General features: G+C 71.8%; 38 protein-coding genes and 3 rRNA genes (2 of these 41 only partly in view). 28 read left to right on the top strand and 13 right to left on the bottom strand.

The window, feature by feature from the left end:
- Both K2224_RS02850 and K2224_RS02845 read left to right on the top strand, forming a co-directional pair.
- Positions 1-773, top strand: partial view of a sugar phosphate nucleotidyltransferase gene (locus K2224_RS02850; RefSeq protein ID WP_221905093.1) — the 3' portion only. 310 nt of this gene lie to the left of the window's left edge; the window shows 773 of its 1,083 coding nt (coding positions 311-1,083); its start codon lies beyond the left edge, outside the window; its stop codon occupies positions 771-773.
- A 53-nt stretch (positions 774-826) separates the two neighbouring features.
- A complete protein-coding gene (locus K2224_RS02845) occupies positions 827-1,735 on the top strand; it encodes a DNA-3-methyladenine glycosylase (protein ID WP_221905092.1) in 909 nt (302 codons plus the stop codon).
- 102 nt (positions 1,736-1,837) lie between these two features.
- Here K2224_RS02845 and K2224_RS02840 read toward each other — a convergent pair whose 3' ends face one another.
- The 3 genes from K2224_RS02840 to K2224_RS02830 form a co-directional block, all read right to left on the bottom strand.
- The gene (locus tag K2224_RS02840; RefSeq protein WP_221905091.1) at positions 1,838-3,235 is read right to left on the bottom strand and encodes a coenzyme F420-0:L-glutamate ligase; all 1,398 of its coding nucleotides are present in this window, start codon (positions 3,233-3,235) and stop codon (positions 1,838-1,840) included.
- Positions 3,232-4,191, bottom strand: a complete 960-nt coding sequence (gene cofD, locus K2224_RS02835) for a 2-phospho-L-lactate transferase (protein WP_221905090.1) — start codon at positions 4,189-4,191, stop codon at positions 3,232-3,234. The genes K2224_RS02840 and cofD overlap by 4 nt, the downstream gene beginning before the upstream one ends.
- A 126-nt stretch (positions 4,192-4,317) precedes the next feature.
- Positions 4,318-4,860 carry a cysteine dioxygenase family protein gene (locus K2224_RS02830; protein WP_221905089.1) on the bottom strand — a complete coding sequence of 181 codons (543 nt, stop codon included), beginning with the start codon at positions 4,858-4,860 and terminating at the stop codon, positions 4,318-4,320.
- Between the two features lie 721 nt (positions 4,861-5,581).
- On the opposite strand from K2224_RS02830, the gene K2224_RS02825 reads away from it, so the two are divergent.
- From K2224_RS02825 to K2224_RS02815, 3 genes are all read left to right on the top strand, one after another.
- A complete protein-coding gene (locus K2224_RS02825) occupies positions 5,582-5,845 on the top strand; it encodes a WhiB family transcriptional regulator (RefSeq protein ID WP_003983763.1) in 264 nt (87 codons plus the stop codon).
- Positions 5,846-6,164: 319 nt separating this feature from the next.
- Positions 6,165-9,950: a glycosyltransferase gene (locus tag K2224_RS02820; protein WP_221905088.1), complete on the top strand. Its 3,786-nt coding sequence runs from the start codon at positions 6,165-6,167 to the stop codon at positions 9,948-9,950.
- On the top strand, positions 9,947-11,548 hold the full coding sequence (locus K2224_RS02815; protein WP_221905087.1) for a DUF5719 family protein: 1,602 nt from the start codon (positions 9,947-9,949) through the stop codon (positions 11,546-11,548). The genes K2224_RS02820 and K2224_RS02815 overlap by 4 nt, the downstream gene beginning before the upstream one ends.
- 51 nt (positions 11,549-11,599) lie before the next feature.
- Here K2224_RS02815 and K2224_RS02810 read toward each other — a convergent pair whose 3' ends face one another.
- Positions 11,600-12,058 carry a metallopeptidase family protein gene (locus K2224_RS02810; RefSeq protein ID WP_221905086.1) on the bottom strand — a complete coding sequence of 153 codons (459 nt, stop codon included), beginning with the start codon at positions 12,056-12,058 and terminating at the stop codon, positions 11,600-11,602.
- Positions 12,059-12,326: 268 nt separating this feature from the next.
- Between K2224_RS02810 and K2224_RS02805 the strand changes: the two genes are divergently transcribed.
- From K2224_RS02805 to K2224_RS02770, 8 genes are all read left to right on the top strand, one after another.
- A complete protein-coding gene (locus K2224_RS02805) occupies positions 12,327-12,773 on the top strand; it encodes a DUF3499 domain-containing protein (RefSeq protein ID WP_221905085.1) in 447 nt (148 codons plus the stop codon).
- Between the two features lie 101 nt (positions 12,774-12,874).
- Entirely contained in the window at positions 12,875-14,233 is a 1,359-nt protein-coding gene (locus K2224_RS02800) for a phosphomannomutase/phosphoglucomutase (RefSeq protein WP_221905084.1), read from the top strand.
- Between the two features lie 125 nt (positions 14,234-14,358).
- A complete protein-coding gene (locus K2224_RS02795) occupies positions 14,359-14,541 on the top strand; it encodes a Trm112 family protein (protein WP_221905083.1) in 183 nt (60 codons plus the stop codon).
- Between the two features lie 43 nt (positions 14,542-14,584).
- Entirely contained in the window at positions 14,585-15,721 is a 1,137-nt protein-coding gene (locus tag K2224_RS02790; RefSeq protein WP_221905082.1) for an SIS domain-containing protein, read from the top strand.
- 67 nt (positions 15,722-15,788) lie between these two features.
- Positions 15,789-16,991 (top strand): mannose-6-phosphate isomerase, class I, encoded by a 1,203-nt coding sequence (manA, locus tag K2224_RS02785; protein ID WP_221905081.1) that lies wholly within the window; start codon positions 15,789-15,791, stop codon positions 16,989-16,991.
- Positions 16,992-17,111: 120 nt separating this feature from the next.
- Entirely contained in the window at positions 17,112-18,056 is a 945-nt protein-coding gene (locus tag K2224_RS02780; protein WP_221905080.1) for a cation diffusion facilitator family transporter, read from the top strand.
- 381 nt (positions 18,057-18,437) lie between these two features.
- A complete protein-coding gene (gene ahcY / locus K2224_RS02775) occupies positions 18,438-19,895 on the top strand; it encodes an adenosylhomocysteinase (protein ID WP_221905079.1) in 1,458 nt (485 codons plus the stop codon).
- A 159-nt stretch (positions 19,896-20,054) separates the two neighbouring features.
- Positions 20,055-20,669 carry a hypothetical protein gene (locus K2224_RS02770; RefSeq protein ID WP_221905078.1) on the top strand — a complete coding sequence of 205 codons (615 nt, stop codon included), beginning with the start codon at positions 20,055-20,057 and terminating at the stop codon, positions 20,667-20,669.
- An 88-nt stretch (positions 20,670-20,757) separates the two neighbouring features.
- Here the strand turns inward: K2224_RS02770 and K2224_RS02765 are convergent, their stop codons facing one another.
- Entirely contained in the window at positions 20,758-21,801 is a 1,044-nt protein-coding gene (locus K2224_RS02765) for an RDD family protein (protein ID WP_221905077.1), read from the bottom strand.
- Between the two features lie 154 nt (positions 21,802-21,955).
- On the opposite strand from K2224_RS02765, the gene K2224_RS02760 reads away from it, so the two are divergent.
- The 4 genes from K2224_RS02760 (at position 21,956) to rrf (ending at position 28,840) form a co-directional block, all read left to right on the top strand.
- The gene (locus K2224_RS02760; RefSeq protein ID WP_221905076.1) at positions 21,956-22,963 is read left to right on the top strand and encodes a stage II sporulation protein M; all 1,008 of its coding nucleotides are present in this window, start codon (positions 21,956-21,958) and stop codon (positions 22,961-22,963) included.
- Positions 22,964-23,698: 735 nt separating this feature from the next.
- Positions 23,699-25,227, top strand: a 16S ribosomal RNA gene (locus K2224_RS02755).
- A gap of 303 nt (positions 25,228-25,530) precedes the next feature.
- A 23S ribosomal RNA gene (locus tag K2224_RS02750) occupies positions 25,531-28,652 on the top strand.
- Between the two features lie 71 nt (positions 28,653-28,723).
- Positions 28,724-28,840 (top strand): 5S ribosomal RNA (rrf, locus tag K2224_RS02745).
- Together the 16S, 23S and 5S rRNA genes form the textbook arrangement of a ribosomal RNA operon.
- Positions 28,841-29,252: 412 nt before the next feature.
- On the opposite strand, the gene K2224_RS02740 is transcribed toward rrf, so the two are convergent.
- Genes K2224_RS02740 through K2224_RS02720 form a run of 5 tightly spaced genes read right to left on the bottom strand, consistent with a single transcriptional unit; the run spans position 29,253 to position 35,070 of the window.
- On the bottom strand, positions 29,253-30,563 hold the full coding sequence (locus K2224_RS02740) for a DUF58 domain-containing protein (RefSeq protein WP_221905075.1): 1,311 nt from the start codon (positions 30,561-30,563) through the stop codon (positions 29,253-29,255).
- A gap of 9 nt (positions 30,564-30,572) precedes the next feature.
- Positions 30,573-31,538, bottom strand: a complete 966-nt coding sequence (locus K2224_RS02735) for a MoxR family ATPase (protein ID WP_221905074.1) — start codon at positions 31,536-31,538, stop codon at positions 30,573-30,575.
- The gene (locus K2224_RS02730) at positions 31,519-32,757 is read right to left on the bottom strand and encodes a DUF4350 domain-containing protein (protein ID WP_221905073.1); all 1,239 of its coding nucleotides are present in this window, start codon (positions 32,755-32,757) and stop codon (positions 31,519-31,521) included. The genes K2224_RS02735 and K2224_RS02730 overlap by 20 nt, the downstream gene beginning before the upstream one ends.
- The gene (locus tag K2224_RS02725) at positions 32,754-33,446 is read right to left on the bottom strand and encodes a DUF4129 domain-containing protein (protein ID WP_221905072.1); all 693 of its coding nucleotides are present in this window, start codon (positions 33,444-33,446) and stop codon (positions 32,754-32,756) included. Before K2224_RS02725 ends, K2224_RS02730 begins: the two co-directional genes overlap by 4 nt.
- 4 nt (positions 33,447-33,450) lie before the next feature.
- Positions 33,451-35,070, bottom strand: coding sequence for a hypothetical protein (locus K2224_RS02720; RefSeq protein ID WP_221905071.1), 1,620 nt, complete (start codon positions 35,068-35,070; stop codon positions 33,451-33,453).
- Positions 35,071-35,222: 152 nt separating this feature from the next.
- Between K2224_RS02720 and mtnA the strand changes: the two genes are divergently transcribed.
- The 7 genes from mtnA to K2224_RS02685 all read left to right on the top strand — a co-directional run bounded on the left by mtnA (position 35,223) and on the right by K2224_RS02685 (position 44,719).
- Positions 35,223-36,395: an S-methyl-5-thioribose-1-phosphate isomerase gene (gene mtnA / locus K2224_RS02715; RefSeq protein WP_221905070.1), complete on the top strand. Its 1,173-nt coding sequence runs from the start codon at positions 35,223-35,225 to the stop codon at positions 36,393-36,395.
- A complete protein-coding gene (gene mtrA / locus K2224_RS02710) occupies positions 36,392-37,069 on the top strand; it encodes a two-component system response regulator MtrA (RefSeq protein ID WP_018542117.1) in 678 nt (225 codons plus the stop codon). Before mtnA ends, mtrA begins: the two co-directional genes overlap by 4 nt.
- Positions 37,070-37,133: 64 nt before the next feature.
- Positions 37,134-39,239: an MtrAB system histidine kinase MtrB gene (gene mtrB, locus K2224_RS02705; protein WP_260692311.1), complete on the top strand. Its 2,106-nt coding sequence runs from the start codon at positions 37,134-37,136 to the stop codon at positions 39,237-39,239.
- The gene (locus K2224_RS02700) at positions 39,229-41,169 is read left to right on the top strand and encodes an LpqB family beta-propeller domain-containing protein (RefSeq protein ID WP_221905069.1); all 1,941 of its coding nucleotides are present in this window, start codon (positions 39,229-39,231) and stop codon (positions 41,167-41,169) included. The genes mtrB and K2224_RS02700 overlap by 11 nt, the downstream gene beginning before the upstream one ends.
- 348 nt (positions 41,170-41,517) lie before the next feature.
- The gene (locus K2224_RS02695; RefSeq protein ID WP_221905068.1) at positions 41,518-42,237 is read left to right on the top strand and encodes a ComF family protein; all 720 of its coding nucleotides are present in this window, start codon (positions 41,518-41,520) and stop codon (positions 42,235-42,237) included.
- 797 nt (positions 42,238-43,034) lie between these two features.
- Positions 43,035-43,730, top strand: coding sequence for a ribosome hibernation-promoting factor, HPF/YfiA family (hpf, locus tag K2224_RS02690; protein WP_018542121.1), 696 nt, complete (start codon positions 43,035-43,037; stop codon positions 43,728-43,730).
- 233 nt (positions 43,731-43,963) lie between these two features.
- Entirely contained in the window at positions 43,964-44,719 is a 756-nt protein-coding gene (locus K2224_RS02685; RefSeq protein ID WP_221905067.1) for a response regulator transcription factor, read from the top strand.
- Positions 44,720-44,848: 129 nt separating this feature from the next.
- Here the strand turns inward: K2224_RS02685 and K2224_RS02680 are convergent, their stop codons facing one another.
- Together K2224_RS02680 and K2224_RS02675 are read right to left on the bottom strand one after the other, a co-directional pair.
- On the bottom strand, positions 44,849-46,171 hold the full coding sequence (locus tag K2224_RS02680) for a winged helix-turn-helix domain-containing protein (RefSeq protein ID WP_221905066.1): 1,323 nt from the start codon (positions 46,169-46,171) through the stop codon (positions 44,849-44,851).
- A gap of 58 nt (positions 46,172-46,229) precedes the next feature.
- A complete protein-coding gene (locus K2224_RS02675; protein WP_221905065.1) occupies positions 46,230-46,862 on the bottom strand; it encodes a GNAT family N-acetyltransferase in 633 nt (210 codons plus the stop codon).
- A gap of 423 nt (positions 46,863-47,285) precedes the next feature.
- On the opposite strand from K2224_RS02675, the gene secA reads away from it, so the two are divergent.
- Positions 47,286-50,126 (top strand): preprotein translocase subunit SecA, encoded by a 2,841-nt coding sequence (secA, locus tag K2224_RS02670; protein ID WP_221905064.1) that lies wholly within the window; start codon positions 47,286-47,288, stop codon positions 50,124-50,126.
- 125 nt (positions 50,127-50,251) lie between these two features.
- On the opposite strand, the gene K2224_RS02665 is transcribed toward secA, so the two are convergent.
- Positions 50,252-51,049, bottom strand: coding sequence for an Rv3235 family protein (locus K2224_RS02665; protein WP_221905063.1), 798 nt, complete (start codon positions 51,047-51,049; stop codon positions 50,252-50,254).
- A gap of 280 nt (positions 51,050-51,329) precedes the next feature.
- On the opposite strand from K2224_RS02665, the gene K2224_RS02660 reads away from it, so the two are divergent.
- The 3 genes from K2224_RS02660 to K2224_RS02650 all read left to right on the top strand — a co-directional run.
- Positions 51,330-51,836 (top strand): DUF6912 family protein, encoded by a 507-nt coding sequence (locus tag K2224_RS02660; RefSeq protein WP_221905062.1) that lies wholly within the window; start codon positions 51,330-51,332, stop codon positions 51,834-51,836.
- A gap of 104 nt (positions 51,837-51,940) precedes the next feature.
- On the top strand, positions 51,941-52,603 hold the full coding sequence (locus K2224_RS02655; protein WP_221909391.1) for an HAD family hydrolase: 663 nt from the start codon (positions 51,941-51,943) through the stop codon (positions 52,601-52,603).
- A 444-nt stretch (positions 52,604-53,047) separates the two neighbouring features.
- Positions 53,048-57,671, top strand: the 5' portion of a protein-coding gene (locus K2224_RS02650; RefSeq protein WP_221905061.1) for an NAD-glutamate dehydrogenase. Its footprint extends 335 nt past the window's final position; the window shows 4,624 of its 4,959 coding nt (coding positions 1-4,624); it begins with the start codon at positions 53,048-53,050; its stop codon lies off the right edge, out of view.

Genomic DNA, 57,671 nt, shown 5'->3' with positions numbered 1-57,671 from the left:
CGGTGCTGATCTTCAACGGCGACATCCTCACCGGCCTGGACATCCGCGCCCTCGTCGACACCCACCGCACCAGCGGCGCCGACGTCTCCCTGCACCTCACCCGGGTCGAGGACCCGCGCGCCTTCGGGCTCGTCCCCACCGACGACACCGGCCGGGTCACCGCCTTCCTGGAGAAGCCGCAGACCCCCGAGGAGATCGTCACCGACCAGATCAACGCCGGTGCCTACGTCTTCAACCGGTCGGTCATCGACGCCATCCCCACCGGCCGCCCGGTCTCCGTCGAACGCGAGACCTTCCCCGGCCTGCTCGCCGACGGCGCCCACCTCCAGGGCATGGTCGACTCCACCTACTGGCTCGACCTCGGCACCCCGCAGGCGTTCGTCCGCGGCTCCGCCGACCTGGTCATGGGCCGCGCCCCGTCGCCGGCCGTCCCCGGCCGCTGCGGCGACCGCCTCGTCCTGGACGGTGCCGACGTCGCCCCGGACGCCAAGCTCACCGGCGGCACCGTCGTCGGCGCGGCCGCCAGGGTCGGCGCCGGCGCCCGGGTGGACGGCAGCACCGTCCTCGACGGCGCGGTGATCGAGCCGGGGGCCCAGGTCCGCGACTCGCTGATCGGCGCCGGCGCCCGGATCGGGGCCAACACGGTCCTCGACGGCGCGGTGATCGGCGACGGCGCCGTCATCGGCCCCGACAACGAACTCCGCGGCGGCATCCGCATCTGGTGCGACGCCCACATCCCCGCCGCCTCGGTCCGCTTCTCCTCCGACCAGTGACCCCTCCGATCCGACCGGGGCCCACCCCCGGTCGGATCGCCTAACCTGGCCGCATGCCCGCCACCCGTACCTGGGTCCCGCCCGGCCCGTACGACCTGCACCGCACCCTCGGGGTGCTGCGCCGCGGTCCCGGCGACCCGGCGTTCGCGGTCCGCGGCGACGAGATCTGGCGGGCCTGCCGCACGCCCGCCGGCCCCGGCACCCTGCGCCTGGCGGCCCGCCCCACCGACGGCCACGTCGCGGCGACGGCCTGGGGTCCCGGCGCCGAGTGGCTGCTGGACCGCCTGCCGGAGCTGCTGGGGGAGTCCGACGACCCGGCGGCCCTGGCGGCCCGCCACCGCGTCGTCCACGAGGCACGCCGCCGCCACCCCGGCGTCCGCCTCGCCCGCACCGGGCTGGTCCTGGAGTCGCTGATCCCCTCGATCCTGGAGCAGAAGGTCACCAGCGACGAGGCGTACCGCGCCTGGCGGCTGCTGCTGCAGCGCCACGGCACACCCGCACCCGGCCCCTGGGACCGGCTGCGGGTGATGCCCGATCCGCGCGGCTGGGCGCTGATCCCGTCCTGGGAGTGGCACCGCGCGGGCGTCGACGCCAAGCGGTCGTCGGCGATCCTGCGGGCGGTCCGGGCCGCGGCCCGCATGGAGGAGGCCGCGCGGATGGACCTCGCGGGCGCCACCCGCCGACTGACCGCGATCCCGGGCATCGGCCCCTGGACGGCCGCCGAGACCCTCCAGCGCGCCCTGGGCGCCCCCGACGCGATCACCGTCGGCGACCTGCACCTGCCGAAGATCATCGGCTATGCGCTCACCGGCCGGCGCGGCACCACCGACGAGGAGATGCTGGAGCTCCTCGCGCCCTACGACGGGCAGCGGCACCGCGCGGCCCGGCTGATCCTGCTCTCCGGCCTGGTCCCGCCGCGCCGCGCCCCGCGCTTCCCGGTGGGCGACATCGCCCGGCTGTGACCGAGGCGGCGCCACCCGCCGGAGACGAGGCGGCGCCGCCCGCCGGAGCCCACGTACCCACCGGGCACGGGAACGCCGGTCCTCAGCGGACGCCGCCGGTCCTCAGCGGACGCTGATGAAGCCGTCCACCGGCCGTGCCGGTCGTTCCCGTGGCGGCGCGGCCGGCCGGCCGATGGCCACCGCCCCCATCGGCTCCCATTCCGCGGGCAGTTGCAGCGCCTCGCGGACCACGTCGCGGCAGAACATCGTCGAGGAGATCCACGCCGACCCCAGCCGCTCGCCGGCCAGTGCGACCAGGAAGTTCTGGATGCCCGCGCCGTGCGCGACGACGAACATCTCGCGCTCGGCGGCACCGCGCCGCGCGTCCGGGTAGGCGTGCGCGCCGTCCAGCACCATGCACGGCACCGCCAGATACGGGGCCTTGCGCAGCACGTCGCCGCGCCGCACCCGCTTGGCGACGGCCTCCTCCGACTTCCCGTCCGCCCGCAGGTCGGCCACCCAGGCGTCCCGCATCGCGTCCAGGAGGCGGGTCCGGGCCTCCGGGGACTCCAGGAGGACGAACCGCCACGGCGTGGTGTGGTGCGGCGCCGGCGCGGTCAGCGCCGCGGCCACCGCGCGCCGCACCGCCCCCGGGTCCACCGGATGGTCGGTGAACTCCCGGACCGTGCGCCGCAGCGTCACCGCCTCCCGCACCGCCTCCGACGTGCCCAGCCGGAACATGTCGTCCGCCGCGTTCCGCACCAGCGCCCGCGCCCCCGGGTCCGCGGCGGCCACGTCCCCGCCGGAGCCGGCCTCCGGACCCGCAGCCGAATCCGCAGCCGGCTCCGTGGCGTCCGCCGGCAGGACGACCTGCGGCAGCCCCCGTACGACCGCCACCGGCAGCCCGGTGGCCTTGCCCTTCACCAGGTCGCCCGCGGCGGCGAGTTCGTCCGCGGTGGCCACGATGGTGGCGACCAGCGGATTGCCGTACGCGTCGGTGCCACCGCGCAGGTCGTCCAGCACCCGCACCCCGGCCGCCCCGATGGCGACGTCGGTCAGTCCGCTGCGCCAGGGCCGCCCGAAGGTGTCGGTGACGACGACGCCGACGTTCACGCCGAGAGCCTCGCGCAGCCCGGCCCGCAGCGCGCGGGCCGACGCGTCCGCGTCCTCGGGCAGCAGCAGGATCGTGCCGGACGGGGTGTTGGAGGCGTCCACGCCGGCCGCGGCCATCACCAGACCGCTGCGGTTCTCCACGATCCGCAGGGTGCCGCGGCGGGCCACCACCCGTACCGTCTCGGCGTCGATGGCCGCCTCGCGGTCGGTTGCCTCGACGATCCGGCCCTCGGCCTTGCTGACGATCTTGGAGGTGACCAACACCACGTCGCCGTCGGCCAGTTGGGGCGCCCCCGGGCCGTTGGCCGCGGCCGCGATCAGCTTGACGAGGTCGTCGCCGGGCCGCACCTCGGGGAGGCCCGGCAGCGCCCACACCCGGTATCCGGGCGCCTCCGCCGCCCCGGTCATGCCCGCACCTCCTCGGCCAGCGCCAGCGCCTCGCGGGCCATCGCGGCGGTGGCGTCCAGGTCCGTCATCATCAACGGCACCGCCCGACAACGGATTCCCGCCGCCTCGACGTCGGCCACCGCGCCCGCGTCCACGCCGTCCACCAGCCAGCCGTCCAGCAGGCCCGCCCCGTAGTGCCGGGCCACCGCCGCCGCCGTGGACTCCACGCCGACCGCCGCCAGCACCTTGTCGGCCATGCCGCGCACCGGGGCGTCCCCGACGATCGGCGACAGCCCGACGACCGGAGCAGCGGCCTCCGCAACGGCCTCCCTGATGCCGGGTACGGCCAGGATCGTTCCGACGCTGACGACCGGGTTGGACGGCGGGAAGAGGATCACGTCGGCCGCGGCGAGCGCCTCCAGCACGCCGGGCGCCGGCTTGGCCTGCTCGGCGCCGACCGGCACCACGGCCAGCGCCGGCACCGAGGCCCGCAGCCGCACCCAGTACTCCTGGAAGTGCACGGCCCGCCGCTCGCCGTTCTCGTCCTCGACGGCCACATGGGTCTCGACCCGGTCGTCGGACATCGGCAGCAGCCGCACCCCGGGCCGCCAGCGGTCGCACAGCGCCTCGGTGACGGCGCTCAGCGGATAGCCGGCGCCCAGCATCTGGGTCCGGACGATGTGGGTCGCGAAGTCCCGGTCGCCCAGCCCGAACCACTCCGGCCCGACGCCGTACGCGGCGAGCTCCTCCTTCACCCGGAACGTCTCGTCCGTCCGGCCCCAGCCCTGCTCCTCGTTGATGCCGCCGCCGAGCGTGTACATCACGGTGTCGAGGTCGGGACACACCTTCAGCCCGAACAGATGGATGTCGTCACCGGTGTTGCCGATGACGGTGATGTCCGCTTCCGGAGCCGCTGCCTTCAGTCCCCGCAGAAAGCGGGCGCCGCCGATACCGCCGGCCAGAACCACAATGCGCATGGCGTTAAGTCTGTCAGCCGCGGGCTGATCCACCAGGGGTGGTGGTCGGGCGACGGGAGGGCTGTCAGCCGCAGGCCGATCCATGAGGTGTGGTGGCCGGGCGACGGGAGGGGCCGGGGGAGCGCGTCAGCGGGGCGCCGTCTCCTCGGACGGGGCCGCGCACCGGGCGCTGTACGGGGCGAGGGGGGACGTCGCGGCCGCGCCGGGGTGGGACGGCGGGAGCATCGGCATCTCGGTCAGGCCGGGGAAGTACACATGCAGGCTGACGGCCGGCGCCAGCGCGTCGTTGACGACCTCGTGGGCGTAGCCGGGGGCGAAGACCCGCTGGGCGCCGGCGGCCAGGGTGCGCGGCCGGCCCGCGGCGTGCTCGGTCAACTGCCCTTCCAGGACGGTCAGTACGCCCGAGGACGGGCCGTGGTCGTGCCGGCCGCTGCCCTGTCCGGGGACCCACGACAGCAGCCAGACCTCGTAGCCCGGCCCGGTGCGCAGCCGGTGGTACCAGCGGGTGGCGGCGTCGTAGCGGACCAGCGGGGCCCAGACGGTCCGGTCGGCGGCGATGGCACGGGCCAGGCCCGCGAAGCCGGCGACGGTGCTGGGGTGGGCGGGGACGGGTGGCAGCAGGTGGGGGATGGCGAGCGGGTCGCCGGCGATCTGGACGTCGCTGTTCATGACGGGGTTCCTCGGCGGAAGTGCGGAGTGGCGCGCTGGGTTCCCGGCCCGCGGTGGCGGGGGACGGGGTGCGGCACGGCGCGGGGCGTTCCCGGTGGGGGCGCGGCGCGGTGGACGCGGAGTGGAGCGGGGCGCCGGCCGGGATGGGGCGGGCGCGGGGGCTGGAGCTCAGTGGCTGCGACAGCTGGAACAGCGACAGCGTGCCTGCACGGCGCAGAGCGACCCGTAGGAACGGGTCAGGCGGTGCGCGGAGGTCGCTGGCATGCGGTCAAGGAGACACGGGGCGGTGGTGCGCTGTCAAACGGGGAGCGGCGCGCCGGGCCCCCGTTCACCTCATCCGGTTACCCGGACCGGAGAAAGGTTTGTGCAGCCCATGACGCGGAGAAGCGGTCAGCGACCGCGCCCGGGGCGGCCGTTGCGGTCCTGTGATCCGGCTGTGATCTTTCCCGCTCCGGGGGCCGCGGTGCAACGCGAAAGCCGTCAGTCGGCGTCTCACTCGGTGAGAAGAAGGCCACGGGTCGACCACCCGGGGAAGTGTCCTGGTTTTGCATGATTTGAACACTTTCCGCATACGCTTGGTTCCGCAGAGTGAATAAGAGGCCCAATAGCAGATCTCGGCTTGACTGGCCCGGATCAGCACACTTGTAATTTCACTCGTGTCGTTCAGCCGTTTTCGATCACGGCTTGATCACGGGGACGTAAAGACAGACGAGGGGCGCACATGACCGAGCTGTTCCAGGAATTGCTGGTCGAGGAGGCGGACGAGGAGCTCGGCTGGCAGGAGCGCGCACTGTGCGCCCAGACCGACCCCGAGTCCTTCTTCCCGGAGAAGGGTGGCTCCACCCGCGAGGCCAAGAAGGTCTGCCTCGCCTGCGAAGTCCGGTCCGAGTGCCTCGAATACGCCCTCGCCAACGACGAGCGCTTCGGTATCTGGGGCGGTCTGTCCGAGCGCGAGCGCCGCCGGCTCAAGAAGGCCGCCGTCTGAACCGTGACAGGCCAGCCCCCCGCACCAGCCGCCCGCGGCCGCGCCGACCGCGCCGCCGCACCACCCCAACTCCCCATATCCCCCTATAACGAACGCACCGCCTCCAGCGCACTGCCCGCCGGAGGCGGTCTGCTGTGTACGGAGCCGGTCGGCGGGCCGGCGCGAACCATTAGTGTGGGGCCCCGTCCGGGTCACGCCCGCACCGCCGGCGCGGCGTGCGCGTGTCCCTCGTAGTCCGTCGCAGTGTCTTCCGGGGGCGGGGGCCTTGAGCGACTTCGCCGCGGGCCCCGGCTCCCGGGTCCGGAGGGCCCGTACCTCGATGTCCGTGCACAGCCAGCCGGCGGCGCAGGCCGCCCCGTATGCAGCCGCCACACCAGAGTTCCCGCGGCACGTCGTCACGGCCGTGATCGTCTCGCACGACGGCGGCCGCTGGCTGCCCGACGCGCTCGCCGGACTGCTCGCCCAGGAGCGCCCGGTACAGAACGTCATCGGCGCCGACACCGGCAGCGCGGACGACTCCGCCCGGCTGCTCGCCGAGGCGATCGGCGACGACCGCGTGCTCCACCTCGCCCGCCGCTCGGGATTCGGCACCGCCGTCGACGAGGCGGTCCGTGCCGCCCCCGTCCTCGGCCCCGACGACCTGGCCTATCTGCGCCGCCCCAGCGGCTGGGACCCGGTCAGCCGGACCTGGCACGACGAGGCGTACGACATGCCGGAACTCCCGCACGGGGAACCGGTCCAGTGGCTGTGGCTGCTGCACGACGACTGCGCGCCCGCCCCCGACGCCCTCGCCGAACTCCTGCGGGTCGCCGACGCCAGCCCCTCCACCGCCGTCGTCGGCCCCAAGCTCCGCAGCTGGTACGACCGCCGTCAGCTCCTCGAAGCCGGCGTCAGCATCGCCCGCAGCGGCCGCCGCTGGACCGGCCTGGACCGCCGCGAGCAGGACCAGGGCCAGCACGACCAGGTCCGCCCGGTGCTGTCGGTCTCCACCGCCGGGATGCTCGTCCGGCGCGACGTCTACGAGCAGTTGGGCGGCTTCGACCGCCGGCTGCCGCTGATGCGCGACGACGTCGACCTGTGCTGGCGCGCCCAGGCCGCCGGCCACCAGGTGCTGGTCGCCCCCGACGCGGTGCTGCGGCACGCCGAGGCCGCCGCCCGCGAGCGCCGCCCCATCGACTGCGTCGGCCGGTCGGTCGCGAATCCGCACCGCGTGGACAAGGCCGGCGCCGTCTACACCCTGCTCGCCAACACCCGTGGCGCGCTGGTCCCGTACACCCTGCTGCGGCTGCTGATCGGCACCCTGCTGCGGGTCGTGGCCTACCTCGTCGGCAAGGTCCCCGGCCAGGCGCTGGACGAACTCGCCGGCCTCTTCGGCACCCTGCTCCGGCCCGGCAAGATCCTCGCCGCCCGCAGGCGGCGCGGGAAACCGGCGGTCGACGCGGGCGAACTGCGGTCGCTGTTCCCGCCGCCCGGCGCCACCGTCCGCGCCACCGTCGAACAGATCGCCGGCAACCTCGCCGGCCGCGCCGCCCCCGACGTCGCCTCCTCCGGCCGGCACGGCGCCGTCGAATCCGGGCCCGGCGGCGACGACGCCGACTACCTGGAGATCGAGCAGTTCGCGCGGCTCAAGCGGATCGCCCGCCGCCCCGCGCCGGTGCTCTTCCTCGTGCTGCTGGTCGTCTCGCTGATCGCCTGCCGCGATCTGCTCGGCGGCGGTTCGCTGGTCGGCGGCGCGCTGCTGCCGGCGCCGGACGGCCTCGGCGGCCTGTGGTCGTCCTACGTGGACAGCTGGCATCCGGTCGGCGTCGGCGACACCGCCTCCGCACCGCCCTACCTCGCGGTGCTCGCCGTGCTGTCCACGCTCTTCCTGGGCAGCACCGGCTTCACCCTCACCCTGCTGCTGGTCTGCTCCGTCCCGCTGGCCGGCCTGACCGCCTACTTCGCGTCCCGCCCACTGGTCGGCTCCCGGCTGCTGCGGGCCTGGGGCAGCATCGCCTACGCCTTCCTGCCCGCCGCCACCGGCGCGCTCGCCGGCGGCCGCCTGGGCACCGCCCTGCTGGCCGTCCTGCTGCCGCTGATGGCGCGCGCGGGGATCGCGGCCGCCGGACTGCGGCTGGCGCCCGGCACCCGGCCTGGCTGGCGCGCCGCCTGGGCGTACGCGCTGCTGGTCACCGTCGCCACCGCCTTCACCCCGATCGTCTGGCCGATCGCGGTCGTGCTCGGGGCGGCGCTCGTGGTGCTGCGGTTCTTCGACGGCAGCCGCGGGCTGATCGTGGCGTATCTGCTGCGGTTCCTGGCCGTGGTGCTGGCCCCGCTGGTGGTGCTGGCGCCCTGGTCGCTGTCGCTGCTCGCGCACCCGGCGCAGTTCTTCCGCGAGGCCGGCCTCGACTACGGCGCCGGCTCCGCCTCCGTCCTGGACCTCGTCGGGCTCAGCCCGGGCGGCCCCAAGGCCGTCGGCGGGCTGCTGTTGCTCGGCATCGTGCTGGCGGCCCTCGGGGCGACCCTGCGCGACACCCGGCAGCGGGCGATCCGCACCGCGTGGGCGGTGGCCCTGACCGGGCTGCTGTGCGCGGCGCTCGGCAACGGCTCCGGCTGGACCGGCCCGGCGATGCTCGTCTACGGCCTGGCGCTGCTGTGCGCCGCCGCGGTGGGCGCCGAGGGCATCCGCACCCGGATGACCGCGCTCGGCTTCGGCTGGAAGCAGCCGGCCGCCGTACTCGTCGCGCTGGCCTGCCTGATCGCCCCGCTCTACGCCGCCGCCAGCTGGATGATCACCGGTGCGTCCGGCCCGCTCCAGCGGCGCGACGCCACCCAGGTCCCGGCGTTCGTCGCCGAGGAGTCCACCACCACCGACCGGGCCCGCACCCTCGTCCTGGACGGCACCGCCGGGCACGTCTCCTACTCCCTCGTGCGCGGCTCCGGGGCCGTGCTCGGGGACGCCGACCTGGCCGCCGAGGCCGGCCCGGACAGCCGGCTGGACGACGTCGTGGCCCACCTCGTCGCCGGCTCAGGCGCCGACCAGACCGACCGGCTGGGCGGCTACGCCGTCCGCTACGTCCTCGTCCGCAAGGGCGCCCCGCGCGAGATGGGCCGCGTCCTGGACGCCACCCCCGGCCTGACCCGGCTCAGCCAGGAGGACGGCAGCGCCCTGTGGCGCGTCGACCAGCGGGTCTCCCGGATCACGATCGTCTCGGGGCAGACCAAGGAGGGCACCGGCAACGGCGACGCCGCGGCACCCGTCGCGGTGGCGGCCGGCCCGGTGGCGGCGCACGGCGCCAAGGTGCCCGTCGGGCCCGCCGGCCGGATCCTGCGGATCGCCGACGCCGCCGACGACGGCTGGCACGCCACCCTCGACGGCACCCCGCTCAAGCCCGTCACCGTCGACGGCTGGGCCCAGGGATTCCAACTGCCCTCCTCCGGCGGCCGGCTCGACCTCACCCACGACAACCCTCTCGGCCACACCCTCTGGCTGTGGACCCAGGGGCTGCTCGCGCTCGTCCTGGTCGTGATGGCGCTGCCCGGCCGGCGCCGGGAGATCGACGACGACCTGCCCGAGGAAGCCGCCGCGCCCGCCGCCGCACAGGCCCCGGGGGAGGGCCGCCGGGCCCGCCGGCTGCGCGCCCAGGCGGAGGCCGCCGGTGCCACCGCCGCGACCACCGACGCCGAGGCAGGCGTCCCGGCCGCCGGCACCGAGGAGCCCCCGGTCGCCGTCCCGGCCCCGGAGGACCCCGTCCCGGCCGTCGACCCGTATGCCGCGGTCCCCGCCCAGCCCGTCTACGAGGACTGGCAGGCCGCCCCGGACCCGGCCGCCGCGGCCCAGTCCTATCCGCAGGCCGCCGACCCGTACCAGCCCGATCCGTACGGCGGGCAGCAGCAGCCCTACCCGCAGGCCGATCCGTACCAGGCCGACCCGTACCAGGCCGGCCAGTACGGCGGCTATCCGGCCGACCCGTACCAGGCGGGCGCCTACGACCCGTACGGCTACGGCGGCCAGCAGCCGTACCCGGACGCCGGGCCCGACCAGCACCCGCAGCAGCCCTACGACGGCACGACGTACCCCGGCGCCTTCCCCGAGCCGCGCCGTGACGGGAGCGAGCAGCAGTGAAGCGCACGATCTTGTCCCTGACCGCCGCGGCCGCCGCGCTGGCCGCCGTCACCGGCGTCGCCGCGGTCGCGGCCCCCGGCGGCGACGGCGCCGCGGCCCCCGCGAGCGGCACCCGGCTGCCCGTGCAGCGCTCCACGCTGGTGTGCCCGGCGCCCAGCTCCTCGGAGGTCGCCGAGACCGCCTACACCGCCTTCTCGCCGCCGGGCGCCGCCGCCGGCGCGGACACCAAGAAGGGCACCGCCCAGCTCCTGCCCACCGGCACGGTCGCCGACAGCCACGGCAACCCCGCCGGCAAGGGCGGCAAGGACGCCAAGGGGAAGGGCGGCAAGGGAGGCAAGGGCGGCGCCGCGGACTCCGGCGCCCCGCAGACCGTCCCGCCGCCCGACACCAAGCCCGTGGTCCCGCTCCAGCAGGCCGGGAAGCCGGTCGTGGCGACCACCGACAGCTCCGGCGCGCCCGCCCTGGCCGGCTCCGCCGAAGGCGTGCCGGCCCCCGGCTGGACGGTCCAGCAGACCACCGCCGTCGCCGCCGGCTCCGGCCGCGGCCTGCAGGGCCTGACCTGCACCGCGCCCGACACCCAGTTCTGGTTCCCCGGCGTCAGCACCGCCGCCGGCCGCACCGACTACGTCCACCTCACCAACCCCGACCCGGCCCCGGCCGTCGTGGACCTCGAAATGCGCGGCAAGGACGGCCCGTTGACGGCGAGCGGCGGCGGCGAGGACATCACCGTGCCGCCGCACACCACCGTCCCGGTGCTGCTCTCCACCCTCACCGGCAGCCCCGCCGACGGCGCCGCGCTGCACGTCAGCGTCCGCTCCGGCCGGATCGGGGCGGCCGTCCAGGCGGCCGACGCCAAGGCCGGCGGCGACTGGCTGCCGCCCGCCGCCGACCCGTCCCCCGGTGTCGTCCTCCCGGGCATCCCGGCGGACGCCACCGACGTCCAGCTGGTGGCCGTCGCCCCCGGCGACTCCGACGCCGACCTCAAGGTCCAACTGGCCACCCCCACCGGCCTGATCACCCCGACCGGGCTGGACAGCCTGCACGTCAAGAGCGGGATGACCACCACCGTCGACCTCAAGGACGTCACCAAGGGCGAGGCCGGCTCGCTGGTCCTCACGCCCGGCGACGCCGCCGCCGGCGCCCCGGTCACCGCGGCGCTGAAGGTCGTCCGCGGCAAGGGCGACAACCAGGAGACGGCGTTCATCCCGGCCACCCGGCCGATCGAGACCCGCGGCACGGTCGCCGACAACCGCGCCAAGGGCGGCACCCTCACCCTCGTCGCCCCCACCAAGGGCAAGGACGCCAAGGTCAAGGTCACCGCGTCGGCCGGGAGCGACGGCGGCACCCCGGTCTCGAAGACGTACACCGTCAAGGGCGGCACCAGCCTCGCCGTCCCGCCGCCGCAGCCGTCCGGCCTCAAGGGCGCCTACGCGCTGACCGTGGAGCCGCAGCCCGGCAGCGGCCCGGTCTACGCGGCCCGGATGCTGGCGCTGCCGCAGGGCGGGGTGCCGGCCTTCACCGTCCAACCGCTGCCCGACGACCGCGGCTCGGTGGTGGTCCCCACCGCCGGCCAGGACCTGTCCCTGCTCACCCGCTGACCCCTCGCCGGCGCCGCTGCACGGCGACACCGCCCGTTGCGCGGCGCCGGCTCACTCCTGCCCGTAGCGCGGGTCCACCGACTCCGGTGCCAGCCCCAGGAGTTCGGCGACCTGCTCCACGACGATCTCGTGCACCAGCAGCGCCCGCTCGTCGCGGCCCTTGGTGCGGATCTCCACCGGCCTGCGGTAGATCACGATCCGGTCGCGATATCCGCCGCCGGACGGCAGCACTCGGCCCAGCGGCACGCCGTCCTCCTCCGCTAGCGCGTCCGGCCCGCCGTCGGGCCCGAACCCGGGCACCTCCAGCACCAGGAAATCGACCTGCGCCAGCTGCGGCCAGCGCCGCTCCAGGCGGTCCCGGGAGTCGTAGACAAGATCCGTGAACGCGTCGGCGCGGGTCACCGACAGCGGTACCTGGGGAGGCGCGATCGGGCCGCGCATGCCACGGCCGTGGCGGTCGCGGCGGCGGGGCCGCGGCTCCGCGGGTCGGGGAGGTACGGGACTGTCCATCAGATCGAGCGTAGCCCTCCCGGCACGAGCCGTACGGCGTTGTGCGACAACGCGCCACTTGTCGTCGGGTGACCGGACCGGCCCCGCTTCGGTTCGTTTGCGGCCCCGCATCGGATCGCCCCGCTCCCGCCCGGTGCCGCGGAATGACACGAAATGCACCACCTGGTGACGGTGATCCGCCGCCGGCCCGCACTCCGCGGCCCCGCTCCCGGGACGTCCCGACCGACGGGTGCAGGTCAGACGCATCGGACGAAGCGGGACGACACGGTTGGGTGAGCCGGGGGAGAGTCGTCGCGGCCCGCTCAAGAGTGCGGTACCGTCCAACGTCGTGAGCCCTGTACGTCGCTGTTCGCGCACTGCGTGCGGCCGCCCCGCCGTCGCAACGCTGACGTACGTCTACGCGGATTCGACCGCCGTGCTCGGACCGCTCGCCACCTACGCCGAGCCGCACTGCTACGACCTGTGCGCCGAGCACTCCGAGCGCCTGACGGCCCCCCGCGGCTGGGAGGTCGTCCGCCTCGCCGTCGACCCCGGCCCGGCCCGCCCCTGCGGCGACGATCTCGAAGCGCTGGCCAACGCCGTCCGCGAGGCCGCCCGTCCCCAGGAGCGCGCCGCCGGCGGCACGGACACCCCCGCCCCCTCCGGCCGCGACGGCCACCCCATGGAGGTCGCCCGCCGCGGCCACCTGAGGGTCCTGCGCTCGCCCGACTCCTGACCGCCGCCCCCGGCCCGCTGTCGATCACGGCTGTTTCCCGGCCCCCGCACGGACCCTACCGGTAGGTTTGTGCATCCGTAGCGACTCCAGGAGGGCTGGCTGTGACTGACCTGTCGCAGATCGTGAAGGCGTACGACGTGCGCGGTGTGGTCCCCGACCAGTGGGACGAGCCGCTGGCCGAACTCTTCGGCGCGGCCTTCGTCGAGGTCACCGCCGCCGACGCGATCGTCATCGGGCACGACATGCGCCCCTCCTCGCCCGGCCTGGCCGCCGCCTTCGGGCGCGGCGCGGCCGCCCGCGGCGCCGACGTCACCGAGATCGGCCTGTGCTCCACCGACGAGCTCTACTACGCCAGCGGCGCCCTGGGCCTCCCCGGCGCGATGTTCACCGCCTCGCACAACCCCGCCCGGTACAACGGCATCAAGATGTGCCGGGCCGGCGCCGCCCCCGTGGGCCAGGACAGCGGCCTCGCCGACATCCGCGCCCTGGTCGAGCGCTGGACGGAGCAGGGCGCCCCCGAGCCGGCCGCGGAGCGCGGCACCGTCACCCGCCGCGACGTCCTCAAGGACTACGCCGCCCACCTGCGCTCCCTGGTGGACCTCACCGGCATCCGCCCCCTGAAGGTCGTCGTCGACGCCGGCAACGGCATGGGCGGCCACACCGTCCCCACCGTCTTCGAGGGCCTGCCCCTCGACCTCGACGCCCTCTACTTCGAGCTGGACGGCTCCTTCCCCAACCACGAGGCCAACCCGCTCGACCCGAAGAACCTCGTCGACCTTCAGCAGCGGGTCCGCGAGCTCGGCGCCGACCTCGGCCTCGCCTTCGACGGCGACGCCGACCGCTGCTTCGTCGTCGACGAGAACGGCGACCCGGTCTCCCCGTCCGCGATCACCGCGCTGGTCGCCGCCCGCGAGCTGGCCAAGCACCCCGGCGGCACCGTCATCCACAACTGCATCACCTCCTGGTCCGTCCCGGAGGTCGTCGAGGAACACGGTGGCGCCCCCGTCCGCACCCGCGTCGGCCACTCCTTCATCAAGGCCGAAATGGCCCGCACCGGCGCCATCTTCGGCGGTGAGCACTCCGCCCACTACTACTTCCGCGACTTCTGGAACGCCGACACCGGCATGCTCGCCGCGCTGCACGTCCTGGCCGCCCTCGGCGAACAGGACCGGCCGCTCTCCGGGCTCGTCGCCGCCTACGACCGCTACGCAGCCTCCGGCGAGATCAACAGCACCGTCGACGACCAGGCCGGCCGCCTCGCCGCCCTGAAGGCCGCCTACACCGGCCGCGACGGCATCACCCTCGACGAACTCGACGGCCTGACCGTCACCGCCGCCGACTGGTGGTTCAACGTCCGCCCCTCCAACACCGAGCCGCTGCTCCGCCTCAACGCCGAGGCCCGCGACCGGGCCACCGTCGACCGGATCCGCGACGAGGTCCTCGCCCTCATCCGCGGCTGACCGCCCCCCCGGAGGGCCGCCCGCACGGCGGCCCTCCCACCCGCCGAAAACCCCTCCGGGCAGGCCCGGCCCCCCGCTCCGGCGGTACGCTGGCCACGCCGCAACCACGCCGAAGGAGCACCCCGATGCCGGTCGAAGCCAGCCTGATCCAGATCCTCGCCTGCCCGGCCTGCCACGCCCCGCTGGAGGACGCCACCGCCGCCGACCCGGCCGAGCTGATCTGCACCTCCGCCGACTGCGGCCTGGCCTACCCCGTCACGGACGGCATCCCGGTCCTCCTCGTCGACGAAGCCCGCCGCCCCGCCTGACCGGCGCCACTTTGCCCACCCGGCGATCGGAGGCCGCGCCACCATGCTCGACGAGTCACTGCTCGACGCCCCCGAGGCGCTGGCCGGCGCCGACCGCTTCGGTCTGCTGCGCGCCGTCGCCGAATCCGGCGCCCGGGTCCGCACCGCAGCCCGCGGCGCCGCCGAGTCCGGCATCCCGGAGCTGAGCCCCGACGGGCGGCCGCGCGCCGTCCTCGTCGCCGGGCCCGGCCCGGCCGCCGCCGGCGTCGCCGACCTGCTGCGCGCGCTCAGCGGCGGCAGCTGCCCGGTCAGCCTCGTCCAGCCCACCGGCGTCGCCCCCGTGCCCGGCGCCCTCCGCTGGACGCTGCCCGGCTGGGCCGGCCCGCTGGACCTCCTCCTCGTCGCCGGGCCCGACGCCGCCGACCCCGGCCTCGCCGAACTCGTCGAGCAGTCCTACCGCCGCGGCTGCGCGGTCGTCGCCGTCACCCCCGCCGGCGGCCCGCTCGCCGACGCCGTCGTCCAGGCCCGCGGCCTGCCCGTCCCGCTCGCCACCACCGCCTACGACACCGAGTTCGACGTCGAGGGCGCCCCGCCCGCCGCCCCCGGCACCCTCTGGTCCCTCCTCATCCCGCTGCTGGTGCTCGCCGACCGGATCGGCCTGATCAACGCCCCCGCGGACGCCGTCGGCAAGCTCGCCGACCGCCTCGACCAGGTCGCCGAACGCTGCGGCCCGGCCATCCCCACCTACACCAACCCCGGCAAGACCCTCGCCGCCGACCTCGCCGACGCGCTCCCGCTGATCTGGACCGAGGGCCCGATCGCCGGCGCCGTCGGCCGCCACTTCGCCACCGAGCTGGCCGGACTCGCCGGCCGCCCCGCGCTCCCCGCCGAGCTCCCCGAGGCGCTGACCACCCACCGCACCCTCCTGGCCGGTGCGCTGGCCGCCGGCGCCGACCCGGACGACTTCTTCCGCGACCGGGTCGACCAGCCCGCCGCCCTGCACGCCAGGATCGTCCTGCTCCGCGAGGCCGAGACCGACCCGCTCTCCGCCACCCGCGCCGCCCAGCAGCTCGCCGAGGAGCGCGACACCCCCCTCAGCGAACTCCAGCCGACCCCCGGCAGCGACCTGGAACGCGCCGCGGAGCTCCTCGCCATCGCCGATTTCGGTGCCGTTTACCTGGCGCTCGCCGGCACCGAGTGATCATGGGGCCCGGGGCCGCCGCCCCGCGCCCCACCCGACCACCCACGCCACGTCAGGAAGCAGCCGCATGGACCGCCTCGTCAACACCGTGCGCCCCTACGCCTGGGGCTCCACCACCGCGATACCCGACCTGCTCGGCGTCCCGCCCACCGGCGAACCCCAGGCCGAGATGTGGCTCGGCGCCCACCCCGGCGCCCCCTCGCACCTGGACCGCGGCCACGGCCCGGTCTCCCTCGCCGAGGTCATCGCGGCCGACCCCGAGGCGGAACTCGGCGCCGACACCGTCCGCGCCTTCGGCCCCCGGCTGCCGTTCCTGTTCAAGGTGCTCGCCGCCGGCGCCCCGCTCTCCCTCCAGGTGCACCCCGACCGCGCCCGGGCCGAGGCCGGCTTCGCCGACGAGGAGGCCCGCGGCATCCCCCTCGACGCCCCGCACCGCAACTACAAGGACGCCAACCACAAGCCCGAACTCATCTGCGCCCTCACGCCCTTCGAGGGCCTCTGCGGCTTCCGGCACCCCGCCGAGGCCGCTGAGCTCCTGGTGGGCCTGGACGTCGCCGACCTCAAGCCGTACGCCGACATCCTGCGTGCCGGCCCCGAGGAGGCGGCCCTGCGCGAGGTGCTCACCGCCGTCCTCGGCACCGAACCCCGCGCCCTCGCCGAGACCGTCGACCGCGCCGCCGTGGCCGCGGCCCGACTCGCCTTCGAGGGAGGCCCGCACGCCGACGCGTATGCCGCCTGCGCCGAGACGGCCCGCCACTACCCGGGCGACCCCGGAGTCCTCGCCACCCTGCTCCTCAACCACGTCCGCCTCCAGCCCGGCGAGGCCCTCTTCCTCGGCGCCGGCGTCCCGCACGCCTACCTCGGCGGCCTCGGCGTCGAGCTGATGGCCAACTCCGACAACGTGCTCCGCTGCGGCCTCACCCCCAAGCACGTCGACGTCCCCGAACTCCTGCGCGTCGTCCGCTTCACCCCCCGCGACGCCGGCGTGCTGCGCCCCGAGGACACCGACGGCGAGGAGGTCTACGACACCCCCATCGAGGAGTTCCGGCTCTCCCGCTTCGTCCCGGCCCCCGGCGGAGCTCCCCGCCCGCTGCCCGCCCGCACCCCGCAGATCCTGCTCTGCACCGCCGGCACCGTGCGCCTCACCAGCGACACCGGCACCACCCGCGACCTCACCCTCACCCCCGGCGCCGCCGCGTTCGCCCCCGCCGGCGAACACCTCACCCTCACCGGCGACGGCACCCTCTTCCGCGCCACCGTCGTCGTCTGACGCCCGTCCGCGATCCGGCCACCGCACGACGCCCCCGGGCCGGGCTGCGACAATGACCGCCGCACGGCAGGGAATGGGCGGCACAGCGGCCCGGTCTACGGAAGGGACACGGCGCACCTCATGAGCGCATCCGGCGGTACCAAGGCGATCGTTGCGGCGCTCGGCGCCAACCTGGCGATCGCCGCGGCCAAGTTCGTCGCCTTCGCCTTCAGCGGCTCGTCCTCGATGCTGGCCGAGGGCGTGCACTCCCTCGCGGACTCCGGCAACCAGGGCCTGCTGCTGCTCGGCGGCAAGAAGTCCCGGCGCGCCGCCACCGCCGAACACCCCTTCGGCTACGGCCGCGAGCGCTACATCTACGGCTTCCTGGTCTCCATCGTCCTCTTCACCATCGGTGGCGTCTTCGCGCTCTACGAGGGCTGGGAGAAGATCCAGCACCCGCACCCCCTGGACGCCTGGTACTGGCCGGTCGGCGTCCTGATCTTCGCCGTCGTCGCCGAGGGCTTCTCCTTCCGCACCGCCGTCAAGGAGTCCAACCAGCTGCGCGGCACGCAGTCCTGGATACAGTTCATCCGCCGCGCCAAGGCCCCCGAACTCCCCGTCGTCCTGCTGGAGGACTTCGGCGCCCTGATCGGCCTCGTCCTCGCCCTCGCCGGCGTCCTGCTCACCCTCGCCACCGGCAACAGCGTCTGGGACGGCATCGGCACCATGGCGATCGGCACCCTGCTGGTGCTGATCGCCCTCGTCCTCGCCGCCGAGACCAAGTCCCTGCTGCTCGGCGAGGCCGCCGGCCCCGAACAGGTCGCCAGGATCCGCGAAGCCCTCGTCGACGGCGACGTCGTCACCCGCGTCATCCACATGCGCACCCTCCATCTCGGCCCCGAGGAACTCCTCGTCGCCGCCAAGATCGCCGTCGAGCACGACGACACCGCCACCGAGATCGCCCGCGCCATCGACGCCGCCGAGGCCCGCATCCGGGAAGCCGTTCCGATCGCCCGCGTCATCTACCTCGAACCCGACATCTACGACGAGAAGGCCGCCGCGGCCCAGCCCCCCAGCGGCACCTGACGCCCCACCCGCCACAGGCCCCGCCACCCCCGGGAGGCGGGGCCGTACGCATCCCGCGCCACGGGCCGAAGCCGCCCCCGCACCCCGCGCGGCGCACAGAACAAGCCAACCCGCAAGCCGACGCGGTCTGGGGCCACGGACCCGAGCGGTGTAGATTCGAGGGCAGTGCCAGACGTCGCTGCTGATGGCGGTCGGGCGGCCCGCGACCGCGGACCGGCCGAGGGAGAGAGGGCCTCCGACGGACTGCGCTGCGGCAAGGGGAGAGGTGCACCGGCCTCCACGTAGGCTCAAGTGCGCCCGGTCACGCACCAAGGACCCCGACCCGCGCCGCAGACTGCCCGAATTGCCCGACCGACCTCGACATCCGAGGAGCAGCCCGTAATGACGACAGCAGCCACCGGCCAGGACTTCAAGGTCGCCGACCTGTCCCTCGCCGCCTTCGGCCGCAAGGAGATCACCCTCGCCGAGCACGAGATGCCCGGCCTGATGGCGATCCGCAAGGAGTACGCCGACCAGCAGCCCCTCAAGGGCGCCCGGATCACCGGCTCGCTGCACATGACCGTGCAGACCGCCGTGCTGATCGAGACCCTGGTGGCGCTGGGCGCGCAGGTCCGCTGGGCCTCCTGCAACATCTTCTCCACCCAGGACCACGCCGCCGCGGCCATCGCCGTCGGCCCGCACGGCACCCCCGAGGCGCCCCAGGGCATCCCGGTCTTCGCCTGGAAGGGCGAGAGCCTGGAGGAGTACTGGTGGTGCACGGAGCAGGCGCTGACCTGGCCCGGCACGCCCACCGGCGGCCCGAACATGATCCTCGACGACGGCGGCGACGCCACCCTCCTCGTCCACAAGGGCGTCGAGTACGAAAAGGCCGGCCAGGCCCCCGCCGTCGAGACCGCGGAGAACGAGGAGCACCGGGCCATCCTGGAACTCCTCAACCGCACCCTCGGCGAGAACCCGCAGAAGTGGACCAAGCTCGCCTCCGAGATCCGCGGCGTGACGGAGGAGACCACCACCGGCGTCCACCGCCTCTACGAGATGCAGCGCGACGGCGTCCTGCTCTTCCCCGCGATCAACGTGAACGACGCGGTGACGAAGTCCAAGTTCGACAACAAGTACGGCTGCCGCCACTCCCTCATCGACGGCATCAACCGCGCCACCGACGTCCTGATCGGCGGCAAGACCGCCGTCGTCTGCGGCTACGGCGACGTCGGCAAGGGCTGCGCCGAGTCCCTGCGCGGCCAGGGCGCCCGCGTCATCATCACCGAGATCGACCCGATCTGCGCCCTGCAGGCGGCGATGGACGGTTACCAGGTCACCACCCTCGACGAGGTCGTCGAGACCGCCGACATCTTCGTCACCACCACCGGCAACAAGGACATCATCCTCGCCTCCCACATGGCGCGGATGAAGCACCAGGCCATCGTCGGCAACATCGGCCACTTCGACAACGAGATCGACATGGCCGGCCTGGCCAAGCTCCCGGGCATCGTCAAGGACGAGGTCAAGCCGCAGGTCCACACCTGGACCCACCCCGACGGCAAGGTCCTCATCGTGCTCTCCGAGGGCCGCCTGCTGAACCTCGGCAACGCCACCGGCCACCCGTCGTTCGTGATGTCGAACTCCTTCGCGGACCAGACCCTGGCCCAGATCGAGCTCTTCACCAAGCCCGAGCAGTACCCGACCGACGTCTACGTCCTGCCCAAGCACCTGGACGAGAAGGTCGCCCGCCTCCACCTGGACGCGCTGGGCGTCAAGCTCACCACCCTGCGCCCGGAGCAGGCCGCCTACATCGGCGTCGAGGTCGAGGGCCCCTACAAGCCCGACCACTACCGCTACTGAGCCGCCGCCGGCCCGTCCGCGGGCCGGCAACCGGCACCCCCAGCAACCGCTGGCACCAGGCCCTCGCCCTCCCGGCGGGGGCCTGGCCCGCAGAAACCCCGGAAACCCCCGCGCCCCCGGCGCACCGCCCCGCTCGCCCGTCGCAAGGACCGCACCACCATGCCCCGCGGCCACTACTCGCTCCACGACCCGCACGACCACACCCCCCTCGGCGAGGAACACTTCCACTGCGCCACCGGCCCCTCCGGCTGGCGCTACGTCTCCCAGATCCTCGACACCGCCGGCGAGCACACCGGCTCCGTCGACCTCACCCTCGACGACCTCGGCCGCCCGATCCGCCTCCAACTCACCAGCGGCGCCTGGCAGGTCCGCGGCGCCGCCCTGGACGGTGTGACCTGGGTGCGCACCGACCCCACCGGCACCCACGCCACCGAGGGCAACGTCGCCGCCCACGCCTTCACCGGCGCGTCCCCGGCCTTCCTCGTCGCCACCGCCCGCCTGCTGCGCCCCGCGCTCGGCGCCGGCGCCATCCGCGTCCGCCTCGTCGCCCTCACACCCCCCGTGCTCGCGCCCCGCACCCTCGACCAGGCGTGGGCTCTGCTCTCCAGCACACCACACGCCACTGACATCGCCCCGCTCGTCGCCGACGAGTACCAGGTCACCGACCTCGAAACCGGCGAACAGCACGCCGTCCACCTCGCCGGCGACGTCGTCCTCGCCGCCCCTGGCATCGAACTCGAATCCCTCGACACCCCGCCGTCGACGTTCGGCTGACGCCCGCGGGCACCGGACCCCGCGGCACCGCGCCCCGGCGACCGGCTTCGCCGTCACCCTCCCCGGGGCCGCCACCGCCCCGCCCGCCTCACACGGGCGGCGCGAACCCGGTCCCGCTCCGCGGAGCCGGCCCCTGGCCCGTGCCCGGCGCCCCGGACACTCCCGGCACCTGCCCGGCCGCCCCCGTGGTCCCGCCCGCCCCGGCACCACCGGACACACCGCCCGGCAGCGCCTCCTCGGGTGTCACCGCACCCCCGGGCATCACCCACGCCCCGCCGGACGCGACCGCACCGCCCCCGGGGACGCCACCCGAAGGCGCCGCCCCCACAACTGCTCCCGCAGCATGGGCAGTTCCCGGCACCGCCCCGGCCGCACCGCTCTCCCCGAACGCCCGCCGGGACTCCCGCCCCTGCCGCTCCTGCACCACCGCGGCCAGGTACACCGCCGGGTCCACCCCCGCCGGCATCTCCGCCCCCGTGAAGCCCCGCAGGTCCCCGGCGAGCCGCCCGGCCAACACCGCACCCGCCTGCGGATCCAGCTCGCCCAGCCGCCCCAGGTACTGCCGCACCGCCAGCCACCACCCGTCCGGCACCCGCGACAGATCGAGCCCCCCGACCTCCCCGGCCAGCCACGGCGGCGGCGCCGGCAGCAGCACGCCCCCGCCCTCCGCCTCGGGCACCCGCTCCCGGATCACCAGCGTCCCGGCGAACACATCGCCCAGCCGCCGCCCCCGGGCCGACACCAACGACGCGATCGACGCCACCACCCCGAACGTCATCACGATCTCGACGGCCCCCATCGCGCCCCGCACCAGCGCATGCCGGAACCGGATCGGTCCGCCGTCCTCCCGCACCACCCGCAACCCGCAGATCAGCTTCCCCAACGACCGCCCGTGGCTCAGCGTCTCCACCGCGATCGGAATCCCCACCTGCACCAGCACCAGCGTCGCCACCTGCAGCGCCGCCAGCACCGCACCGTCCAACGAGGACGCGGCGCTCACCAGCACCAGCGTCACCGCGATGTACGTCCCCCAGGCCACCGCCAGATCGACCACCACGGCCAACCCCCGGCTCGCCAGCCTGGCCGGCCGCAGCCCCAACACGACCGCCTCACCCGTCACCAGCTGACTCACACGCCCCACTCCCTCTCGGCCCTGCTCCCCGGCCCGCCACCGCGCGACCGCCCGTAACACCGCGGTCCCGCCCTGAGGTGCGGGGCCCCGCGCCCGGCCAGTCTGCCAAGCTGGCCGGGCACCCACCCACCGCGCTGCGAGGAGCGACCCCGGTATGGACCTCGATGTCTTCGTCACGGCCCACAGTGCCGAATGGGACCGCCTGGAAACCCTGCTGCGCCGCAAACGCCGCCTCACCGGCACCGAGGCCGACGAACTCGTCACCCTCTACCAACGCACCACCACCCACCTCTCCCTTCTCCTCTCCAGCGCCCCCGACCCGACCCTGACCGGCCGCCTCACCTCCCTCGTGGCCCGCGCCCGCAGCAAGGTCACCGGTGCCCGCAAGTCCTCCTGGCGCGACGCCGCCCGCTTCTTCACCACCTCGTTCCCCGCCGCCGTCTACCGCCTGCGCCACTGGTGGATCCCCACGGCGGTGCTCTCCCTCACCGCCGCCGCCCTCCTGGGTTGGTGGATAGCCGCCCACCCCGAGGTCCAGTCCGCCCTCGGCGCCCCTCAGGAACTGCGCGACATGACCCGCCCCGGCGGCGAGTACGAGACCTACTACTCCAACCACCCCGCCGCGGCCTTCGCCGCCCAGGTATGGACGAACAACGCCCAGGCCGTGGCCCTCTGCCTGGTCTTCGGCGCCTTCCTCGGCCTCCCCGTCCTCTGGGTCCTGCTGGAGAACATGCTCAACCTGGCCGCCGGTGTGGGCTTGATGTCCTCGGCGGGCCGCCTCGACACCTTCCTCGGCCTGATCCTCCCGCACGGCCTCCTCGAACTGACCGCCGTCTTCGTCGCCGCCGGCATCGGCCTCCGCCTCGGCTGGACCGTCGTCGACCCGGGACCCCGCACCCGCCGCACCGCCCTGGCCGAGGAGGGCCGCACCGCCCTGGGAGTCGCCGTCGGCCTCGCCGCCGTCCTCTTCGTCTCGGGCGTCCTCGAAGGCTTCGTCACCCCCTCCGGCCTCCCCACCTGGGCCCGCATCACCATCGGTGTCCTCGCCGAGCTGGCGTTCCTCACCTACGTCTACGTACTGGGTGGCCGCGCCGTACGCGCCGGCGAGACCGGCGACGTCGAGGCAACCGACCGCACCGCCCTCCTCCCCACCGCCGCCTGATGTGCACACACCCTTCCTGACCTGCTAATCTCTTCTTCGCTCCGCGACCCGTTGACATGGGTGGCAGGGGGAGGTAGATTCAAACGGTTGCAAGGAACTGGACAAGTTCGATCGCAACGGTTAGTTTCATCTCCGCTCCAGTCGCACTTCACGGTGACGGAGCGCGCCGATCATTAACAGAAGTTCCGGTCCGTCTTATGGATCGAATACCTCTGATAAAGTCGGAAAAGTCGAGAGACAAACCCCCCGACGGGTATTCCAGAACGAAATTCGAACCAGCCGCCGAGCGGCTCGGAACGGAAAGAAGATCTGATAAAGTCGGAAAGGCCGAAAAGCGAAAGCGAAACGGCCGCCCCGCTCCGGCAGGGGGCCAGAGACGGAAACGGATCTGGTAAGGTCGGAACCGCGAGAAAGCCGAAAGGCCGGATCGCACCGGCGGAAATCAGGGCCGAAAGGTTCTGATAGAGTCGGAGACGTAAGACCGAAGGGAAGCGCCCGGAGGAAGCCCGCGAGGGCAGGCCGAAGGAAGCGTCCGTTCCTTGAGAACTCAACAGCGTGCCAAAAGTCAACGCCAGATATGTTGATACCCCGTCTCCAACGTCATGTTGGGGCGAGGTTCCTTTGAAAGTCCTTCCAAAGCTTTGGGAGGCGCACAGCGAGGACGCTGTGAACCGCGGGGATTATTCCTCCTTGTGGTTCCGCTCTCGTGGTGTTCGCCCCGATTACGGGGAAGCATTCACGGAGAGTTTGATCCTGGCTCAGGACGAACGCTGGCGGCGTGCTTAACACATGCAAGTCGAACGATGAACCGGCTTCGGTCGGGGATTAGTGGCGAACGGGTGAGTAACACGTGGGCAATCTGCCCTTCACTCTGGGACAAGCCCTGGAAACGGGGTCTAATACCGGATATGACACACGGAGGCATCTTCTGTGTGTGGAAAGCTCCGGCGGTGAAGGATGAGCCCGCGGCCTATCAGCTTGTTGGTGAGGTAATGGCTCACCAAGGCGACGACGGGTAGCCGGCCTGAGAGGGCGACCGGCCACACTGGGACTGAGACACGGCCCAGACTCCTACGGGAGGCAGCAGTGGGGAATATTGCACAATGGGCGAAAGCCTGATGCAGCGACGCCGCGTGAGGGATGACGGCCTTCGGGTTGTAAACCTCTTTCAGCAGGGAAGAAGCGAGAGTGACGGTACCTGCAGAAGAAGCGCCGGCTAACTACGTGCCAGCAGCCGCGGTAATACGTAGGGCGCGAGCGTTGTCCGGAATTATTGGGCGTAAAGAGCTCGTAGGCGGCTTGTCGCGTCGGATGTGAAAGCCCGGGGCTTAACTCCGGGTCTGCATTCGATACGGGCAGGCTAGAGTTCGGTAGGGGAGATCGGAATTCCTGGTGTAGCGGTGAAATGCGCAGATATCAGGAGGAACACCGGTGGCGAAGGCGGATCTCTGGGCCGATACTGACGCTGAGGAGCGAAAGCGTGGGGAGCGAACAGGATTAGATACCCTGGTAGTCCACGCCGTAAACGTTGGGAACTAGGTGTGGGCGACATTCCACGTCGTCCGTGCCGCAGCTAACGCATTAAGTTCCCCGCCTGGGGAGTACGGCCGCAAGGCTAAAACTCAAAGGAATTGACGGGGGCCCGCACAAGCAGCGGAGCATGTGGCTTAATTCGACGCAACGCGAAGAACCTTACCAAGGCTTGACATACACCGGAAAACTCTGGAGACAGGGTCCCCCTTGTGGTCGGTGTACAGGTGGTGCATGGCTGTCGTCAGCTCGTGTCGTGAGATGTTGGGTTAAGTCCCGCAACGAGCGCAACCCTTGTTCTGTGTTGCCAGCATGCCTTTCGGGGTGATGGGGACTCACAGGAGACTGCCGGGGTCAACTCGGAGGAAGGTGGGGACGACGTCAAGTCATCATGCCCCTTATGTCTTGGGCTGCACACGTGCTACAATGGCCGGTACAATGAGCTGCGATACCGTGAGGTGGAGCGAATCTCAAAAAGCCGGTCTCAGTTCGGATTGGGGTCTGCAACTCGACCCCATGAAGTCGGAGTTGCTAGTAATCGCAGATCAGCATTGCTGCGGTGAATACGTTCCCGGGCCTTGTACACACCGCCCGTCACGTCACGAAAGTCGGTAACACCCGAAGCCGGTGGCCCAACCCCTTGTGGGAGGGAATCGTCGAAGGTGGGACTGGCGATTGGGACGAAGTCGTAACAAGGTAGCCGTACCGGAAGGTGCGGCTGGATCACCTCCTTTCTAAGGAGCACTTCTTACCAGGCTTCGGTTTGGTCAGAGGCCAGTACATCAGCGAGTGTCTGATGCTGGTTGCTCATGGGTGGAACGTTGACTATTCGGCCTGTTCAGGTCATGGCTCGTTAGTACTGCTTCGGCGTGGAACACGGGACTGTGGGTTGGGTTGGTCGGGCGCGCTGTTGGGTGTCTGAGGGTGCGAGCGTTGCTTGCCCTTCGAATGCCGGTCCCGGTGAAGCGCCACGTTGGTGGTGTGTGACGGGTGGCTGGTCGTTGTTTGAGAACTGCACAGTGGACGCGAGCATCTGTGGCCAAGTTTTTAAGGGCGCACGGTGGATGCCTTGGCACCAGGAACCGATGAAGGACGTGGGAGGCCGCGATAGGCCCCGGGGAGCTGTCAACCGAGCTTTGATCCGGGGGTGTCCGAATGGGGAAACCCGGCAGTCGTCATGGGCTGTCACCCGCTGCTGAACACATAGGCAGTGTGGAGGGAACGCGGGGAAGTGAAACATCTCAGTACCCGCAGGAAGAGAAAACAACCGTGATTCCGGGAGTAGTGGCGAGCGAAACTGGATGAGGCCAAACCGTATTGGTGTGATACCCGGCAGGGGTTGCCAGTGCGGGGTTGTGGGATCTCTTTTCTGCAGTCTGCCGGCTGTGGGACGAGTCAGAAACCGTTGATGTAGGCGAAGGACATGCGAAAGGTCCGGCGTAGAGGGTAAGACCCCCGTAGCTGAAACATTAGCGGCTCGTTTGAGAGACACCCAAGTAGCACGGGGCCCGAGAAATCCCGTGTGAATCTGGCGGGACCACCCGTTAAGCCTAAATATTCCCTGGTGACCGATAGCGGATAGTACCGTGAGGGAATGGTGAAAAGTACCGCGGGAGCGGAGTGAAATAGTACCTGAAACCGTGTGCCTACAAGCCGTGGGAGCGTCGCTGGTGAGTTTTCTCATCAGTCGTGACTGCGTGCCTTTTGAAGAATGAGCCTGCGAGTTAGCGGTGTGTAGCGAGGTTAACCCGTGTGGGGAAGCCGTAGCGAAAGCGAGTCCGAAGAGGGCGTTTGAGTTGCACGCTCTAGACCCGAAGCGGAGTGATCTAGCCATGGGCAGGTTGAAGCGGAGGTAAGACTTCGTGGAGGACCGAACCCACCAGGGTTGAAAACCTGGGGGATGACCTGTGGTTAGGGGTGAAAGGCCAATCAAACTCCGTGATAGCTGGTTCTCCCCGAAATGCATTTAGGTGCAGCGTCGTGTGTTTCTTGCCGGAGGTAGAGCACTGGATAGGCGATGGGCCCTACCGGGTTACTGACCTTAGCCAAACTCCGAATGCCGGTAAGTGAGAGCGCGGCAGTGAGACTGTGGGGGATAAGCTCCATGGTCGAGAGGGAAACAGCCCAGAGCATCGACTAAGGCCCCTAAGCGTGTGCTAAGTGGGAAAGGATGTGGAGTCGCAGAGACAACCAGGAGGTTGGCTTAGAAGCAGCCACCCTTGAAAGAGTGCGTAATAGCTCACTGGTCAAGTGATTCCGCGCCGACAATGTAGCGGGGCTCAAGTACACCGCCGAAGTCGTGTCATTGCGATATTACTCCTAACGGGGATCGTGATGGGTAGGGGAGCGTCGTGTGCCGGGTGAAGCAGCCGTGGAAGCGAGTTGTGGACGGTTCACGAGTGAGAATGCAGGCATGAGTAGCGATACAAGAGTGGGAAACTCTTGCGCCGATTGACTAAGGGTTCCTGGGTCAAGCTGATCTGCCCAGGGTAAGTCGGGACCTAAGGCGAGGCCGACAGGCGTAGTCGATGGACAACCGGTTGATATTCCGGTACCCGCTTTGAAGCGCCCAGTACTGAATCAGGCGATGCTAAGTCCGTGAAGCCGCCCTGATCTCTTCGGAGTTGAGGGGAGTGGTGGAGCCGACGGACCAGACTTGTAGTAGGTAAGCGATGGGGTGACGCAGGAAGGTAGTCCAGCCCGGGCGGTGGTTGTCCCGGGGTAAGGGTGTAGGCCGTGTGATAGGCAAATCCGTCGCACGTTAAGGCTGAGACCTGATGCCGAGCCGATTGTGGTGAAGTGGATGATCCTATGCTGTCGAGAAAAGCCTCTAGTGAGTTTCAAGGCGGCCCGTACCCTAAACCGACTCAGGTGGTCAGGTAGAGAATACCGAGGCGTTCGGGTGAACTATGGTTAAGGAACTCGGCAAAATGCCCCCGTAACTTCGGGAGAAGGGGGGCCATTTCTGGTGAGGGAACTTGCTTCCTGAGCTGGGGGTGGCCGCAGAGACCAGCGAGAAGCGACTGTTTACTAAAAACACAGGTCCGTGCGAAGCCGTAAGGCGATGTATACGGACTGACGCCTGCCCGGTGCTGGAACGTTAAGGGGACCGGTTAGTCAATCTTCGGGTTGGCGAAGCTGAGAACTTAAGCGCCAGTAAACGGCGGTGGTAACTATAACCATCCTAAGGTAGCGAAATTCCTTGTCGGGTAAGTTCCGACCTGCACGAATGGCGTAACGACTTCTCGACTGTCTCAACCATAGGCCCGGTGAAATTGCATTACGAGTAAAGATGCTCGTTTCGCGCAGCAGGACGGAAAGACCCCGGGACCTTTACTATAGCTTGATATTGGTGTTCGGTTCGGCTTGTGTAGGATAGGTGGGAGACTGTGAAGCGCCAACGCCAGTTGGTGTGGAGTCGTTGTTGAAATACCACTCTGGTCGTGCTGGATGTCTAACCTGGGTCCGTGATCCGGATCAGGGACAGTGTCTGGTGGGTAGTTTAACTGGGGCGGTTGCCTCCTAAAGGGTAACGGAGGCGCCCAAAGGTTCCCTCAGCCTGGTTGGTAATCAGGTGTTGAGTGTAAGTGCACAAGGGAGCTTGACTGTGAGACTGACGGGTCGAGCAGGTACGAAAGTAGGGACTAGTGATCCGGCGGTGGCTTGTGGAAGCGCCGTCGCTCAACGGATAAAAGGTACCCCGGGGATAACAGGCTGATCTTCCCCAAGAGTCCATATCGACGGGATGGTTTGGCACCTCGATGTCGGCTCGTCGCATCCTGGGGCTGGAGTCGGTCCCAAGGGTTGGGCTGTTCGCCCATTAAAGCGGTACGCGAGCTGGGTTTAGAACGTCGTGAGACAGTTCGGTCCCTATCCGCTGTGCGCGTAGGAGTCTTGAGAAGGGCTGTCCCTAGTACGAGAGGACCGGGACGGACGGACCTCTGGTGTGCCAGTTGTTCTGCCAAGGGCATGGCTGGTTGGCTACGTTCGGAAAGGATAACCGCTGAAAGCATCTAAGCGGGAAGCCTGCTTCGAGATGAGGGCTCCCTCCCACTTGATGGGGTAAGGCTCCCAGTAGACGACTGGGTTGATAGGCCAGATATGGAAGCATCGTAAGGTGTGGAGTTGACTGGTACTAATAGGCCGAGGGCTTGTCCTCAGTTGCTCGCGTCCACTGTGTTGGTTCTGAAGCCACGAACAGACCAACGGTTGTTCTGAGTTTCATAGTGTTTCGGTGGTTTTAGCGTTAGGGAAACGCCCGGTTACATTCCGAACCCGGAAGCTAAGCCTTTCAGCGCCGATGGTACTGCAGGGGGGACCCTGTGGGAGAGTAGGACGCCGCCGAACAAATTTTGGGATAGACCCCGCACCCTATGGTGCGGGGTCTATCTGTTTTCAGGGCTTCGTTCCCATAGGCAAGGCCGGAGGCTTTGGCTTGGGGACGGGGCCCTTTTCTCTTAGGTGTCGGGGTTGGTTGGCTGCCTCTTCCAGGTGGGCAGCTGCGGATATCTGAATCTGAAGTCGGCTGGTGAAGCTGGCTTGTGGGCTGTGGTGGGGTGTGCGCGGGTGTCCCCGTCTCTTTCGGAGGCGAAATACGGGTTCGTTGCTTTCTCAGTGGGCGAGCGGGAGCCTTCGTCGCTCGGGCGGGCTGCGTGTGAGTGAGGCAGAAGCGCTTGGAGCGCGTGGGAAAGCCGGCGTCTTGGTGACGCCGGCTTTTCGGGGGGACCGGAGGCCGCTTTCGTGCGGCTGGGTGGGGTGGTTACAGGCGGCCGGCGGACTTCAGGGAGAGGTAGGCGTCGGCGAGGTCGGGGGCCAGGTGGTCGGGCGTGGAGTCGATGACCGTGATGCCGTGGCGGCGGAGGCGGTCGGCGGTGCGGTGGCGGGCGGCGCGGGTCTGTTCCGCAGCGGCTGCTGCGTAGACGGCCTGTGGGGTGTGGCGGCCGGTGGCCAGTTCTTCGATGCGGGGATCGGCGACGGCCGCGACGATCAGTTCGTTGCGCTGGGTGAGGGCGGGGAGGAGGGGCAGCAGGGCCTCCTCCATCGGGGCCGTGTCGAGGCCGGTGAAGAGCACGATGAGGGAACGGCGTGTGGTGTGGCGGTGGATGGTCGCCACGAGCCCTCGGGCGTCTGCCTCGACGAGTTCGGGTTCGAGGGGCGCGAGGGCGTCGGTGAGGGCCGGGAGGAGGTCGCGGGCGGTGCGGCCCCGTATGGAGGTGCGTACCCGGCGGTCGTAGGCGAGGAGATCGACGTGGTCGCCGGCGCGGGCGGCGAGGGCGGCGAGGAGCAGTGCGGCGTCCATGGAGGCGTCGAGGCGGGGGGTGTCGCCGACGCGGCCGGCGGAGGTGCGGCCGGTTTCCAGGACGAGGAGGATGCGGCGGTCGCGTTCGGGGCGCCAGGTGCGGACGGCGACGGTGTTCCGGCGGGCGGTGGCGCGCCAGTCGATGGAGCGCGTGTCGTCGCCGGGGGTGTAGTCGCGGAGGCTGTCGAATTCGGTGCCCTCACCGCGGGTCAGGATGCTGGTGCGGCCGTCGAGTTCGCGTAGCCGGGCGAGCTTGGCGGGGAGGTGCTTGCGGCTGGTGAAAGGCGGCAGGACGCGCAGGATCCAGGGGACGTGGTGGCTTCCTTGGCGGGCGGCCAGGCCGAGGGGGCCGTAGGAGCGGACCGTGACGCGGACGGCGTGGTGGTCGCCGCGGCGGGTGGGGCGGAGGGTGGTGGTCAGGCGACGGCGTTCGCCGCCGGGGACGCGGAGGGTGTGCCGGGACGCGGGGATGTCGTCGCCGGGCTGGAACGAGCTCGGGGGCCAGGCGTCGCGGAGTTGGGCACGCAGGGGGCGGCGGCTCGGATTGGTGAGGGTGAGGCCGATGTGGGCTTCGCCCGTTAGTCGAACGCTTGTGTCACCGGTTCGGGTGAAATGGAGCTTTCGCACTGGCGCGGCGAGCGCCAGGTCGCACAAAATTGCTATCAGCAAGGTGAGTTGGACGGCGAGGATCCCGAGCCAGCTGGGGAGGACGAAGCCCACGAGCAGGGCTCCGAGTGCGGAGAGGAGAGCGGTGCGTCCGGTGAGGGCCACGGTGCTGCCTCAGCGGGGTACGGGGAGGTGAGCGAGCACGGCGTTGATGACGGAGTCCGCGGTGACTCCTTCCATCTCGGCCTCGGGCCTGAGGTGTACGCGGTGCCGGAGCGTGGGGAGGGCCAGGGCCTTGACGTCGTCGGGCGTGACGTAGTCGCGGCCGGTCAGCCAGGCCCAGGCACGTGAGGTGGAGAGCAGGGCGGTGGCTCCTCGTGGGGAGACGCCGAGAGACAGCGAGGGGGATTCGCGAGTGGCACGGCAGATATCGACGATGTAGCCGGTGACTTCGGGCGAGACGACGGTCTTGGCGACCGCGTCGCGGGCGGCTTCGAGGTCGGCGGCGGAAGCGACGGGGCGGAGTCCCGCGGCGTTGAGGTCGCGTGGGCTGAAGCCGGCCGCGTGACGGGTGAGGATGTCGATCTCGTCCTGGCGGGCGGGCAGGGACACCGTCAGCTTGAGCAGGAAGCGGTCGAGCTGGGCCTCGGGGAGAGGGTAGGTGCCCTCGTACTCCATGGGGTTTTGCGTGGCGGCGACGAGGAACGGTTCAGGGAGCGGGCGGGGCGTGCCGTCGACCGTGACCTGACGTTCTTCCATCGCTTCGAGCAGGGACGCCTGGGTCTTGGGGGGCGTGCGGTTGATTTCGTCGGCGAGGAGGAGGTTGGTGAAGACGGGGCCGGGCTGGAAGGAGAACTCGGCGCTGCGGGTGTCGTAGACCAGTGAGCCGGTGACGTCGCTGGGCATCAGGTCGGGCGTGAACTGGACGCGCTTGGTGTCGAGTTCGAGGGCCGTCGAGAGGGCGCGTACGAGGAGGGTCTTGGCGACGCCGGGGACGCCTTCGAGGAGCACATGACCACGGCAGAGCAGTGCGACGACCAGGCCGGTGACGGCTGGGTCCTGGCCTACCACTGCCTTGGCTATCTCGGTGCGCAGTTCCTCGAGTGAGGCTCGGGCGCTGTCAGCGGTCGGGGTGGTCACGGGGTGCGTGCCTCTCTTGGGAAACGATCGAGTTTTCAAGGGTGTCGAGTCGGTCGGCCAGGTGCACCAGCGCTCTGTCGTCCGCCGGGGAGGGACCGAAGAGGAGGGCGTCGAGGTCGGGTGCGGCCGGGGAGCCGGTGCCGAGATGGGTGCGGACGGCCGGGAGCAGGATGTCGGGGGTGTGGGCGTGTGCGGAGGGCACGCCGATGAGGGGCGCGAGCCGGGTACGGGTCGCGGAGCGGAGGACGGCCGAGGCCCGGTCGCGGGCGTGGGCCTGTTCGTAGAGGCGGGCGTGGCCCTCGGTGGTCTCGGCGGCCGGGACGGTGACCGGGAGCCGCTCGGGTACCAGGGGGCCGAGCCGGCGGGCACGCCACAGGGCCGCGCAGGCGGCGGCGAGGGCGAGTTGGAGCAGGGCCCAGCTCCAGCCGGAGGGAATGAGGTCGAGGAGGCCGGGCTGGGTGCCCGGTGTGGTCGAGGACGGATCGCTGACGGAGGGGAGGTACCAGACCAGATGCTTGTGCGCACCGAGGAGTTGGAGGGCCAGCGAGGCGTTGCCGCGCTCGGCGAGGTGGTGGTTGTAGAGGAAGTCGGCGGAGCCGAGGAGGACGGTGTCGCGGCCCTGGGGGGCGTCGGCCGGGAGGCGCAGCAGCGTGGGTTGGCCGCCGGCTTGGTAGCAGCGGTCGGCATCGGTGGCGGAGGTGATGTAGCGGAGGCCGCCGAGGAGGGCGTCGCCCGCGGTGCGGGCGGCGGGCAGGGTGCAGCCGGGCGGGCGCGGTGCGTTGCTGATCTCGGGTTCGGCCTGGACGCCGGGGGCGAGGACCTGGAGGGCGCCGCTCCTCGGGGTGAGCAGGACGGTGCGGCCGGGGGTGCGGGACGTCGTGGTCCGGAGTTCGGTCAGCTGACTGTTGGTCAGCATGTCGGGGGCCGTGACGAGGAGTGTGGTGTCCGGTCCGGCCGCGGCGGTGGCCTCGTCGGCGGTGGTCACGACGCGGGTGGTGACGCCGTGGGCGGTGAGGAGCTGGGCGAGTGCCCGGCTGCCGGTCCGGTCCGCGGAGCGGGGGTCGAGCCGGCCGTGCCGTTCGCCGGACTGCAGGGCGGCGAGGGTCAGTCCGCCGATGACGAGCAGCAGCAGCGCCAGCAGGACGCCCCGGGAGCGGGTCCACACACGGCGTGCGGTGGCACCGGGGGCGGTGGTGGCGGTCGGGGCGGCCGTGGTCATCCGTGGCTCCTGGTCGGTGCGGTGGCCAGGTGGGGCTTGGCGCGCTGGAGCTCGGTGTCGAGTTCGGCCAGGAGGGCGTGTGCCCGTTCCGTGCCGGGGCGGCCGCCGTATGCGACGTCGTCGAAGGTGCGGGCCGCGGTGCGGAGTTGCGCGGCGTGTGTGGGGAGGACCAGGCCGGCTTCTGCGGCGGCCTCGTCGGCGGTGCGGCCGGGGCCGGGCGTGAGGAGGGCGCGCTCTTCGAGGGCGAGGACGAGGGCGCGCATGCGGTCCTGGATCGCTTCGTTCCAGTGGCCCTCGGCGGCGTGCCGGTCGGCGGCCGCGCGGTGTTCGGCGGCGGTCCGGGGCTTGTCGGTGAAGAGGGTGCCCGTCGTGGTCGGGGTGCGGCGCACCGCCCCCAGCCGCAGCCGGAGGGCGATGACCAGGAGCAGGACGAACACGGCGACGGCGACGAGCCCGACCCAGCCGCCCGGAGTGGCGCCGGCGGCGGTGCTGAAGAGTTCGCCGATCCGGTTCGAGAGCCAGTTCATGGCGCGCTGGAGGAGGTTGGGGTCGTGCTGGTGGTACCGGGGGTCGGACAGCTCGCGTTCCGCCGCCTCACGGGCGGGGTCGCGAGGGATCCGTACCGGTATGTCGCCGTCGGAGCGTGCGGCCAGGTGTGCGAGCGCGGTGATCTTCCCCCCTGTGGTCACCGCATCAGCTTCCGGGTGCGGTGTCGGTCGGGCGCGGTCCGGGGATGCCGGGGGAGCCGTCCGGGGACGCATCGGGCGCGTCGGGCGACTCGGTCTTCTCCGGGGCCGCGTTTTCCGCCTCGGCGGTCTGGGGCTTCGTCAGCTGAACGGCCGTCGGCTGAGGGCTTGTCTGCTGAGTGCCTGTCGGGTCGGCCGACTGGTCGGACGGGATGTCAGCGGCGGCCGGGGTGGCGGGCGTTGCGTCGGGGGCGGTCCGGGGGGCCGGGGCGCCGCCGGTGGCCGGGGGTGTGGCGGGGGCGCCGGAGCCGTGGCCGGGGAGGCCGGCGGCGCGGGCGAGTTCGAGGTCGAGTGCCTCGCGGCGGATGCGCTGGTCGACGTAGAGGAGCGCGGTGACCCCCGCGCTGATCGGGAAGGTGATCGCCGAGCTGACGATCGCTCCGATGCCCAGCGCGATCAGGAACGGCCAGCCGGTGGCGTTGCTGGTGCCGTTCGCCCAGTCCATGAGGCTCTCCCCGCCTATCAGGAAGGCGATGAAGGTGGTCGGGATCTGGATGATGAACTGGACGATGGAGATCAGCAGGTAGGCGAGGAGCTGGACGCCCAGCACCCGCCACCAGGCGCCGCGGACGAGCTTGGCGGAGCGGCGCATCGAGGCGATGACGCCCTGCTTCTCCAGCATCAGCGCCGGGGAGGCGAGGCTGTAGCGGACCCACAGCCAGATGCTCACGACTCCGCCGGCGAACAGGCCGAGCAGCAGCAGGCCGAGACCGAGGTCGAGCGGGCCGCTGCCCGAGACGAGGATGCCCGGGGTCAGGCCGGCCAGGAAGATGGCGGTGACGATCAGGGGCAGCAGGATGAGCAGGCCCAGCAGCCGCGGCAGCTGGCCGCGGGCGTCGTGCCACGCCTCCCCGGCCGTCACCGAGCGGCCCAGCACCGCCCGGCTGATGACCATGGTCAGCATGCCGGTCGCGATGATCGTGGCGAGCAGCCCGATGAGTGCGGTGATGGCCGAGCCGGTCAGGGAGTTGCCCATCTCGCTCAGGACCTGCCGCAGCGGCGGCCCGGCGCCGTCGTCGAGGTCCGTGGCGCGGTTGGGGCCCTGGAACCACAGGCCGGTGACGACCGTGGCGGTGGTCTGCGACACGACCGCGACGATCAGCGAGATGCCGAGCACGGTGCGCCAGTGGGCGCGCATGGTGGCGACGGCGCCGTCGAGGATCTCGCCGACGCCGAGCGGCCGCAGCGGGATGACACCCGGCTTGGCGACGGGCGGCATGCCGCCCCAGCCGCCGCTCCAGCCGGGACCGCCGCCCCAGCCGCCCTGGGGTCCGGGGCCCGGCGGGGTGGCCCAGCCGCCCGGGGCCCTTCCGGACGAGGCGCGGGAGCGGTCCCCGGCGCCCTGGCCGCTCCGGCCGTCGGGTCCGCCCTGGCCGGGGATGCCGGACGGGGTCGTCCACTGGCCGGGCGGCGGCTGGTTGCCGGACCAGTTCGGCGGGGCCGGCTGCTGGGTCGCGCCGGCGCGGTCTTCCGGGACGGTCGGCTGGGCGGGCTGCTCCGGGGTGCCGCGGTCCGGCTCGTCGGAGGGGGAGGATCCGGGCGAGGCCCAGCCCGGAGAGTTGTTCATCGTCGCTCCTTCTTGCTGCCCGTCCACCGGCGCGGGCGGGGTCCGGGATCCGCGGTGTCAGTCATCGTGTCATGGCCGATGGCGCTCTGTACCCGGGCCCTTCGAGGAAGGGGACCTTCTGTTCGGCGGGGGACCGGCGGCAGACTGAGGGAATGGCTGATCGGCACGAGGTATCGGAGGCGGGCGCCGGGGCGCTCGCGGTCCCGTCGCTGCGCTGGGAGGAGTTGCCCGAGGGGCCGGTCGTGGTCCTTCTCGACCAGACGCGGCTGCCCGCGGAGGAGGTCGAGCTGGTCTGCACGGATGTTCCGGCGCTGGTGCGGGCGATCCGGACGCTGGCCGTGCGGGGTGCGCCGCTGCTGGGCATCGCGGGCGCGTACGGCGTCGCGCTGGCCGCGGCACGAGGATTCGACGTCGAGGAGGCGGCCCAGGCGCTGGCGTCCGCCCGGCCGACCGCGGTCAATCTCGGTTACGGCGTCCGGCGTGCGGCCGGGGCGTTCCGGGAGGCGGCGGCCGGTGGCGCCGGTCCGGAGGATGCGGCGGCGGCAGCGCTGGCCGAGGCGCGGGCCGTCCATGCGGAGGACGTCGAGGCCAGCGCGCGTATGGCGCGGCACGGCCGGGAGCTTCTGGGCGAGCTGCTGCCGGGCGGCGGGCACCGGATTCTCACGCACTGCAACACGGGTGCCCTGGTCTCGGGCGGTGAGGGGACCGCCCTGGCGGTGGCGCTGGCGGTGCATCGGGCCGGTGAGCTGCGGCGGTTGTGGGTGGACGAGACGCGTCCGCTGCTGCAGGGGGCGCGGCTGACGGCGTACGAGGCGGCGCGGGCCGGGATGGCGTACACGGTGCTGGTGGACGGCGCCGCCGGCTCGCTGTTCGCGGCCGGCGAGGTGGATGCGGTGCTGATCGGGGCCGACCGGATAGCCGCGGACGGCGCGGTCGCCAACAAGATCGGCAGCTATCCGCTGGCGGTGCTCGCCCGCCACCACCATGTCCCCTTCATCGTGGTGGCGCCGACCAGCACGGTGGATCTGGAGACGGAGGAAGGAGCGGCCATCGAGGTGGAGCAGCGGCCCGGCCATGAAGTGACGGAGTTCGCCCTGCCGCACCTCCAGGGTGCCGGGGTGGAGGGCGGCTCGGGGATTCCGGTGGCGCCGCTGGGCGCGCTGGCCTACAACCCGGCCTTCGACGTGACGCCCGCCGAGCTGGTGACGGCGATCGTGACGGAGGCCGGAGTGGTGTCGCCGGTGACCCGTGAGCGACTGGCGGACGTGTGTTCCGTCTCACGATGGAGAAAGTCACGATCAGGTAATGGGATGATGGCCGAATGAAGGGACGCGTCCTGGTCGTCGACGACGACACCGCACTGGCAGAGATGCTCGGCATCGTGCTGCGCGGCGAGGGCTTTGAACCGTCGTTCGTGTCGGACGGCGACAAGGCGCTCGCTGCGTTCCGCGAGACCAAGCCCGATCTTGTGCTGCTCGACCTGATGCTGCCCGGTCGGGACGGCATAGAGGTGTGCCGGCTGATCCGGGCCGAGTCGGGTGTGCCGATCGTCATGCTGACCGCCAAGAGCGACACCGTGGACGTGGTGGTCGGCCTCGAGTCGGGGGCGGACGACTACGTCGTCAAGCCGTTCAAGCCCAAGGAGCTGGTGGCGCGGATCCGGGCCCGGCTGCGGCGCTCGGAGGAGCCGGCGCCCGAGCAGCTGGCCATCGGGGACCTGGTCATCGATGTGGCGGGGCACTCCGTGAAGCGGGACGGCCAGTCGATCGCGCTGACCCCGCTGGAGTTCGACCTGCTGGTGGCGCTGGCGCGCAAGCCGTGGCAGGTGTTCACCCGCGAGGTGCTGCTGGAGCAGGTCTGGGGTTACCGCCATGCCGCGGACACCCGGCTGGTCAACGTCCATGTGCAGCGCCTGCGCTCCAAGGTCGAGCGGGACCCGGAGCGCCCGGAGATCGTGGTGACCGTGCGCGGTGTCGGCTACAAGGCCGGGCCCAGCTGAGATGACCCGGGACGGTTCGGCCCCGGAGGGACAGCGGGGGCGCACCGTCGACCCGGCGAGCGATATGTCCTTTTCGGGTCGGTTGGCGGCGCGGTTGCTGCGCGGCGGGCAGTTGCTGCCCGACGGCGCGGTGAGCGGGCCGGTCCATCCCCTGCTGCGGCTCTTCAGCCGCTGGGTGCGGCGGCCGCTGCTGCCCGCGCTGCGACTTTGGCGGCGCAACATCCAGCTGCGGGTCGTCGCCACCACCCTGCTGATGTCGCTGGCCGTGGTGCTGCTGCTCGGCGTCGTGGTCGTCGGGCAGGTCCGCAACGGCCTCCTCACCGCCAAGGCGCAGGCCGCCCAGAGTCAGGCCGTCGGCGGCTTCGAGGTCGCCCGGAAACTGGCCGACGGCGGCGACGACAACCACACCGACGACACCAGCCGCACCGCCAGCCGCGGCACCCAGGACTCCGCGACCTGGCTGACCAGCCTCGTCGAGCAGCTCGCCAGCGGCGGGCAGGGCGTCTTCTCGGTCGTCGCCCTCAGTTCCGACACCGACGAGCCGTTCGGCGACTCCACCCCCGGCACCCGCGGACCACGTGCCTCCGGGGACGTCGACCCCGAGCGCAGCGTGCCCCTCGAACTGCGGCGGAAGCTGGACAGCAAGTCCGGGACGTTCCGTGAGTACACCCAGATCAAGCGCATCGGCTCCCACGACGGAGTGCCGGCGCTGATCATCGGCAAGCGCCTCAACGACATCAACGGCAACCAGTACCAGCTCTACTACCTCTTCCCGTTCAGCCAGGAAGCGGAGTCCCTCAAGCTGGTCACCGGGACGCTGGCCACCGCCGGGGTGTTCGTCGTGATCCTGCTCGGCGCCATCGCCTGGCTCGTCGTGCGGCAGGTCGTCACCCCCGTACGGATGGCCGCCGGGATCTCCGAGCGGCTGGCCGCCGGCCTCCTCCAGGAGCGGATGAAGGTCACCGGCGAGGACGACATCGCCCGCCTCGGCGAGTCCTTCAACAAGATGGCGCAGAACCTCCAGCTCAAGATCCAGCAGCTGGAGGAGCTGTCCCGGATGCAGCGGCGGTTCGTCTCCGACGTCTCGCACGAGCTGCGCACCCCGCTGACGACCGTACGGATGGCCGCCGACGTCATCCACGAGGTCCGGGACGAGTTCGACCCCGCCACCGCGCGCTCCGCGGAGCTGCTGCGCGGCCAGCTCGACCGCTTCGAGTCGCTGCTCGCCGAACTGCTGGAGATCAGCCGGTTCGACGCGGGCGCGGCGGCCCTGGAGGCCGAACCCGTCGACCTGCGCGACGTGGTCCACCGCGTCATCGAGGGCGCCGAACCGCTCGCCGAACGCAAGGGCACCCGCATCGTGGTGCGCGGCGCCGAGCACCCCGTCATGGCCGAGGCCGACCCGCGGCGCGTGGAGCGCATCCTGCGCAACCTCGTCGTCAACGCCGTCGAGCACGGCGAGGGCCGGGACGTCGTGGTCCGGCTGGCGTCCGCCGGCGGCCGCAGCGACGGCGCGGTGGGCGTCGCCGTCCGGGACTACGGCGTCGGCCTCAAGCCCGGCGAGGCGACCCGGGTCTTCAACCGCTTCTGGCGCGCGGACCCGGCCCGGGCCCGGACGACCGGCGGCACCGGCCTCGGCCTGTCCATCGCCATAGAGGACGCCCGGCTGCACGGCGGTTGGCTGCAGGCGTGGGGCGAGCCGGGCGGTGGCTCGCAGTTCCGGCTGACGCTGCCCCGCACGGCCGGCGAGACGCTGCGCGGCTCCCCGATCCCCCTGGAGCCGGAGGACTCCCGGCGCAACCGCGGCCTGGACGAGCACGGCCGGCCCCGTGCCGGCACGGGCCGCGCGACGCCCGCCATCCCCGCGCAGCCCCGCCCCGGCGCCCAGCACGCACCGGCCCGTCCCGCAGCGACCCCGCCGGCGCTGCCCCCCGGCGGCACCCGCGTGCCATCCCAGCAGCCCCCCGCCCGCAAGACCGAGGACGCCGCCCGTGACGACGTCACCGGCGACGGCACCCGCGCCGACGACGCACCGGGCCCGGGCGCGACCGACGAGCCGGTGCGGACCGGCGGCCCGGGAGCCCCCGGCGGTCGGGCGGCCGCCGCCGACAGCACGCAACAGGAGACCGGACGCGACGTGGAACGGGAAGGCGGGCGGCGTGGGCGCTGAGCACGAGGACGAGCGCGCGGCGCGCACCCCGCGGTTCCGCGCGCCCACACGCCGCGGCACCGGGACCGGGACCGGGACCGGGACCGCGACCGGCATCGGGACCGGCGCCGCGCGCACCGGACGCAAGGCCGTCCTGCTGGGCTGCGCCGGCGCCCTGCTGGCCGGCTGCGCGTCCATGCCGGACAGCGGAGACGTCACCGCGGTCGACCAACCCCCGCGCGCCGACGGGGACTCGCAGGTGCGGGTCTACGGCGTTCCCCCGCAGGACGGCGCCCAGCCGACCAACATCGTGCGCAGCTTCCTCGACGCGACCACCAGCGACGAGGCGGACTTCCGCACCGCCCGGATGTATCTGGCCAAGTCGACACGGCAGACCTGGCGGCCCTTCCTCGTCACCAACGTGCTCCAGGAGCGGCCCAAGTCCGCGCCTGAACCGGCGGCCCAGGCCGGCCGCGAGGACGCCACCGGCTACACCGTCACGCTCTCCGGCAGCCAGGTGGCGATGGTGGACGCCAACCACGCCTACACCCCGGAGGAGAAGCCGTACAGCCAGACGATCCACCTCATCAAGGAGGGGGACCAGTGGCGCATCGACCGGCTGCCCGACGGGCTGGTGCTGGGGCAGTCCGACTTCCAGCGCATCTACCGCTCCGTCAACAAGTACTACTTCGCGTCCTACAAGTCCGAGTCGGACGACCCCAAGGCGGGCAAGAACGTCCTCGTCGCCGACCCGGTCTATCTGCGACAGCGGATAAAGCCGATCACCTCCAGTGTGGAGGCGCTGCTCACCGGCCCCACCGACTGGCTGGACCGGGTGACGACGTCGGCGTTCCCGCCCGGCACCCGGCTCGCCGCCCGTGACCTGTCCCTGGACGACTCCAACGCCCTCCAGGTCAAGCTCAGCAAGCAGGCGGTGAACACCGACACCGCCCAGTGCAAGCGGATGGCCGCTCAACTCTTCTTCACCGTCCAGGACATGACGCGGGCTTCGAAGATCAGCGAGGTGGAGCTCCAGGACCCGAGCGGCAACTCGCTGTGCGCGCTGACGCAGGATCAGGCCGAGCGGGACTTCGCCGCGCCCGGCCACAACGGGCACTCCGGCAGGGAGTACTTCATCGACGCCCAGCATCGCGTCGTCGCGATGTCGGACGCGGCCACCGAACCGACGCCGGTGGGCGGCCCGTTCGGCACCGGAAAGACTCCGCTGCGCTCGGTCGCCATCTCGCGCAAGGAGACCACCGCGGCCGGGGTGACGGCCGACGGGCGGAACCTCTACGTCGCCGGTCTGGAGGACGGCACGGAGCGCGGGCCGCTGCTGACCAGCGCCGGTTCGGCGAAGAACGCCGACGGGGGGCTGACCGCGCCGAGTTGGGACGGCCTGGGCGACCTGTGGATCGCCGACCGCGACGCGCACGGGTCGCGGCTGCTGCGGATGCGCGAGGGGAAGGGCGATCCGGAGGAGGTCGCGGTGCCCGGCCTCGGCCAGCGGCGGATCAAGGCGATCAAGGTGGCCGCGGACGGCATACGGATCGCGATCCTGGTCGAGGACAAGGGGCGTACGACGCTCCAACTCGGCCGCGTCGAGCGGGAGGGCACCTCCCTCCACCCGACGCTGTCGGTGCAGGAACTGCGGCCGATCGCGCCCCAGTTGGAGGATGTGGTGGCCGCGTCCTGGGCGGGCGGCAGCCGGCTGGTGGTCGTGGGCCGGGAGGCCGGCGGGGTACAGCAGATGCAGTTCATGGAGACCGACGGCTCGGCCTCGGACACGCAGACGTTGCCCGGTGTCAACGGCGTCAAGGCGGTGGCGGCCTCCGAGGACGAGACCCGCCCGCTGATCGCCGACGCCACGGAGGGCATAGTGCGACTGCCCCCCGACGCCAACTGGAAGACGGTGGCGAAGGACGGCGCGGCGCCGGTCTATCCGGGGTGAGCCGCGGCCCGTGGCCGGGGACGTGTGATGCGTGATGCGTGATGCGTGACGTGGTTGCGGCGTACGTGCGATGCGCGACGGGGGTGTGCGACAGGGACGTCGTGGCGCGTGAGGTGACATGAGCTGACGTATGGGTCCGCTTGGTCCGTTTCGGGGCATGCCCGCCCTGTCCCGCCCTGCCTTGTCCTCGTGGTCCTCGTGTGTGGATCTGTATCTGTCCGACCCGTACCCGTACCCGTACCTGGATCCGGGCGCGGATCCCTGTCCGGATCCGCGCTGCTCGTGGCCGTCTCGGCGAAGTTGTCCACAGGGGTGGTGGCGGGGGCCGCGTGACGCGACAGTGGAGTCATGCGGGGGGTCTGGCGAGAGCTGGCGGGTCTGGTCCTGCCGGTCGACTGTGCGGGGTGTGGTCGGCTGCGTACGGAGCTGTGTGCGGCGTGCTGCCGGGCACTGTGGCGCGGCGGCCGCGGTGCCGGGCGGGTGCGGCCGTGGCCCGTGCCCGCGGGGCTGCCGCGGGTGTGGGCCGGCGCGCCCTACGCCGACGAGGTGCGCGCCGTGCTGCTGGCGCACAAGGAGCGCGGCGCGCTGCGGCTGGCCGCGCCGCTGGGAGCGGTACTGGCGGGGGCGGTGCGGGGGGTGGGGGGAGGGGGCGGCCCCCTCCTGCTGGTGCCGGTCCCCTCCGCGCGTTCCGCCGTTGCCGGCCGCGGCCACGATCCCGTCCTCCGGATCGCGCTGGCGGCCTCCGCCGGACTGCGGCGTTCCGGTGTCGGCGTGCGGATGCTGGCGGTGCTGCGGCAGCGTCGTACCGTGGCCGATCAGGCGGGGTTGGACGCCCGGCAGCGGTTGGCGAACGTCGCGGGCGCGCTGGAGGTGCCGGGCGCGGCAAGGAGGCTGCTGGCCGGGGCGCCGGTGGTGCTGGTGGACGATCTGGTGACGACGGGGGCCACGCTCGCCGAGGCGGCACGGGCGGTCGGGGCGGCCGGTGGCCGGGTGGCCGGGGCCGCCGTGGTGGCCGCACCACGCAGTTCGTTCCTTTCGTTTTCAACGGAAGTGGGGCGCCGGGTCTGAGCGGAAGGAAGGAGGGGCCGCCGGCCCCGGCCGAGTGAGCCCGCCGGCCTCGTCTGCGGCCGGCAGCCTGCCGTCCGGCGGTCTTCCGCTGCCTGGCGGTCTTCCGGCTGCGCCCGTGCCATGCCCGATCGTGCCGCGCCCCCGTGGGCTGCCCGTCCGACCGTGCCCGGCCGTGTCCGGTCGGCGGTGGGCGTCGCGTGCCCGGCGTGACTGCGCCACATGTCCGACGAGATTGCGCCGCGTATCCGACGGGCCGCCCCCTGTGCCCGGAGCCGCAAGGCCACCGAACCGAACCGTCCCGGTGCGCCGAGCCGTCAGCGTCACGCCGGGCCCGCCGGGTGCCCCGTACCCCGAGCCATCGGGGTAATCGTGGTGCTCACCCGTTGACGGGCGGTCCCGCTCTCCGGCGTCCGGCGGGCGGGCGCCCGGCCGCGCGGTGCCGGACCAGGGGTCGGCGGGGGCCGAGAGTAAAGGGAACTGGGCGGGACGAGGAGTCGTTGCTGGTAGTGAGCGCCGATTTTCACTCAAACGGAGCTGGTCGTGGCGAGGGGGTGCCGACACCGGTCCAGTGGAGCTATGTTCGGTTGTGAGGACTTGGCGGACGCTTTGCCTCGGATGTCGTGTTGCGTGCTTTTCAGGGTTTTTCAGCGATCCTGAAAACGTGGGAATGGAGATCTCGCCCCTTGGGGAGGAGGAGGTGAACGTCGCCAGTCCGAGGTTCCGGCACTCACCGGGGCCTGGTGCAAGAAGGAGCTGCTCCGCTTGCTGAGCGGGGCGATCCGGGAACGGAGTTCTGCGTGGACATCGTCGTCAAGGGCCGCAAGACCGAGGTGCCCGAGCGGTTCCGCAAGCACGTGGCCGAGAAGCTGAAGCTGGACAAGGTCCAGAAGCTCGATGGCAAGGCGATGAGCCTGGACGTCGAGGTGTCCAAGGAGCCCAACCCGCGGCAGGCCGACCGTTCCGACCGAGTGGAGATCACGCTCCGCTCCCGTGGCCCGGTGGTCCGGGCCGAGGCGGCCGCAGCCGACCCGTACGCCGCGCTGGACCTGGCGACAGCCAAGCTGGAGGCGCGCCTGCGGAAACAGAACGACAAGCGTCACTCGCGCCGCGGCAACGGACGCATTCCGGCGAGCGAGGTCGCGATCACCGTCCCCGACGCGGCACGGCTGAACGGCCACGGCCTGACGGCCGCGGAGGAGGCCGCGGAGCGGGAGAAGGTGCCGACGACCCGGATGGGTTCACTGGAGATCCAGGGCGAAGGGCCCGTGGTCGTCCGCGAGAAGACCCATTCGGCCGCGCCGATGACGCTTGACCAGGCGCTCTACGAGATGGAGTTGGTCGGACACGACTTCTATCTCTTTGTCGACGCCGAGAGCAAGCAGCCGAGTGTCGTCTACCGGCGGCACGCTTACGACTACGGAGTCATCCACTTGAATTCCGACGCGTTCGGAGAGGAATCGCCCGGCGGCGCAGGGGGCGCGCTGGGCGGCTGACCCCTACCCGTTCGGTGCCCCCGGCGCACGCCCGGGGGCACCATCGTGCCTGCGGAGGGCTGGAGTTGAAGCCGTATAGTGTTTGTGCCAGCCGGGGAGTATGTGGGCACGAAACGGCGACATGCCGGGGAGACCGTCGTATGGCATTGATCGGGCCGGCCGCAAAGGGCTGTTGTCAACCAGCCTTATATCCAAGCTCTGGCCATCGGCCGAGTGGTTGACGGGGAGGAAACATGGGGGAGAGTTTCGGGCCCGTGCGGGACGCGGACGGCGGCGTCTGCGGGATGGGTGCCGACGACGGGGAAGGGGCGGCGCGGGTGCCGCGCAAGGAGCCGATCCGCGTCCTGGTCGTGGACGATCACGCGCTCTTCCGCCGCGGCCTGGAGATCGTGCTGGCGCAGGAGGAGGACATCCAGGTCGTCGGCGAGGCGGGCGACGGCGCGGAGGCGGTCGACAAGGCCGCCGACCTGCTGCCCGACATCGTGTTGATGGATGTGCGGATGCCCCGGCGCGGCGGGATCGAGGCGTGCACCTCCATCAAGGAGGTGGCCCCCAGCGCGAAGATCATCATGCTCACGATCAGCGACGAAGAGGCCGATCTCTACGATGCGATCAAGGCGGGTGCCACCGGCTATCTCCTCAAGGAGATCTCCACCGACGAGGTGGCCACCGCCATCCGGGCCGTCGCGGACGGGCAGTCGCAGATCAGCCCGTCGATGGCGTCGAAGCTCCTGACGGAGTTCAAATCGATGATCCAGCGCACCGACGAGCGTCGTCTGGTGCCGGCGCCCCGGCTCACCGACCGCGAGCTGGAGGTCCTCAAACTCGTCGCCACGGGCATGAACAACCGCGATATCGCCAAGGAGTTGTTCATCTCCGAGAACACCGTCAAGAATCATGTGCGCAACATCCTGGAGAAGCTCCAGCTGCATTCCCGGATGGAAGCCGTGGTGTATGCGATGCGGGAGAAGATTCTCGAAATCCGGTGAGCCCGGTACGGGCGGTACGGACCCCGGCCCGGTGACGGCGGGGCCGCCCCCTCGATTGCGGGTGACCCCGGAGTCACGTCGCCGGTCTTGTGTGTGATGCCGTGCCGGGTGGTCCGTTGCCGAGCCGGGTCAGGCCGTGGTGTTCTCCTCGCTGCCGGCCCGAAGACAGGTGTCGCTGTCGTCGGTGGTGCGGGTGAGTTCCGTGCGCAGGGCGGCGGCCAGCTGCGGGTCGTCGCAGCGTTCGACGCGGACGGCGTCGCAGCCCACCCAGGTCGCGGCCTCGTGGAGGGCCCGGGCCATGGGGGCTACGGCCTGGGGGCCCTGGAGCGAGAGCTGGCGGGCGACCAGGGTGCTGCCCTCGCGGGCGGGGTCGACGCGGCCGACCAGCCTGCCGCCGGCCAGCAGGGGCATCGCGAAATAGCCGTGTATCCGCTTGGCCTTGGGGACGTATGCCTCCAGGCGGTGGGTGAAGCCGAAGATCCGTTCCGTCCGCGGGCGGTCCCAGATCAGGGAGTCGAACGGGGAGAGCAGGGTCGTGCGGTGCCGGCCGCGGGGCGGGGCGGCGAGCGCCGCCGGATCCGCCCACGCGGGCCGGGCCCAGCCCTCGACGGTCACCGGCACCAGCCCGGTGCCCTCGATGACGGCGTCCACCTGCTCGGCCTTGAGGCGGTGGTAGTCGGCGAGGTCGGCGCGGGTGGCCACGCCCATGGCCGCGCCGGCCTGGGCGACCAGGCGCCGTATGCACTCGGTGTCGTCGAGGTCGTCGTGGAGCAGCTGCTCGGGGACGGCGCGCTCGGCGAGGTCGTAGATCCGCTTCCAGCCGCGGCGCTCGGTGCAGACGACGTCGCCGGTGTCCAACAGCCACTCCACGGCGATCTTGGTCTCGGACCAGTCCCACCACTCCCCGCCGCCCGCCCGTCGCCCGCCACCGCCCGGATCGGAAGCGCTGCGCGCTGCTGTGACATCGCCGCCCAGCTGGGAGGTGGTGAGCGGGCCGTCCGCCCGGAGGCGGTCCAGGACGGCGGCGCAGGAGCGGGCGGAGTCCTTCATGACGTGCCAGCGGTGGCCCCTGGCGCGCCGGGCGCGGCGGCGGAAGGCGAAGTGCGGCCACTCCTCGATGGGCAGGATGCAGGCCGCGTGCGACCAGTACTCGAAGCTGTGCGGCCGGGCCGGGGAACCGTCCGCCGGGGCGGCCGACCAGTAGGCGGCCTCGACGGCGGGGCGGCCGACCGCGCCGAGGCGGGCGTACGGCACCAGCTCGTGGGAGCGGGCGAGCACCGAGATCGTGTCGAGCTGGACCGCCCCGAGCCGGCGCAGCATGCCGCGGACGCCCGCCCGTCGGTCCGGGGCGCCGAGCAGGCCCTGGGCCCGCAGGGCCATCCGCCGGGCGTCGTCGGCGGACAGGGTCGTCACGGGGCGTGGTGCGGGCTGGCGCTGCGTCACTCCGGTCATGTCGCACAGCGTAGGGGCGGCCACTGACAACGCCCCGGGGGTCGGGCGTCTGCGCAGCTCAGCGAGGGTACGGGAGGTAGGGCGTGGGCTCCTGGACCGGGATGGCGGCGGGTCCGGCGGGGGCGTCGGGGGCGGCGTCCCGGGGCAGGTCGGACGGGAGCAGGGAGCCGATCCACACATCCCGGCGGATGCCGCCGTGCACCAGTTTGGCGCGCAGGGTGCCCTCCCGTTGGAAGCCGACCTTGCGGGCGACCGCCCAGGAGCCCGCGTTGCCGGCCTCGGCGAGCCATTCCATGCGCTCCACGCCCAGCTCGCGGAAGGCCCAGCGCACCACGACGGCGGCCGCCTCCGCGGTGTACCCCTTGCCGCGGTGCTCCTTCGCGGTCCAGTAGCCGAGCTCGGCCTGCCGCTCCACCGTGCGCAGCCGGTCTAGCCGGACCAGGCCCATGGAGCCGACGAGCGTCCCGTCGGCGCGGGTGACCACGGCGAAGGTGTAGGCGGTGTCGTCCCGCCAGCCGTCAGGGACGGTGGTGCCGACGAACTGCTCCGCGTCGTCGTGGCGGTACGGCGAGGGGACGACGGTCCAGCGGGGGATGTCGGGGTCCTGGCAGGCGGCGTGCACCGCGGGTACGTCGGCGGGTCCGAAGGGGCGCAGCAGCAGGCGGTCGGTGGTGAGCGTGACGGGCTTCATAGGGTGAGTCTGCTGCGCCGCGGGGCGTGCTGCGAACCGTTTTCGCCGTGTTCACGGGCGGTGCGGCACAGGCTCTTCGGAGAGCCGCCGGGGCCCCGGCGGGGGATCGCACCGGATCGTGTTCGGCAATGATCGCGGGCGGGTTCCGGGGCGTTCGCCGGATCGTCCGCGGGACGGTTTCCGGATCTTTTCCGGAGCTTTCGCGGGAACCGTTCGGGCGTCACGGCGGAAACTTTTCCGGCACCTTCTCGCGGGCTCGTGCGTTGACGTGGCGAGGGGTCGGCGGGCATCGGCTGCGGCGGACCTCCCGGCCGGACAGCGTCCTCCTTTACGATGGCCGTTGCGGCGGGGCCTGCCCCCTGGAAACATGCCGCGCCCGCGCACTCGACCGTGCAGGCCCGACCGGCAAGGAGACCAGCCCAAGTGTCCGTCTTGACGAAGATCATGCGTGCAGGCGAAGGAAAGATCCTGCGCAAGCTGCACCGCATCGCGGGCCAGGTGAACTCCATCGAGGAGGACTTCGCGGCCCTCTCCGACGCCGAGCTGCGCGCGCTCACCGACGAGTACAAGCAGCGCTTCGCCGACGGCGAAAGCCTCGACGACCTGCTGCCCGAGGCGTTCGCCACGGTCCGCGAGGCCGCCAAGCGCGTGCTGGGCCAGCGGCACTACGACGTCCAGCTCATGGGCGGTGCCGCGCTGCACCTCGGTTATGTGGCGGAGATGAAGACCGGTGAGGGCAAGACCCTGGTCGGTACCCTCCCGGCGTATCTGAACGCGCTGTCCGGCAAGGGCGTCCACCTGATCACGGTCAACGACTACCTCGCCGAGCGCGACTCCGAGATGATGGGCCGGGTCCACAAGTTCCTGGGCCTGAGCGTCGGCTGCATCCTGGCCGACATGACGCCGGCTCAGCGCCGCGAGCAGTACAACTGCGACATCACCTACGGCACCAACAACGAGTTCGGCTTCGACTACCTGCGCGACAACATGGCGTGGTCGAAGGACGAACTGGTCCAGCGCGGCCACAACTTCGCGATCGTCGACGAGGTCGACTCGATCCTGGTCGACGAGGCCCGTACACCGTTGATCATCTCCGGTCCGGCGGACTCGGCCACCAAGTGGTACGGCGACTTCGCCAAGTTGGTGCTGCGCCTGAAGCGGGGCGAGCCGGCCAACCCGCAGCGCGGCGTCGAGGAGACCGGCGACTACGACGTCGACGAGAAGAAGCGCACCGTCGGCATCCACGAGTCCGGTGTCGCCAAGGTCGAGGACTGGCTGGGCATCGACAACCTCTACGAGTCGGTCAACACGCCCCTGGTCGGATACCTCAACAACGCGATCAAGGCCAAGGAGCTGTTCAAGCTCGACAAGGACTACGTCGTCATCGACGGCGAGGTCATGATCGTCGACGAGCACACCGGCCGTATCCTCGCCGGCCGCCGCTACAACGAGGGCATGCACCAGGCCATCGAGGCGAAGGAGGGCGTGGAGATCAAGGACGAGAACCAGACGCTCGCCACGATCACCCTGCAGAACTTCTTCCGCCTCTACGACAAGCTCTCCGGCATGACCGGTACGGCCATGACCGAGGCCGCCGAGTTCCACCAGATCTACAAGCTCGGCGTGGTCCCGATCCCGACCAACCGCCCGATGGTCCGCAAGGACCAGGCGGACCTGATCTACCGCACCGAGCCCGCGAAGTTCGACGCGGTCGTCGAGGACATCGCCGAGAAGCACGAGAAGGGCCAGCCGATCCTGGTCGGCACCACCTCGGTCGAGAAGTCCGAGTACCTCTCGCAGCAGCTCCGGAAGCGCGGCATCGCGCACGAGGTGCTCAACGCCAAGCAGCACGAGCGGGAGGCGTCGATCGTCGCCCAGGCCGGCCGCAAGGGCGCGGTGACGGTCGCCACCAACATGGCCGGCCGCGGTACGGACATCAAGCTCGGCGGCAACCCCGACGACCTCGCCGAGACCGAGCTGCGCCAGATGGGGCTGGACCCGGTCGACCACGTCGAGGAGTGGGCGGCCGCGCTGCCCGCCGCGCTGGAGCGCGCCGAGGCGGCCGTGAAGGCGGAGTTCGAGGAGGTCAAGGAGCTCGGCGGGCTCTACGTCCTGGGCACCGAGCGGCACGAGTCGCGGCGTATCGACAACCAGCTGCGCGGTCGCTCCGGCCGTCAGGGCGACCCGGGCGAGTCGCGGTTCTACCTCTCCCTGGGCGACGACCTGATGCGGCTGTTCAAGGCGCAGATGGTCGAGCGGGTCATGGCGATGGCCAACGTGCCCGACGACGTGCCGATCGAGAACAAGATGGTGACGCGGGCGATCGCCTCCGCCCAGTCGCAGGTCGAGCAGCAGAACTTCGAGACCCGCAAGAACGTCCTGAAGTACGACGAGGTCCTCAACCGCCAGCGCGAGGTCATCTACGGCGAGCGCCGCCGCGTCCTGGAGGGCGAGGACCTCCAGGAGCAGATCAAGCACTTCATGGACGACACGATCGACGCCTACATCCAGGCGGAGACCGTCGAGGGCTTCGCCGAGGAGTGGGACCTGGACCGCCTGTGGGGCGCGTTCAAGCAGCTCTACCCGGTCAAGGCGACCATCGGGGAGCTCGAGGAGGAGGTCGGCGACCGTGCGGGCCTGACGTCCGAGTTCATCGCCGACGCCATCAAGGAGGACATCCACGAGCAGTACGCCGCCCGTGAGGAGCAGCTCGGCTCGGAGATCATGCGGGAGCTGGAGCGCCGCGTGGTGCTGTCCGTCCTGGACCGCAAGTGGCGTGAGCACCTCTACGAGATGGACTACCTCCAGGAGGGCATCGGCCTGCGGGCGATGGCCCAGAAGGACCCGCTGGTGGAGTACCAGCGCGAGGGCTTCGACATGTTCACCGCGATGATGGAGGGCATCAAGGAGGAGTCCGTCGGCTATCTGTTCAACCTGGAGGTCCAGGTGGAGCAGCAGGTCGAGGAGGTCCCGGTGGAGGAGGCCGCGGAGCAGGTCCAGTCGGGGCGGGACGGCGCGGAGGCCGTTCCGGCGGCGGCCGGCGCGGGCCGCCCGGAGATCCACGCCAAGGGTCTGGAGGCGCCGCAGCGCCCGGACCGGCTGCACTTCACCGCGCCCAAGGTGGACGGCGACGGCAGCGTCATCGAGGGCGACTTCATCAGTGACGCGGACGGTGAGGGCCCGGCGCGTTCGGAGTCCGACGGGATGACGCGTGCGGAGCGGCGCAAGGCGCAGAAGAGCGCGGGGCGCCGCCGCAAGAAGTAGGCGGTCCGCTCCACGGCGGAGACGGAAGCGGAGGGCGCCCCGGCCATGGTCGGCCGGGGCGCCCTTTGTGTTGCCCGGGCGCCGGGGCGGGGGCCGGGGTCCGGTCGGGACCTGCCGGTGACCTCCTAGGGGAGCGGTCCGATGTCGAGGGCGGCGCAGCGCCAGCGGGCGTCGGCGCCCCGTTCCAGGCGGAACGCCAGGGCGCGCAGCCGGGCGCCGGCGGTGATCCGGGCGAACGCCTCGATGACCCCCTCGCGGGGGCGGCACAGGCCGCACTGGCGCAGGGCCGGGACGGGGGCGCGCAGACCGGGGGCCACGTAGGGGCGCAGCGGAGACAGCGGGGCGAGCTCGGCGAGGCGGTCGTAGGCGGCGGGCAGGGCGTGCCCGAGGAGGACGTGGACGGGGCGCTGGCCGCTCAGGGTGAGCAGGAGTTGGTGGGCGAACCAGAGGTGGGGCCGGTTCTCCTGGGCGCGGAGCCGGGCGCCCGGGGTGGGGACCGGGGCGGGGGCCGGGCGGTGCTGTGGGGTGGTGTGGGAGAGGTACGGGGTGCGGGTGGGGCCGCGGCTGCCGGCGGGGCCCGGGCCGCGGCCGGCGGGGCCGGTGGGGCGGCGGGTGCCGCGGCGGGGCGCGGGAGCGGTGCGCCGTGCGGCGGTGGGCGGCGGGGGTGGTGCCGACGGCGGTTCGGCGGGAGTGGTGGACGGGGTGGGCCCGCCGTACGAGGTGGTGGGGGTGTCGGAGGTGCCGGTGGTGTCGACGGCGGGGGAGCGGCGGGGACGGGGGACGGTCGGGGCGGGGGCCGGGGTGACGGAGTCCGGGGCCGGGCCGTCGGGGCGCGGGCCGTGCGGTGCGGTGGTGGACGGGGCCCGGCGGGCGTCCGTCGTGGTGCCGGTCGCGGTGGTGCTTTCGCTGGTCGTGTCCGTCATCGCGGTGCCCCCTCGTGCCGGGCCCGGCGGCGTTACCGGGCGGTAGCTTGTGGTGTGCGATCTTGTCGGCGGGGCGCCGGCGGCGGCAAGGCGCCCGGGCGGCCGGGGCGCGGCGGGAGATTTTCACCCGTCCGTGGCGACGGCCCCGGATCACGGGCCGCCCGCCCGGCCCCGGCCGGTCCGGAAGGCGGCCGGGCGGGCGGCTCCCGGGCGGCACGAAGGGGGACGCACCGCCGTATGCTGGCCGGGCATTCTTCTGGATCTAGCGAGAGCGGCTGCCATGCGTGTCTACGTCCCCCTGACGCTTTCCGGGCTCGCCGAGGCACACCGGAGCGGTGAGCTGGGGACCGGCCCGCTGCTCGCGTACGCCGTCACGCCCGCGCTGCGGGAGTGGTACGTCTCGGACGACATCGAGGAGCTGGAGTACGCGGCGCTCAACCGCGCGGCGCAGGCGTCGCTGCGGCTCCTGGCCGGGCACCCGGAGGCGCCCCGGCGGCGGGTCGTGGTGGCGGTGGACGTGCCGGACCGGAGCGCGACCGTGGACCCGGACCGCGGGCTGGACCAGTCCGCGCTGGGCGAGGTGCGGCTCGCCGGGCCGGTGCCGCTGTCGAAGGCCGCTGCGGTGCACGTGGACGCCGCGGACGCCGCGGAGGACGTGGCGGCGGCCGCGGCGGCGCTGGGCGCGGCCGACCTCGGCGACGACGACGCGCAGTTCACGGTCGACGGTGCCGAGGACCACGACCTGATGTGGTTCGGGGTGCAGGAGATCCCGCAGCTGCTGGCGTGACGCCCGGCGCGGCGGCCGCGTCCCGCCGTCGGCGGGCGTTGTCAGTGGCGGCGGGTACGGTTTTTCCCATGGCAGACGCACGGGGGAAGGACCGGGGGGACGGTATGAGGAAGCCCGCCGCACACATCGTGTGGGACTGGAACGGCACCCTGTTCCACGACATCGACGCCGTGATCGCGGCGACCAACTCCGCCTTCGCGGAGATCGGTCTGGAGCCGATCACGCTGGAGCGGTACCGCGAGCTGTACTGCGTGCCGGTGCCGGTGTTCTACGAGAGGCTGATGGGCCGGCGGCCCACCGAGGCCGAGTGGCTGGTGATGGACGCCACCTTCCACCGGCACTACACCGAGCAGCGGGTCGGCTGCGGTCTCGCCGAGGGCGCGGAGGCGCTGCTCGCGGCCTGGCAGGGGGCCGGGCGGAGCCAGTCGATCCTCAGCATGTTCGGCCACGACGAGCTGATACCCCTGGTCCGCGGGCTGGGCATCGCCTCGCGGTTCATACGGGTCGAGGGCCGCACAGGGCCGTCCGGGGGTTCGAAGAGCGCGTATATGGTGCGTCATCTGGCGGCGCTGGAGAGCGTCGAGCCGGGGCGTACGGTGGTGATCGGGGACGCCGTCGACGACGCGGTGGCCGCGCGGGACGCCGGAGCCCACGCGGTGCTGTACACGGGCGGGTCGCACAGCCGGAGCAGTCTGGCGGTCGCCGGGGTGCCGGTGGTGGACACTCTCGCCGAGGCCGTGCAGGTCGCGGAGGATCTCGCGGCCTAGGGCCCGTCCCGCCGGAGGGGCCCTGGTGGTCCGTCCCGTCGTGCAGGCATCCGTCACCGTGCCGCCACGCATACGCCGTCCCGGCGCTCCTTTGTCCAGAAGGGCCAAGTTAAGGGGGTGGTTTTACGTGCACGGCGCATAACGGGGCGCTTGCCGGGAGAGATAGCCTTGGCACCGTGATCAGCGCGATAGTCCGCGGGGGCGGCAAGGCCCCCGCCGAGCGCCCGGGACACCACCGTGACCGGGCGACCGCTGACCGTTGCGGCCGCCGATCCGCGTCGACTGCGTCAAATCCCGTCGACTACGGCACGGCCTCCCCCCATCGCGGCATAGCGTCGACAGCGACCGGAGACCCCGCGTCGCGGTGGCGTTGTGCGGCTTTCGCAGCCCTTCCCACGTTTTTCCACAACGTCACGCAACGGCGCGCGACAGGAGCCAGAGGACATGCAGACCAAGCTGGACGAAGCCAAGATCGAGCTGCTCGCGAGGGCCGCCCGGGTAGGTGAGAGCTCGGCCGGGGGCAAGACCCCGGCCCGCGGACTGGACCCGGACACCCTCGCGGGATACCTCCAGCGCTACTACCTGCACACCGCCCCCGAGGACCTCACCGACCGCGACCCGGTCGACGTCTTCGGCGCCGCACTCTCCCACTACCGCCTCGCCGAGCACCGGCCCCAGGGCACCGCGAGCGTGCGGGTGCACACCCCGACCGTCGAGGAGAACGGCTGGACGTGCAGCCACTCGGTCGTCGAGGTGGTCACCGACGACATGCCGTTCCTGGTCGACTCGGTCACCAACGAGCTCTCGCGACAGGGCCGCGGCATCCACGTCGTGATCCACCCGCAGCTGACCGTCCGGCGGGACGTCACCGGCAAGCTGATCGAGGTCCTGGACGTCAACGGCGACGCGCACGGGCCCAATGGCGGCGGCAGGACCGCCGAGCGGCCGCACGACGCGGTCACCGAGTCCTGGATCCACGTCGAGATGGACCGCGAGACCGACCGGGACGACCTCAAGCAGATCACCGCGGATCTGCTGCGGGTGCTCTCCGACGTCCGCGAGGCCGTCGAGGACTGGGACAAGATGCGCTCCGCCTCCCTGCGGATCGCCGAGGAGCTGCCCGGCGAGCCGATCGCCGACGACATCCGCCCGCAGGAGGTCGAGGAGGCCCGCGAGCTGCTGCGCTGGCTCTCCGACGACCACTTCACCTTCCTCGGCTACCGCGAGTACGAGCTGGCCTCCGCGCCCTGCGAGGACGGCGGCGAGGAGGACGTCCTCACCGCGATCCCCGGCACCGGCCTGGGCATCCTGCGCTCCGACCCGGCGCACCGCGAGAGCGACGCCGGCCACCCCGTCTCGCCGTCCTTCAACCGGCTGCCCGCGGACGCCCGCGCCAAGGCCCGCGAGCACAAGCTGCTGATCCTCACCAAGGCCAACAGCCGCGCCACCGTCCACCGGCCCTCCTACCTCGACTACGTCGGCGTCAAGAAGTTCGACAAGGAGGGCAACGTCATCGGGGAGCGGCGCTTCCTGGGCCTGTTCTCCTCCGCCGCGTACACCGAGTCCGTGCGCCGGGTGCCGGTGATCCGCCGCAAGGTCGCCGAGGTCCTCGACGGCGCCGGCTTCAGCCCCCACAGCCACGACGGCCGCGACCTGCTCCAGATCCTGGAGACCTACCCGCGCGACGAGCTGTTCCAGACCCCGCCGGACCAGCTGCGCTCCATCGCCACCAGCGTGCTCTACCTCCAGGAGCGCCGCCGCCTGCGGCTCTACCTCCGCCAGGACGAGTACGGCCGCTACTACTCCGCCCTCGTCTACCTCCCGCGGGACCGCTACACCACCGCCGTCCGGCTGCGGCTGATCGACATCCTCAAGGAGGAACTCGGCGGCACCAGCGTCGACTTCACCGCCTGGAACACCGAGTCGGTGCTCTCCCGGCTGCACTTCCTCATCCGGGTCGAGCCGGGCACCGCGCTGTCCGAGCTCACCGACGCGGACGTGGACCGCGTCGAGGCCCGGCTGGTGGAGGCCGCCCGCTCCTGGGCCGACGGCTTCGCCGAGGCGCTGACCGCCGAGGTCGGCGAGGAGCGCGCCGCCGAGCTGCTGCGCCGCTACGCCCACGCCTTCCCCGAGGGCTACAAGGCCGACAACAACCCGCGCAGCGCGGTCGCCGACCTCCAGCACCTGGAGAAGCTCACCGGCGAGGCCGGCCGGGACTTCTCGGTCAGCCTCTACGAGCCGGTCAACGCCGGCCCCGGCGAGCGCCGCTTCAAGATCTACCGCCGGGGCGAGCCGGTCTCGCTGTCCCGGGTGCTGCCCGGCCTGAACTGCCTGGGCGTCGAGGTCACCGACGAGCGCCCGCACGAGCTGCGCTGCGCCGACGCAACCCTCGCCTGGATCTACGACTTCGGTCTGCGGATGCCCGAGCACGTCTCGGGCGACGACGCCCGCGAGCGCTTCCAGTCCGCGTTCACCGCGGTGTGGACGGGCACCGCCGAGAGCGACAACTTCAACAAGCTGGTGCTGCGGGCCGGCCTCGACTGGCGCCAGGCGATGGTGCTCCGCGCCTACGCCAAGTACCTGCGGCAGGCCGGCTCGACCTTCAGCCAGACGTACATGGAGGACACCCTCTCCAACAACGTCCACACCACCCGGCTGCTGGTCTCGCTCTTCGAGGCGCGGATGTCGCCGGAGCGCCAGCGGGCCGGCACCGAGCTGATCGACGGGCTGCTGGAGGAGCTGGACGGCGCCCTGGACCAGGTCGCCTCCCTCGACGAGGACCGCATCCTGCGCTCCTTCCTCACCGTCATCAAGGCGACCCTGCGCACCAACCACTACCAGCAGGACAGCGCGGGCCGGCCGCACTCCTACCTGTCCCTGAAGCTGGACCCGCAGGCCATCCCCGATCTGCCGGCGCCCCGCCCGGCGTACGAGATCTGGGTGTACTCGCCCCGCGTCGAGGGCGTCCACCTGCGCTTCGGCAAGGTGGCGCGCGGCGGTCTGCGCTGGTCGGACCGGCGGGAGGACTTCCGCACCGAGATCCTGGGCCTGGTCAAGGCGCAGATGGTCAAGAACACCGTCATCGTGCCGGTCGGCGCCAAGGGCGGCTTCGTCGGCAAGCAGCTGCCGGACCCGGCGCAGGACCGCGACGCGTGGCTGGCCGAGGGCATCGCCTGCTACAAGACCTTCATCTCGGGTCTGCTGGACATCACCGACAACCTCGTCGCCGGCGAGGTCGTCCCGCCCAAGGACGTCGTCCGGCACGACGAGGACGACACCTACCTCGTGGTCGCCGCCGACAAGGGCACCGCCACCTTCTCCGACATCGCCAACGAGGTCGCCGAGTCCTACGGCTTCTGGCTGGGCGACGCGTTCGCCTCCGGCGGCAGCGCCGGCTACGACCACAAGGGCATGGGCATCACCGCCCGCGGCGCCTGGGAGTCGGTCGAGCGGCACTTCCGCGAGCTGGGCCACGACACCCAGACCCAGGACTTCACCGTCGTCGGCGTCGGCGACATGTCCGGTGACGTCTTCGGCAACGGCATGCTGCTCAGCGAGCACATCCGGCTGGTCGCCGCCTTCGACCACCGGCACATCTTCCTCGACCCCAAGCCGGACGCGGCGACCTCGTACGCCGAGCGCCGCCGGCTGTTCGAGCTGCCGCGCTCCTCGTGGGCGGACTACGACACCGAACTGCTCTCGCAGGGCGGCGGCATCCACCCGCGGTCGGCCAAGTCCATCCCGATCAACGCCCAGGTGCGGGCGGCGCTGGGCATCGAGCCGGGCGTGAAGAAGATGACGCCGGCCGATCTGATGCGGGCCATCCTCAAGGCCCCGGTCGACCTGCTGTGGAACGGCGGCATCGGCACGTACGTGAAGGCGTCGACGGAGTCGCACGCCGACGTGGGCGACAAGTCCAACGACGCGATCCGGGTCGACGGCGAGGACCTGCGGGTCAAGGTCGTCGGCGAGGGCGGCAACCTCGGCCTGACCCAGCTGGGCCGGATCGAGTTCGCCGCGGCCGGCGGGAAGATCAACACCGACGCGATCGACAACAGCGCCGGCGTGGACACCTCCGACCACGAGGTCAACATCAAGATCCTGCTCAACTCCGTCGTCGCCGACGGCGACATGACGGTCAAGCAGCGCAACAAGCTGCTGGCGGAGATGACCGACGAGGTCGGCTCGCTGGTGCTGCGCAACAACTACGCGCAGAACACCGCGCTGGCGCTGGCCATCGCCCAGTCCTCCAGCATGCTCCACGCCCAGCAGCGCTTCATGCGCCGCCTGGTGCGCGACGGGCATCTGGACCGGGCGCTGGAGTTCCTGCCCACCGACCGGCAGATCCGGGAGCGGCTGAGCGCCGGGCGCGGCCTGACCCAGCCGGAGACCGCGGTGCTGCTCGCCTACACCAAGATCACGGTGGCCGACGAGCTGATCCAGACGGCGCTGCCGGACGACCCCTACCTCCAGCACCTGCTGCACGCCTACTTCCCGACCGCACTGCGGGAGACGTTCAGCGAGCAGGTCGACGGGCACGCGCTGCGCCGCGAGATCGTCACCACGGTGCTGGTCAACGACACCGTCAACACCGGCGGTACGAGCTTCCTGCACCGGATGCGGGAGGAGACCGGGGCGTCCCTGGAGGAGGTCGTCCGGGCGCACACCGCGGCCCGTGCGATCTTCCGGCTGGGCCAGGTCTGGGACGACGTCGAGGCGCTCGACAACGTCGTGGCCGCCGACGTCCAGACCCGGATCCGGCTGCACTCGCGCCGGCTGGTCGAGCGCGGCACCCGCTGGCTGCTCAACAACCGCCGCCAGCCGCTGGAGCTCTCCGGGACGATCGACTTCTTCGCGGAGCGGGTGGCGCAGGTCTGGGCGGAGCTGCCGAAGCTGCTACAGGGCAGCGACGTGGAGTGGTACCAGACGATCCTGGAGGAGTTGACCGACGCCGGGGTGCCGGAGCCGCTGGCCGTCCAGGTGTCCGGTTTCTCCTCCGTCTTCCCGGCGCTGGACATCGTCGCCATCGCGGACCGGACGGGCAAGGAGCCGCTGGCCGTCGCGGAGG

Source organism: Streptomyces sp. BHT-5-2 (assembly GCF_019774615.1).
Classification (GTDB): Bacteria; Actinomycetota; Actinomycetes; order Streptomycetales; family Streptomycetaceae; genus Streptomyces.
The sequence above is the reverse complement of the archived record's forward strand: the minus strand, read 5'-3'. Positions and strand labels throughout refer to the sequence as shown.

Bases quoted from the DNA above. Each gene is read 5' to 3' on its own strand.
- K2224_RS02810 (WP_221905086.1), bottom strand. From the start codon at position 12,058: ATGGACAGTCCCGTACCTCCCCGACCCGCGGAGCCGCGGCCCCGCCGC.
- K2224_RS02795 (WP_221905083.1), top strand. From the start codon at position 14,359: ATGCCGGTCGAAGCCAGCCTGATCCAGATCCTCGCCTGCCCGGCCTGC.
- cofD (WP_221905090.1), bottom strand. From the start codon at position 4,191: ATGCGCATTGTGGTTCTGGCCGGCGGTATCGGCGGCGCCCGCTTTCTG.
- K2224_RS02720 (WP_221905071.1), bottom strand. From the start codon at position 35,070: ATGAACAACTCTCCGGGCTGGGCCTCGCCCGGATCCTCCCCCTCCGAC.
- K2224_RS02675 (WP_221905065.1), bottom strand. From the start codon at position 46,862: ATGAAGCCCGTCACGCTCACCACCGACCGCCTGCTGCTGCGCCCCTTC.
- mtrB (WP_260692311.1), top strand. From the start codon at position 37,134: ATGTCCTTTTCGGGTCGGTTGGCGGCGCGGTTGCTGCGCGGCGGGCAG.
- K2224_RS02820 (WP_221905088.1), top strand. From the start codon at position 6,165: ATGTCCGTGCACAGCCAGCCGGCGGCGCAGGCCGCCCCGTATGCAGCC.
- K2224_RS02845 (WP_221905092.1), top strand. From the start codon at position 827: ATGCCCGCCACCCGTACCTGGGTCCCGCCCGGCCCGTACGACCTGCAC.
- K2224_RS02770 (WP_221905078.1), top strand. From the start codon at position 20,055: ATGCCCCGCGGCCACTACTCGCTCCACGACCCGCACGACCACACCCCC.
- K2224_RS02780 (WP_221905080.1), top strand. From the start codon at position 17,112: ATGAGCGCATCCGGCGGTACCAAGGCGATCGTTGCGGCGCTCGGCGCC.
- mtrA (WP_018542117.1), top strand. From the start codon at position 36,392: ATGAAGGGACGCGTCCTGGTCGTCGACGACGACACCGCACTGGCAGAG.
- K2224_RS02830 (WP_221905089.1), bottom strand. From the start codon at position 4,860: ATGAACAGCGACGTCCAGATCGCCGGCGACCCGCTCGCCATCCCCCAC.
- mtnA (WP_221905070.1), top strand. From the start codon at position 35,223: ATGGCTGATCGGCACGAGGTATCGGAGGCGGGCGCCGGGGCGCTCGCG.
- K2224_RS02665 (WP_221905063.1), bottom strand. From the start codon at position 51,049: ATGACGGACACGACCAGCGAAAGCACCACCGCGACCGGCACCACGACG.
- K2224_RS02695 (WP_221905068.1), top strand. From the start codon at position 41,518: ATGCGGGGGGTCTGGCGAGAGCTGGCGGGTCTGGTCCTGCCGGTCGAC.
- K2224_RS02660 (WP_221905062.1), top strand. From the start codon at position 51,330: ATGCGTGTCTACGTCCCCCTGACGCTTTCCGGGCTCGCCGAGGCACAC.
- K2224_RS02685 (WP_221905067.1), top strand. From the start codon at position 43,964: ATGGGGGAGAGTTTCGGGCCCGTGCGGGACGCGGACGGCGGCGTCTGC.
- manA (WP_221905081.1), top strand. From the start codon at position 15,789: ATGGACCGCCTCGTCAACACCGTGCGCCCCTACGCCTGGGGCTCCACC.
- K2224_RS02790 (WP_221905082.1), top strand. From the start codon at position 14,585: ATGCTCGACGAGTCACTGCTCGACGCCCCCGAGGCGCTGGCCGGCGCC.
- K2224_RS02825 (WP_003983763.1), top strand. From the start codon at position 5,582: ATGACCGAGCTGTTCCAGGAATTGCTGGTCGAGGAGGCGGACGAGGAG.
- K2224_RS02655 (WP_221909391.1), top strand. From the start codon at position 51,941: ATGAGGAAGCCCGCCGCACACATCGTGTGGGACTGGAACGGCACCCTG.
- K2224_RS02760 (WP_221905076.1), top strand. From the start codon at position 21,956: ATGGACCTCGATGTCTTCGTCACGGCCCACAGTGCCGAATGGGACCGC.
- K2224_RS02840 (WP_221905091.1), bottom strand. From the start codon at position 3,235: ATGACCGGGGCGGCGGAGGCGCCCGGATACCGGGTGTGGGCGCTGCCG.
- ahcY (WP_221905079.1), top strand. From the start codon at position 18,438: ATGACGACAGCAGCCACCGGCCAGGACTTCAAGGTCGCCGACCTGTCC.
- K2224_RS02730 (WP_221905073.1), bottom strand. From the start codon at position 32,757: ATGACCACGGCCGCCCCGACCGCCACCACCGCCCCCGGTGCCACCGCA.
- K2224_RS02680 (WP_221905066.1), bottom strand. From the start codon at position 46,171: ATGACCGGAGTGACGCAGCGCCAGCCCGCACCACGCCCCGTGACGACC.